The 57671-nt window shown below is 65.4% G+C and carries 45 protein-coding genes; 26 read left to right on the top strand and 19 right to left on the bottom strand.

The window, feature by feature from the left end; all coding sequences use genetic code 11:
• Window positions 1-114 precede the first annotated feature (114 nt).
• Window positions 115-1137, bottom strand: coding sequence for a CU044_5270 family protein (locus ACZYZ4_RS17020; protein WP_463862775.1), 1023 nt, complete (start codon window positions 1135-1137; stop codon window positions 115-117).
• Window positions 1103-1642 carry an RNA polymerase sigma factor gene (locus ACZYZ4_RS17015; protein WP_463862778.1) on the bottom strand — a complete coding sequence of 180 codons (540 nt, stop codon included), beginning with the start codon at window positions 1640-1642 and terminating at the stop codon, window positions 1103-1105. The genes ACZYZ4_RS17020 and ACZYZ4_RS17015 overlap by 35 nt, the downstream gene beginning before the upstream one ends.
• A gap of 569 nt (window positions 1643-2211) precedes the next feature.
• Between ACZYZ4_RS17015 and ACZYZ4_RS17010 the strand changes: the two genes are divergently transcribed.
• The 4 genes from ACZYZ4_RS17010 (at window position 2212) to ACZYZ4_RS16995 (ending at window position 4275) form a co-directional block, all read left to right on the top strand.
• Entirely contained in the window at window positions 2212-2682 is a 471-nt protein-coding gene (locus tag ACZYZ4_RS17010; protein ID WP_463862774.1) for a hypothetical protein, read from the top strand.
• A gap of 94 nt (window positions 2683-2776) precedes the next feature.
• On the top strand, window positions 2777-3508 hold the full coding sequence (locus ACZYZ4_RS17005; RefSeq protein ID WP_463862772.1) for an ASCH domain-containing protein: 732 nt from the start codon (window positions 2777-2779) through the stop codon (window positions 3506-3508).
• A gap of 180 nt (window positions 3509-3688) precedes the next feature.
• Window positions 3689-3958 (top strand): ribbon-helix-helix domain-containing protein, encoded by a 270-nt coding sequence (locus ACZYZ4_RS17000; protein ID WP_463862771.1) that lies wholly within the window; start codon window positions 3689-3691, stop codon window positions 3956-3958.
• Complete coding sequence (locus ACZYZ4_RS16995; protein ID WP_463862770.1) at window positions 3955-4275, top strand: type II toxin-antitoxin system RelE/ParE family toxin; 321 nt, start codon at window positions 3955-3957, stop codon at window positions 4273-4275. Before ACZYZ4_RS17000 ends, ACZYZ4_RS16995 begins: the two co-directional genes overlap by 4 nt.
• A gap of 140 nt (window positions 4276-4415) precedes the next feature.
• On the opposite strand, the gene ACZYZ4_RS16990 is transcribed toward ACZYZ4_RS16995, so the two are convergent.
• Window positions 4416-4958: a GNAT family N-acetyltransferase gene (locus ACZYZ4_RS16990; protein WP_463862769.1), complete on the bottom strand. Its 543-nt coding sequence runs from the start codon at window positions 4956-4958 to the stop codon at window positions 4416-4418.
• Between the two features lie 298 nt (window positions 4959-5256).
• On the opposite strand from ACZYZ4_RS16990, the gene ACZYZ4_RS16985 reads away from it, so the two are divergent.
• Entirely contained in the window at window positions 5257-5556 is a 300-nt protein-coding gene (locus ACZYZ4_RS16985) for a DUF4193 domain-containing protein (RefSeq protein WP_463862767.1), read from the top strand.
• A gap of 11 nt (window positions 5557-5567) precedes the next feature.
• Here the strand turns inward: ACZYZ4_RS16985 and ACZYZ4_RS16980 are convergent, their stop codons facing one another.
• Complete coding sequence (locus ACZYZ4_RS16980; RefSeq protein ID WP_463862765.1) at window positions 5568-6056, bottom strand: DUF3093 domain-containing protein; 489 nt, start codon at window positions 6054-6056, stop codon at window positions 5568-5570.
• A gap of 115 nt (window positions 6057-6171) precedes the next feature.
• On the opposite strand from ACZYZ4_RS16980, the gene dut reads away from it, so the two are divergent.
• The 4 genes from dut to ACZYZ4_RS16960 all read left to right on the top strand — a co-directional run bounded on the left by dut (window position 6172) and on the right by ACZYZ4_RS16960 (window position 8643).
• Window positions 6172-6711 carry a dUTP diphosphatase gene (gene dut / locus ACZYZ4_RS16975; RefSeq protein WP_463862763.1) on the top strand — a complete coding sequence of 180 codons (540 nt, stop codon included), beginning with the start codon at window positions 6172-6174 and terminating at the stop codon, window positions 6709-6711.
• A gap of 105 nt (window positions 6712-6816) precedes the next feature.
• A complete protein-coding gene (locus ACZYZ4_RS16970) occupies window positions 6817-7539 on the top strand; it encodes a DUF3710 domain-containing protein (protein WP_463862761.1) in 723 nt (240 codons plus the stop codon).
• Window positions 7532-7894 carry a single stranded DNA-binding domain-containing protein gene (locus ACZYZ4_RS16965; protein ID WP_463862759.1) on the top strand — a complete coding sequence of 121 codons (363 nt, stop codon included), beginning with the start codon at window positions 7532-7534 and terminating at the stop codon, window positions 7892-7894. Before ACZYZ4_RS16970 ends, ACZYZ4_RS16965 begins: the two co-directional genes overlap by 8 nt.
• Window positions 7891-8643, top strand: coding sequence for a DUF3159 domain-containing protein (locus tag ACZYZ4_RS16960; protein WP_463862758.1), 753 nt, complete (start codon window positions 7891-7893; stop codon window positions 8641-8643). Before ACZYZ4_RS16965 ends, ACZYZ4_RS16960 begins: the two co-directional genes overlap by 4 nt.
• Here ACZYZ4_RS16960 and ACZYZ4_RS16955 read toward each other — a convergent pair.
• Window positions 8610-9359, bottom strand: a complete 750-nt coding sequence (locus tag ACZYZ4_RS16955; protein ID WP_463862756.1) for a potassium channel family protein — start codon at window positions 9357-9359, stop codon at window positions 8610-8612. The genes ACZYZ4_RS16960 and ACZYZ4_RS16955 overlap by 34 nt on opposite strands.
• Window positions 9359-10030, bottom strand: coding sequence for a potassium channel family protein (locus ACZYZ4_RS16950; protein WP_463862754.1), 672 nt, complete (start codon window positions 10028-10030; stop codon window positions 9359-9361). Before ACZYZ4_RS16950 ends, ACZYZ4_RS16955 begins: the two co-directional genes overlap by 1 nt.
• 118 nt (window positions 10031-10148) lie before the next feature.
• Here ACZYZ4_RS16950 and ACZYZ4_RS16945 point away from each other — a divergent pair, with 118 nt between their 5' ends.
• The 8 genes from ACZYZ4_RS16945 (at window position 10149) to ACZYZ4_RS16910 (ending at window position 21842) form a co-directional block, all read left to right on the top strand.
• On the top strand, window positions 10149-12125 hold the full coding sequence (locus tag ACZYZ4_RS16945) for an APC family permease (RefSeq protein WP_463862752.1): 1977 nt from the start codon (window positions 10149-10151) through the stop codon (window positions 12123-12125).
• Entirely contained in the window at window positions 12122-13537 is a 1416-nt protein-coding gene (locus ACZYZ4_RS16940; protein WP_463862750.1) for a class I SAM-dependent RNA methyltransferase, read from the top strand. The genes ACZYZ4_RS16945 and ACZYZ4_RS16940 overlap by 4 nt, the downstream gene beginning before the upstream one ends.
• 152 nt (window positions 13538-13689) lie before the next feature.
• The gene (gene acnA / locus ACZYZ4_RS16935; protein ID WP_463862748.1) at window positions 13690-16500 is read left to right on the top strand and encodes an aconitate hydratase AcnA; all 2811 of its coding nucleotides are present in this window, start codon (window positions 13690-13692) and stop codon (window positions 16498-16500) included.
• 129 nt (window positions 16501-16629) lie between these two features.
• Window positions 16630-18603 carry a 1-deoxy-D-xylulose-5-phosphate synthase gene (gene dxs / locus ACZYZ4_RS16930; protein ID WP_463862746.1) on the top strand — a complete coding sequence of 658 codons (1974 nt, stop codon included), beginning with the start codon at window positions 16630-16632 and terminating at the stop codon, window positions 18601-18603.
• The gene (locus ACZYZ4_RS16925) at window positions 18600-19217 is read left to right on the top strand and encodes a DUF402 domain-containing protein (RefSeq protein WP_463862744.1); all 618 of its coding nucleotides are present in this window, start codon (window positions 18600-18602) and stop codon (window positions 19215-19217) included. Before dxs ends, ACZYZ4_RS16925 begins: the two co-directional genes overlap by 4 nt.
• Window positions 19214-19777 (top strand): hypothetical protein, encoded by a 564-nt coding sequence (locus tag ACZYZ4_RS16920; protein ID WP_463862742.1) that lies wholly within the window; start codon window positions 19214-19216, stop codon window positions 19775-19777. Before ACZYZ4_RS16925 ends, ACZYZ4_RS16920 begins: the two co-directional genes overlap by 4 nt.
• Window positions 19778-19788: 11 nt before the next feature.
• Complete coding sequence (locus ACZYZ4_RS16915) at window positions 19789-20766, top strand: aldo/keto reductase (RefSeq protein WP_463862741.1); 978 nt, start codon at window positions 19789-19791, stop codon at window positions 20764-20766.
• A gap of 11 nt (window positions 20767-20777) precedes the next feature.
• Entirely contained in the window at window positions 20778-21842 is a 1065-nt protein-coding gene (locus tag ACZYZ4_RS16910) for a nucleoside hydrolase (RefSeq protein WP_463862739.1), read from the top strand.
• A 65-nt stretch (window positions 21843-21907) separates the two neighbouring features.
• Here ACZYZ4_RS16910 and ACZYZ4_RS16905 read toward each other — a convergent pair whose 3' ends face one another.
• The 4 genes from ACZYZ4_RS16905 to ACZYZ4_RS16890 all read right to left on the bottom strand — a co-directional run bounded on the left by ACZYZ4_RS16905 (window position 21908) and on the right by ACZYZ4_RS16890 (window position 32560).
• On the bottom strand, window positions 21908-23890 hold the full coding sequence (locus ACZYZ4_RS16905; protein ID WP_463862737.1) for a serine/threonine-protein kinase: 1983 nt from the start codon (window positions 23888-23890) through the stop codon (window positions 21908-21910).
• An 84-nt stretch (window positions 23891-23974) separates the two neighbouring features.
• A complete protein-coding gene (locus tag ACZYZ4_RS16900) occupies window positions 23975-28294 on the bottom strand; it encodes a type VII secretion EssC family protein (RefSeq protein WP_463862735.1) in 4320 nt (1439 codons plus the stop codon).
• Window positions 28295-28358: 64 nt separating this feature from the next.
• Entirely contained in the window at window positions 28359-29702 is a 1344-nt protein-coding gene (locus tag ACZYZ4_RS16895; RefSeq protein ID WP_463862733.1) for a hypothetical protein, read from the bottom strand.
• Window positions 29699-32560, bottom strand: coding sequence for a hypothetical protein (locus ACZYZ4_RS16890; protein ID WP_463862731.1), 2862 nt, complete (start codon window positions 32558-32560; stop codon window positions 29699-29701). The genes ACZYZ4_RS16895 and ACZYZ4_RS16890 overlap by 4 nt, the downstream gene beginning before the upstream one ends.
• A 228-nt stretch (window positions 32561-32788) precedes the next feature.
• Here ACZYZ4_RS16890 and ACZYZ4_RS16885 point away from each other — a divergent pair, with 228 nt between their 5' ends.
• From ACZYZ4_RS16885 to ACZYZ4_RS16850, 8 genes are all read left to right on the top strand, one after another.
• Complete coding sequence (locus ACZYZ4_RS16885) at window positions 32789-33070, top strand: pyrophosphorylase (protein ID WP_463862729.1); 282 nt, start codon at window positions 32789-32791, stop codon at window positions 33068-33070.
• Window positions 33071-33313: 243 nt separating this feature from the next.
• The gene (locus ACZYZ4_RS16880) at window positions 33314-39103 is read left to right on the top strand and encodes a DUF6531 domain-containing protein (protein WP_463862727.1); all 5790 of its coding nucleotides are present in this window, start codon (window positions 33314-33316) and stop codon (window positions 39101-39103) included.
• Between the two features lie 654 nt (window positions 39104-39757).
• Complete coding sequence (locus ACZYZ4_RS16875; protein WP_463862726.1) at window positions 39758-40318, top strand: DUF805 domain-containing protein; 561 nt, start codon at window positions 39758-39760, stop codon at window positions 40316-40318.
• A gap of 279 nt (window positions 40319-40597) precedes the next feature.
• Window positions 40598-42034 (top strand): beta-galactosidase, encoded by a 1437-nt coding sequence (locus ACZYZ4_RS16870; RefSeq protein ID WP_463862724.1) that lies wholly within the window; start codon window positions 40598-40600, stop codon window positions 42032-42034.
• A gap of 18 nt (window positions 42035-42052) precedes the next feature.
• On the top strand, window positions 42053-42265 hold the full coding sequence (locus ACZYZ4_RS16865; RefSeq protein WP_463862722.1) for a hypothetical protein: 213 nt from the start codon (window positions 42053-42055) through the stop codon (window positions 42263-42265).
• A gap of 212 nt (window positions 42266-42477) precedes the next feature.
• On the top strand, window positions 42478-43332 hold the full coding sequence (locus tag ACZYZ4_RS16860) for an ECF transporter S component (protein WP_463862720.1): 855 nt from the start codon (window positions 42478-42480) through the stop codon (window positions 43330-43332).
• Between the two features lie 10 nt (window positions 43333-43342).
• Window positions 43343-44086, top strand: a complete 744-nt coding sequence (locus ACZYZ4_RS16855) for an energy-coupling factor transporter transmembrane component T (RefSeq protein ID WP_463862718.1) — start codon at window positions 43343-43345, stop codon at window positions 44084-44086.
• A 2-nt stretch (window positions 44087-44088) separates the two neighbouring features.
• Complete coding sequence (locus ACZYZ4_RS16850; protein ID WP_463862716.1) at window positions 44089-45618, top strand: ABC transporter ATP-binding protein; 1530 nt, start codon at window positions 44089-44091, stop codon at window positions 45616-45618.
• Here ACZYZ4_RS16850 and ACZYZ4_RS16845 read toward each other — a convergent pair.
• The 9 genes from ACZYZ4_RS16845 to ACZYZ4_RS16805 form a co-directional block, all read right to left on the bottom strand.
• Window positions 45604-47835 carry a 3-hydroxyacyl-CoA dehydrogenase NAD-binding domain-containing protein gene (locus ACZYZ4_RS16845; protein WP_463862714.1) on the bottom strand — a complete coding sequence of 744 codons (2232 nt, stop codon included), beginning with the start codon at window positions 47833-47835 and terminating at the stop codon, window positions 45604-45606. The genes ACZYZ4_RS16850 and ACZYZ4_RS16845 overlap by 15 nt on opposite strands.
• Entirely contained in the window at window positions 47832-49112 is a 1281-nt protein-coding gene (locus ACZYZ4_RS16840; RefSeq protein ID WP_463862712.1) for a thiolase family protein, read from the bottom strand. Before ACZYZ4_RS16840 ends, ACZYZ4_RS16845 begins: the two co-directional genes overlap by 4 nt.
• A 121-nt stretch (window positions 49113-49233) precedes the next feature.
• Entirely contained in the window at window positions 49234-50562 is a 1329-nt protein-coding gene (locus ACZYZ4_RS16835; RefSeq protein ID WP_463862710.1) for an HRDC domain-containing protein, read from the bottom strand.
• Between the two features lie 31 nt (window positions 50563-50593).
• Window positions 50594-51244, bottom strand: a complete 651-nt coding sequence (locus ACZYZ4_RS16830) for a DUF3000 domain-containing protein (protein WP_463862709.1) — start codon at window positions 51242-51244, stop codon at window positions 50594-50596.
• A gap of 61 nt (window positions 51245-51305) precedes the next feature.
• Window positions 51306-52421, bottom strand: a complete 1116-nt coding sequence (locus ACZYZ4_RS16825; RefSeq protein WP_463862776.1) for a threonine aldolase family protein — start codon at window positions 52419-52421, stop codon at window positions 51306-51308.
• A 76-nt stretch (window positions 52422-52497) separates the two neighbouring features.
• Window positions 52498-53259 carry an SDR family oxidoreductase gene (locus ACZYZ4_RS16820; RefSeq protein WP_463862707.1) on the bottom strand — a complete coding sequence of 254 codons (762 nt, stop codon included), beginning with the start codon at window positions 53257-53259 and terminating at the stop codon, window positions 52498-52500.
• A complete protein-coding gene (locus tag ACZYZ4_RS16815) occupies window positions 53256-54623 on the bottom strand; it encodes a DUF6421 family protein (protein WP_463862705.1) in 1368 nt (455 codons plus the stop codon). Before ACZYZ4_RS16815 ends, ACZYZ4_RS16820 begins: the two co-directional genes overlap by 4 nt.
• 155 nt (window positions 54624-54778) lie before the next feature.
• Window positions 54779-55288 carry a peptide-methionine (R)-S-oxide reductase MsrB gene (msrB, locus tag ACZYZ4_RS16810; RefSeq protein WP_463862704.1) on the bottom strand — a complete coding sequence of 170 codons (510 nt, stop codon included), beginning with the start codon at window positions 55286-55288 and terminating at the stop codon, window positions 54779-54781.
• Between the two features lie 14 nt (window positions 55289-55302).
• On the bottom strand, window positions 55303-55794 hold the full coding sequence (locus tag ACZYZ4_RS16805) for a hypothetical protein (RefSeq protein ID WP_463862703.1): 492 nt from the start codon (window positions 55792-55794) through the stop codon (window positions 55303-55305).
• A gap of 156 nt (window positions 55795-55950) precedes the next feature.
• Here ACZYZ4_RS16805 and ACZYZ4_RS16800 point away from each other — a divergent pair, with 156 nt between their 5' ends.
• Window positions 55951-57240, top strand: coding sequence for an alpha/beta hydrolase family protein (locus ACZYZ4_RS16800; RefSeq protein WP_463862701.1), 1290 nt, complete (start codon window positions 55951-55953; stop codon window positions 57238-57240).
• Window positions 57241-57671 lie beyond the last annotated feature (431 nt).

The following is a 57671-nucleotide window of genomic DNA, read 5'->3' as shown; positions in this document are numbered from 1 at the left end:
TGCAGAACTGGTAACAGCTCCAACATCAAGCGGCAGGCAACAGCGGGTCCCGGTTCCAAGAACAGGGTCACGCTGTTGCCTGCGGTCTTTGTGGGTCGCACTAGGCCTTGGGTCCTAAGGTGCGGTGTCGGACACTGAGGTTTCGATGGTCGTCAACGTAATGGCAGTTCCGGCTGGAATGGTCCCTTGTGCTTGGGTTAGAACCTGGCGTTCGCCGATGAGTAGGCCGGTTTTGGAGTCGATGATGATGTCCTGTCGCGCATGTGAGGCTTCCTCCACGCGTCCGATTGCGATGCCCTTGCGTCCGTTCAGAGTGGCCTGATCATCCGTGACCGTGACTCCTGGAATCAGTGCTGCGGCCTTGTACAGAGCGGCTCGGAGATCTGCTGGAACCATGCCCGTGCGGAGCAGGTCGGCAATGAAGACCAGTGCCTCGCCGTCTGTGGATTGGCCCTGTCCCAACGTCCTTTTGAAGATGTTGTTTAGGAGCATGTGCGGGTCGCGAGGGAGGGAGTTCAGGTAGTCGGGCGAGGGGAATCCGGATTGATCAGGTGGTGACCCGTAGAAGCCGCCGTTTGCTCCTCGCAGTACATATCCCCTGGGTTCGTTCGTCTGGATACTAAGCGCATGTTCTTTGGATGCCGCGTCAAAGAACGTTGTTGGGATCCGCCCTGATCGTTCCCACACCCACTCACCGTTGCGGTCGGCGGGAATATACATGGTCATGTGCTCCGTGTCGAGCCACTGATATTCCTTGCCCTTTTCGTCGGTTGAGAAAGAGCCCCAAAGGTTGCTGCTCTGAATTTTCAGGTACTGCCCTGGGTTCACCACGGGGTCCGCGGTTTCAATAGTGGCTTGCGCGGCATCGTTGAGTACTTGTGCTGCTTGGGCTGTTGCGGCACCGCGCCAGCCTGTAGGGCCAACTACGTCACCCGCGACGAGAGCGGCCACAACTGCAGCTGTCGCTAAGGAAGCAATTCCGATCTTCATAGCAGTCCGTCGGCGGGGTGCTGGGCGGTGATGTGGCAGGGAAGGGTCGATGCGGTGGAGCAGCTCCCTGCGCCCTTCTTCTACCGCGGCGTCGCTGGCCACAAGCGTCTTGTCACGCATTGCCTGCAGGAGCGTTAGCTCGTTCATGATCAATCTCCTTGTCATCAATGTGGTGGAGGGCGGCTGCATCACGGAGGATGCGTCGGGCCCTGTTGAGCCGTGATCTGACGGTGCCCACTGGCACTCCTGTTGCCAGTGCAATGCCTTCATAAGTGAGGTCAGCCCAGGCGTAGAGCAGGAGGCATTCCCGGTCGGCGGGGGCGAGCTTCCGCATGGCCGTAGCGAGGTTCGCCGTCGCAGCGGCGGCGTCAAGTCGTTCGGCAACGCGGTCCGTTCCGTCGCCGTAGCTATCCCGGCCGGCTGCCCGGGCGAATGCCTTGAGCCTTCTTGCTTCGGCGCGGTGATGGCGTCGAAGCAGGTTGGTTGCGATACCGAAGAGCCAGGGCCTGGCGTCCTCCCATTCGTGGTCGAAGGACTCCCGGCTTTCGAAGGCGATCAAAAAGGTCTGCGACATAACGTCATCGGCAATGGAGTCACCTGCCCTGGTCGCCGCGTATCGGTGCACTGGGCGGCAATACTTGTCGTACAGCACCGCGAAGGCTTGGGGATCATCGCGAGATCTATGGATTAGTTCACTGTCGGTCGTCACAAGATGTATTGCCCCTTCGGAGGAAAAGAGTTCACGGAAGCTTAGCCGGGGCCATTCCGAGAGTAGGCAGGACACGAAAATGACGTCCACAAACGCGGGAATTCAGCTTCCCAGGCCTCGCATCAATGCGACGCGGGCCTCGGGTCGCGTCGCGGAGAAAACTGAAAAATCAGGAGGGGCCAGCGTCATACCGAAGACCTCCCGTAGAGGGTTCCCCAGTTGACACGAGGACAACGTCCCCATGACAGTGGTCCATGGATACATCTGGGCGCGATAGAAGGATCCGGATTGGTGCGGGCTTGGTCATGGCCGGGCTCGCCGTCCTATCTGTGATCATTGTCCTGATTGCTGGACCGGATCCTAGAAATGACATAGTTCCCACCATCATCGCCGTGGTCCAGGCACTCCTAAGTATCGGGCTAGGAGCCTTCCTAGCCGTCGGCAGGTTTGGCGCCGGGGATCTAGTATTTGTTCCGAGCAGGTGGAGGAGAGCCCTACTCCTCATCGTTGTTTTGTTCACCATTGGGGCGTTTGCCTGGCTGTTACTCGCTGATCCTGGTCAGGTGGATGCAATTGCGTTGGGGCCCAATCTGGTGGCCCTGATGATCATGCTGCAGTTTGGCCCTGGCCGGCACCACTTCCGGAGTGAGGAGCAATGGACCACCGCCTTATCCCAGCAGGATGCCGTGGACGTCTTGGCAAGGGTGTTTGACCAACAGGGGCTGGTCACGAAGGTTGCGCGGTCTAATGTCTGGGTGGAAATCGGCCGAGAGTGGCACGGAGAATGGCGCCATGGTGACGCAGCCAAGCATCTGAAGCAACAACCCCGCATTCATTTCATGATCGATGCGACCGACAAGGGAACCCGAATTACCGCATTCAGCAAGGAAATGCAGCTGGGAATGTACGACGTGTTGAAGCTCGCAGACGAAATGAGCGAAACGGGGGTCGCTCTGGCCAGGGACGCGACCTTCTCAAACTGAAGGTTTGGCACCATTTGTCCCGTTCAAGGTTCCGCAACAGCGCCGGCTAAGGGCGGTGCTCAGATGCGCTGATCACTTGTGAAAGGCTGCATCCATGGAACCTTTGGAGTCAGAACGTCGGGTGATCGAGGCAGCCGAAAGCTTGGCCAGAACTCTCGGTAGCGATGGAAACCATACTGTTGCGGCCGCCGCGATGGACACGAACGGCCGCATACATAGGGCAGTGAATGTCCACCACTTCACCGGTGGCCCGTGCGCCGAGCTCGTCGCCTTAGGTGTTGCTGCCACCGCCCAAGCTGGGCCATTGGTAACGATGGCAGCCGCCGGAGATGGAGGGCGCGGATTGATTCCACCGTGTGGCCGCTGTCGTCAGGTGATGCTCGATTTGCATCCAGATTTACTAGTTGCCGTTCCATCCCCGGCTGGGCCCCAAATGCGTCCCATCGCGAAACTCCTTGCAGATACGTACTTCTTTCCTGATGGGGATGCCCAGCGAGTTTTACGCTTCAACAAGCGCTATTACGACGGAATTGTGAGTGGAAAGAAGACTTCCTCGGTCCGATGGGATGAGCAAATATCCCCCGGACCGGCGATCTTCTACTTTGAGGATGATGAAGCGCACCCGCCACTGCGTGGGCAGATTCTTGAGGTCCAGCGGTATCGCGTTGGGGACTTGACTGCCGGACGTCTCCGGCTTGCCGAAGGCGAAAGTGTCGAAGGCTACGTCGAAGGTCTTCGGCGGCACTACCCGCTCATGCCGGCCGACGCGTTTGTCGACATCGCAGACTTTCGCGTCGAGGAATCACAGAACACCACCACCCGGTGAGGGTTCGGGTTGCGGGCTTGCGAATGACCTGACGCTTCCAGAAACGGGTGAAGGTCGGAGCCACGTCCACTGCCCTGCGTCCTCAACGCGCGACTCGCACGTCAGTCCCGGAATTTTACTACTCACCCGCAGCTAAAGCGCGTAGGATTTAGTCCTACTGAGACGAAATTTGGAGCGACCATGCGCACGACACGCCAGCTGAGCATTACCCTTCCGAACGAGATGGCCGATGCCTTGCGCCAGCGCGTGAGCTCGGGCGCATATGCGAGTGAGAGCGAAGTTATCCGTGATGGTTTGCGAACGTTGTTCGCGCGCGACCAGGTGCTCGAGTCTTGGCTTCGCGAGGAGGTTGTCAGTGCCTATGACGCACTCGTGGCCGATCCCTCCGCTGTGGTGAGCGTCAACGAAGTGCGCGCGCGGCTTTCGGCGAAGCATGACAAGCAGCAGTGACTCATTACCGGGTTGTATTCCGGCGCGAAGCACTGCAACAGCTTGAGGAGCTTTACGATTTCATCGCCGATGCTGGGTCTCCCGCCAATGCGGCAGGCTTCACTGAATCGATCGTCTTGTTCTGTGAAGGTCTCACCGATTTCCCGTACCGTGGGTTGGCGAGGGAGAACCTCCGTCCTGGGCTGAGGACGATCGGTTACAGGAAGCGCGTCGTGATCGCCTACGCCATCCTGAATGAGACCGTGGCAATCGTCGGTATTTTCTACGGCGGCCGCGACCACGAGCAGATGCTCCGCGAACCGCAACAGGATCGTTGACCCCACCTCTCGTCTCCGGGCAAGCGGCTGACCCATCGGCACGACGGGATTTCCACACCGCGTTCCGCTAAGCGTTCCTCAGTTGGATCCTCAAACGGAATGGGAGGTGTCGTGGAGAGCGCTGGACGTTGTGGAGGGTCTTATTCGTGAAGGACAACTTGGTAAAGGTTGTGGTCTTGCCATTTGCCGGCAATTTTCAAGTACCGTGGAGCCATCCCGATCTGCCGGAAGCCCGCCTTCAACAGCACCCGTTGCGAACCGGCATTGTGCAGGAGAGTGCTCGCTTCTATGCGGTGCAGCCCAAGCACGTCACGTGCCGTTTCGACAATCGTCTGGACGGCAGCGGAGGCCAGTCCACGGCCCGCGTAAGCGCCATCCACCCAGTACCCTAGCCCTGCACTTTGGAACGGTCCACGCACGATGCCCGCTAAGTTGAATCTGCCGATCAGGGCATCGCCAGCAAATAGCCCTAGGGGGTACCCTTCCCCGGTATCAGCCGCAACAAGGCGACTCGCAATATCCGTTGCCTGCCACATTTCGGTGTAGTACACCTCGGGACGCACCGGCTCCCAAGCGGAAAGGTACTCACGGTTGCGGACGTACGCTGCGGCAAGCGCTGACGCATCACTCGAGCGCAAGGTGCGCATGCAGACATTCTCACTGAGCTGGCGCGGTTCAAACACCAGTCAACTGTACTCGTGGCCTACCTCCAATGATGTCCCGGTGAGGGTTCCGTCTGAGGGCGGCCGCCCCTGTTCCTACTCCATCTTGGTGTCTCGAAACCTCTGCGCCTCGAAACCTTAGAGATACGAGACGAAGGGATTAGGCACGCCCTCGCTCCCCCGACTCTTGACGCCATTTAGCGATCACAAAACACCGCCAAATAGCGCCGAAAGTCACACGCGCGGGGCACAAACAGGAGGCGCCCGGCGTTATCAAGGGTGTCACCCGCTGACCGGAAAGGAATGGAGTTAAGCCGAGATGGCCACCGACTACGATGCGCCGCGAAAATCCGAAGAGGACCTCACCGAGGAATCGCTGGAGGACATAAAAACCCGGCGATCAGACATCCCTACGGCCGCGGTTGATGTGGACGAAAGCGACCTGGCCGCAGGCTACGAGCTTCCCGGGTCGGACTTGTCCGGCGAGGAACTGCTGGTTCTGGTGGTGCCTCCACTGGCGGACGAGTTTACGTGTTGCTCATGCTTCCTGGTCCGGCACCGTTCGCAGATTGCGCGGGAGAAAGACGGCCGCTTCTACTGCAAGGAGTGTGAGGGCTGACACGGGGGTGCCTATTTCCGCGAAAGCACGGCAGTGAGTTCCTCGGGTCGCCTGGACGACGTCAGCCAATAGGGGGTCCGGTCTGACGGGTCGGTGATTTCGATCCGCACCACCGGGTCGATCCAGCCACGGATGCACAGGTAGGCCAGGCCGTTGAGCCGGGTACCCCGCTGGGCGGTGGCGTCCTTGCCGTGGAACGGTGCCACTTCGCCGACGAAGCGGCGCTCGATGGTGGCACGTCCTACCGTCAAGGCGTCACTGGTGACCATGATGGTTGGGGTGGACAGCACCAGCAGGACAGCCATGATGGTGAACAGGACGGCGGCGGCCGTGTAGCCCGCCGCCATGCTGATCGGGGCGAAAACGAGGATCCCGGCACCGGAGATCCCCGCCGCGATGACCCAGATCCAGACGTTCGGCCACAGCCTCTCCCGGAAAACTGCCGGGGTGCCGGCAGAGGGGGCGTCAGGGACGGGCGCAGTGGAGCTGGATTCGGGCATGCCACCAGCTTTCCACCTTTGGCTGGCTATTTCATCTTGGGCTCATCCTGCCTTGGCCTACGGCGTCCCGTTGAATCTAGGACGGAACTGCGGCTGGGCGTTAGAGTGAGTGATTGTGACTGACGAACTTGCCACTGTTGAAACCGTTCCTGACAATGAGCTGGCCGGCGCTGCACCGGATACCGCCGCCTACGGTGCCCCGACGCTGCAGGTGCAGCTGAAAATGCTCGACGCCGGCTTGGAGGCACCGTCCTATGCCCACCCTGGCGATGCAGGGGCTGACCTGCGGGCCCGGGAAGATGTGGTCCTGGCGCCGGGGGAGCGGAAGATGGTGGCGACGGGTGTTTCCATAGCACTGCCGGACGGCTTTGTTGCCCTGATCCACCCGCGCTCCGGCCTGGCCACGAAGCACGGACTGACCATCGTCAATGCGCCCGGCACCGTGGATGCCGGCTATCGCGGGGAAATTTCAGTGACCCTCCTCAATACCGATTCCAGGAACGCCATCGAGCTCCGGCGCGGCGATAGAATTGCACAGATGGTGATCCAGCGGGTGGAATATGCGCAGTTTGTCCCCGTCAACGAATTGAGCGAATCGGTGCGGGGAGCCGGCGGATTCGGATCCACCGGCGGCTTCACCTCGCCAAACGCCTGACACCCGCAGACGGCGGCAACCAACGGTGGTTGCCCGCGGCAGTCAAGACTTCCGACGGGACCTCCGGGCCGGCGAGTCACTTTCACAACTAAGGAGACAAACCCCATGGTTTTTGGGCTCGGCAGGAAATCCAAGAAGGACCAATCGGCCGACCCGGACGAATCCCGGGCCTCAGCGGAATCAACGGAGTCCGCTGACATGGCTTCGGCGGACGACGGGCGTCGGGCCACGGGTCCCTTTGATGTTTCCGAGGTCTCCAGCCGCGACGGCTACGTTGACCTCGGTGCGCTGCTGATCGCCCCGAGCGAAGGGCTTCAGCTCCGGCTCGAAGTTGAGGAAGCCACCCAGCGCGTGGTCGCCGTGACCATGGACCTGAACGGCTCCAGCCTTCAGCTGCAGGCGTTCGCTGCACCCAAGACCGAGGGACTGTGGGACGAGATCCGCGAACAGATCGGTCAGTCCGTGGGCAGCCAGGGCGGACAGGTTGAAGAAGTCCAGGGTGGCTTCGGAACCGAACTGATCGCCAAACTGCCCGCTGGTGCGCAGGACGGCAGCCAGGGCTACCGGGTGGCGCGCTTCATCGGCATTGACGGTCCGCGATGGTTCCTGCGCGGAGTCTTGGGCGGTGCGGCAGCGATGGAGCGCGAGGCAGCGGCACCGCTTGAGTCCCTGTTCCGCAAGATTGTGGTCATCCGGGGCGACAGCCCCATGCCGCCCCGGGACCTGCTTCAACTGCGGCTGCCCAAGGATGCCAGTGTCACCCCGCCGCCCGCTGCACCCGACTTCAAGGGCCCTGAACGTGGTCCGGAAACCACCCAGATTGGCTGATTCCCGCCAAGGTCCCTCGGACTCCTCCCCGGACGCGGGGATGCCGGTCAGCCGGCTGCCGGAACGGGGCAGGGTGGTGTGCCAGGGGCACATCGAGTCGGTCACGTACATGCCCGCAGACCAGAACGCCGCCTTCACTGCCATTGTCTCGGACCCCGACATTCGCCAGTCCGGCGCCAAACCCGCCCAGGGAAGGGGCGGCCGGCTGCGTGTTGTCTGGCTGGGGCGGCGCAGGGTGCCGGGCATCGCTACCGGGACCGAAGTCCGCCTCGAGGGCATGCTGTCCCAAAGCCATGGCCTGCCCACCATGTTCAATCCCCGCTATGAAATACTTTCCCGCCAGGAGAACCAATGACCTCGCCCCAGCAGCCCGAGCCGTCCAAGCAGCCCGAACCGTCCGTCGCGAAGGGTCTTGCTGAGGGCTATGCAGCCAAAGCCGGCCTGCACCGCACCCATGACGGCCGGATCGATGTCCTCAAGAGCGCCGGCGGGATCCAGGGCATCGCCGAGAGCATTGTGCCCGGTCTGGTCTTCCTGATCGCCTTTACCATCACCCGGGACCTGACGCCGTCGCTGGTGGCCGCGCTGGCCTCCGCTGCCGTCTTTACGGTGGTCCGCCTCGTCCAGCGGCGTCCGTTGACCCAGGCCCTCGCCGGAGTGGTGGGGGTGGGCATCTCTGCCTGGCTCGCCAACACTACGGGCAAGGCTGAGGATTTCTACCTTCCGGGCTTCTTCACCAACATCGCCTATATCCTAGCCATGGTGATCTCCATCGCGATCAAGTGGCCGGTGGCCGGCCTGCTGTTCGGGATCATCCGCAACGAAGGGCTGGATTGGCGCAAGGACCCCGCGCGGCTTAAGGCTTACCGCCTGGGTACGTGGATCATCGTGGCAGTCCTGGTACTTCGGCTGGTGGTCCAGGTACCCCTGTACCTGATGGGCGAGGACGGACTGGCGGCCCTGGCCACGACCCGCCTGATCATGGGGGCGCCGCTCTATATCCTGGGCGTCTGGACCGCGTGGCTGGTCACCCGGCCGGTACCGGCGGACGCCGATGCCCCGCCGTCGGATCAGCCGTCGAAGCCGTCGTCCTCCGGCGCCTGAGTTTCGGCAGGCTGCACGCCTTCGGGCTCACCGGCGTCCTCCGCCGGCTCCTCGGCTGATTCGGGTGACAGCAGCGCACGCAAGTGGTCCTCGGCCGCGATGGTGGTGACGAAGAACAGTTCGTCGCCGCCATCGATGACGTCGTCACGGCTGGGAGTGATGGGCGCGTGGTCCCGGAGGATTGCCACCAGCGTGGCGTCCTCGGGCCATTGGATGCCGCCGACCGTCAGGCCGATGACGTGGGAATCGTGCGGCACCGTGAACTCCACCAGCGAAGCGACGCCGGTCTGCAGCGTCAGGAGCCGGACCAGGTCGCCGATCTCCACCGCTTCCTCCACAAGCGCGGTCATCAGCTGGGGGGTGTTGACGGCAACGTCCACGCCCCAGGAGTCGTTGAACATCCAGTCGTTCTTGGGGTTGTTGACCCGGCCCACTGTCCGGCCCACACCGAATTCGGTCTTGGCCAGGAGCGAGACCACCAGGTTCACCTTGTCATCGCCCGTGGCTGAAACAACGACGTCGGCATCCTCCACTTTCGCTCCCTGCAGGGTGCTGAGCTCGCAGGCGTCGCCCACCAGCCAATGCGCGCCGCGCAGCCCGCTGCGCCCGATGACCTCAGGCTTGAGGTCGATCAGCAGGATTTCGTGCTTGTGGGCCAGCAGTTCCCGGGCGATCGATGACCCGACGCTGCCGGCGCCGACGATGACAACTTTCACTACAACTCCTTGGCGGGTGCTTTGGCCAGGATCTGGGCGACCTGGGAACTGCGGTCCACCGGCAGCATGGCGTGGACCGTGTCGCCGTCTTGGTACGAAGTCCCGGTTTCGGGAAGCATGCCTTCGCCGAACCGGGTGAGGTATGCCACCCGGATGTCGGCGGCCTTTTCGACCTCGCTGATCCGGTGGCCGATCCAGCTGGCGTCCAGGTCCACTTCGGCGAGGACCAGCCGGCCGGAAGGTTCGCGGAAATCGCCGGCGAGATGCTGTTCGGGCAGGATGCGGCGCAATACCTGGTCTGCGCTCCACCGGACGGCGGCAACGGTGGGGATGCCGAGCCGCTGGTAGATTTCTGCCCGGCCGGGGTCGTAGATCCTGGCCACAACGTGGGGGACGTGGAACGTTTCGCGCGCCACACGGGTGGCCAGGATGTTGGAGTTGTCACCGCTGGAAACGGCGGCGAAGGCGTAGGCCTCGGCCACGCCGGCCTGCTGGAGCGTGTCCCGGTCGAAGCCCACCCCGGTGACTTTGCGTCCGGTGAAGCCCTGCCGAAGCCGGCGGAACGCGCGGTCATCCTGGTCGATGATGGCGACGGAGTGACCGGCGTCTTCCAGCGTGTGCGCCAAGGTGGCCCCTACCCGGCCACATCCCATGATCACGAAATGCGCCACCGTATCTCCTCAACTTCCGTAGCCTGTTGCTGCTGCTAGAACTCTACCGGCAGCGCGCGTGCTCCAGCCGCCCGGGCGCCGTCATGACATGGACGGGGAATCAGACTAGCTTTGTGGAGTGCTGACAATATTGAATGCCGTGAAACGGGTGCTGGTGGGCCGGCCCTTCAGGAATGACAGGCTCCCCCATACCTTGCTCCCCAAACGGATAGCACTTCCGGTTTTCGCTTCCGATGCACTGTCCTCGGTGGCCTATGCCCCCGATGAAATCCTGCTCACCCTGGCCCTGGCCGGCGTCAGTGCGGTCGCCTTTTCGCCGTGGGTGGGCCTGGCCGTCATGGTGGTCCTCCTGACGGTGGTGGCGTCCTACCGGCAGAACGTGCACGCCTACCCTTCCGGCGGCGGAGACTACGAGATCGCCAATGAAAACCTGGGCAAGTTTTCCGGGCTGACTGTGGCCTCGGCGCTCCTGGTGGACTACGTCCTGACGGTGGCCGTCTCGATGTCCTCGGCGGCCACCTACCTCACCACGGCGGTGCCGTCCCTGCATGGGCAACAGGCCCTGTTCGCCACCATCGGCGTCGTAATCCTTGCCCTCGTCAACCTCCGTGGCATCAAGGAAGCCGGCAGCGTTTTCGCCGTCCCCACCTACATTTTTATGGCGGCGATCCTCGGCATGACAGCGGTGGGCATCTTCCAGGCCGCCACCGGCCAGCTGGGCGAAGCGCCGTCGGCGGCCTTCGAGATTGTGCCGGCTCCCGGTTTCGACGAAGGGCTGGTGGGCCTGGCCGGCGCCTTCCTTCTGCTCCGGGCGTTCTCCTCCGGCGCCGCCGCGCTGACCGGCATTGAGGCCATCAGCAACGGTGTGCCGAACTTCCAGAAACCGAAGAGCAAAAACGCGGCCACCACGCTGTTGCTGCTCGGCGTAATCGCCTCGTCCATGCTGGCCGGCATCATCTTCCTGGCCAACGCCACGAAGGTGCACATTGTGCTGGATCCGGCGACGGAATTCCTGATGAACGGCCTGCCGCTGCCGGAGGATTACATCCAGAGTCCGGCCATCAGCCAGATCGCCCAGACCATCTTCGGCCCGGGATCAATCCTGTTCTACATCGTGGTCGCCGCCACCGGAGTGATCCTGGTGTTCGCCTCGAACACCGCCTTCAACGGCTTTCCTGTGCTGGGTTCCATCCTGGCCCAGGACGGCTATCTGCCGCGCCAGCTGCGGACCAGGGGAGACCGCCTGGCATTCAGCAACGGTGTCCTTGCCCTGGCCGCCGGAGCGTTGGTGCTGATCCTCGCGTTCAACGCCGATGTCACCAAACTGATACAGCTCTACATCGTGGGCGTCTTTATCTCCTTTACCCTCAGCCAGCTGGGCATGATCCGGCACTGGGGGAGGCACCTCAAGCTCGCCAAGGACAAAACCGCCCGACGCCGGATGGTGAAGTCCCGCACCATCAACAGCATCGGGTTCGGCATGACGGCCCTGGTGCTGGTGATCGTCCTGATCACCAAGTTCCAGCAAGGCGCGTGGATCGCGCTGCTGGCCATGTTCATTCTGTTCCTGATCATGTGGAGCATCCGGGCGCACTACGACAATGTGGCCAAGGAGCTGGCCGTGGACGAGGATTCGTCGCCGCGGGCCCTGCCAACCCGGGTGCACGCGGTACTGTTGGTGTCCCATGTGCGCAAGCCTGTGTTGCGCGCCCTGGCCTACGCACGGGCCTCGCGGCCGTCGCGGCTGGACGCCATCACGGTGGACATTGACGCAGCGGAAACCGCGCACACGGTTGCCGACTGGGAAAAGCTGGAGATCCCCGTGCCGCTGACCGTGCTCGCCAGCCCGTACCGGGAAACCATCACACCCATCATGGAATACGTCAAGAACATGCGCCGTGATTCCCCCCGTGACCTGATCGTGGTCTACATCCCCGAATACGTGGTCGGTAAATGGTGGGAACAGCTGGTTCACAACCAGACAGCGCTGCGCATCAAAACCCGGCTGCACTTTGAACCTGGCGTGATGGTGGCCAGTGTCCCGTGGCAGTTGAAATCGTCCGAAGAAGCCAAAAACATGCAGGATATCCGATGAACCCCCACACCCAGACCAACTCCGCAGCTGCCACGGCAGCCCCCACCGAACTGGTGCTCGACGTCGGTCCGGTGGCCCACGGCGGCCACTGCGTGGCCCGGCACGAGGGCAGGGTCATCTTTGTCCGGCACGGCATCCCCGGCGAAAAAGTACGCGCCCGCCTCACCGACGCTGGGGAGTCAGCCAAGTTCTGGCGCGCCGACGTTGTCGAGGTGCTGGACGCCTCCCCGGACCGGGTGGAGCACTTCTGGCGCCCGGCGGACTCCCTCCGCGCCTGGGCCCACGGGCATCCGCCGGTGGGCGGAGCCGAATTCGGCCACATCTCGCTGGGCCGCCAACGCGCGCTCAAGTCGGCGGTACTGGCCGAACAGCTTCAGCGGCTCGCCGCCGTCGAACGCCTGCCCGACGGGCTGGACGTCGGAAACCTCGTTGAGGCAGTGGACGCGGGCGGGCCGGATTCCGGCCTGGTGACGGATTCAAAGTACGACGCCGGCACTGGCCTCGGGTGGCGGACGCGCGCCAGTTTCTCGGTGACGCCGGGCGGAAAACTGGGCATGCACGCGCACCGTTCTGACCACATCATTCCTGTCCGGGAGATGCCGCTCGCAACGGAGCGCATCAACCGGCTGCGCTTGTGGGACATCGACCTGACAGGCATCGAACGCGTCGAGGTGGCGGCGCCGTCGAACGGTTCACGCCCACTGGTGCTGCTGGCGCCCGCTCCCGGCACCAAACCCAAGCGGCTCAGCGCCATCGCAGCCCAGCTTCCGGACGACGTTTCCGTGGCCACTTTCGACCCCCTGACCGGGGAAGTTGCGCAGCTGCGGGGCCGGACCTGGGTCCAGGAGTCGGCAGCCGGCCATGATTACCGGGTCACCGGCGCAGGTTTCTGGCAGATCCACCGCGACGCGCCCGGGACACTTGTGGGGACCGTCACAGAATTCCTCCACACTGGCGGGTTTCTGGCGCCGGGTTCCGTGGTTGCCGACCTCTATGCCGGCTCCGGGCTATTCACGGCTCCGCTGGCCGACGCGGTGGGGGAGACCGGGTCCGTTCTCTCGGTTGAAGGTGCGCCGGGAACCAGCCGGGACGCCCGCAAGAACCTTCACGGTGCGCCGCAGGTGGAGATCGAGCACGGCCGGGTGGAACGTGTCCTCCGCCAAAAGCCGCGGAATTTCGACGCCATCGTGCTGGATCCGCCCCGGGCGGGCGCCGGGAAGCCCGTGGTCAGCCAGCTGATCGCTGCCGGGCCCCGCGCCATCGCCTACGTGTCCTGTGATCCGGCATCGTTTGCCCGGGACCTGGGGTACTTCCAGCAGGCAGGCTGGTCCTTGGCGGGCCTGCGGGCCTTTGATCTCTACCCGCACACCCACCACCTGGAGACGGTGGCGTTACTGACGCCGGGTCAGTGATGCTACTAGGATGGCGGTAGTAATCCCACGTCGCGCCCCGTATTCACGGCTGACCTCCTGCAATTTTTGTGGCCAGCACTAATTAGGCCTGCCTAACTAGAAAGCGGTCTACCGCGCGACAAAGATGAAACTGTTGCGAGAGGAGTCCTGCGATGAGCACTGTGGACAGCTTCGGTTCAAAAGGCAAACTTAATGTAGCCGGAACCGAATACGAAATTTTCCGGTTGAACTCCGTTGAAGGTGCAGAAAACCTTCCGTTCAGCCTCAAGGTATTGCTTGAAAACCTGTTGAGGACCGAGGACGGCGCGAACATCACGGCCGATCACGTGCGTGCCTTGGCAGGCTGGGATCCCAATGCCCAGCCCGATACAGAAATCCAGTTCACGCCTGCCCGCGTGATCATGCAGGACTTCACCGGCGTCCCCTGCGTGGTTGACCTGGCGACAATGCGTGAAGCGGTCAAGGAACTCGGCGGCGACCCCAAGCGGGTCAACCCCCTCGCTCCTGCGGAAATGGTTATTGACCACTCCGTGCAGATCGACGCTTTCGGTAACTCCGGCGCACTGGAGCGCAACATGGAGATCGAGTACCAGCGCAACGGCGAGCGATACCAGTTCCTCCGCTGGGGCCAGACCGCCTTCGACGACTTCAAGGTTGTTCCCCCGGGAACCGGCATTGTGCACCAGGTCAACATCGAATACCTGGCCCGCACGGTCATGACCCGCGAAATCGACGGCGTCCTTCGTGCCTACCCGGACACCTGCGTCGGCACCGACTCGCACACCACCATGGTCAACGGCCTGGGTGTCCTGGGCTGGGGCGTTGGCGGCATCGAAGCCGAAGCGGCCATGCTGGGACAGCCTGTCTCGATGCTCATCCCGCGTGTTGTGGGCTTCAAGCTGACCGGGTCCATTCCGGCTGGCGCCACCGCCACGGACGTGGTGCTGACCATCACCGAGCAGCTGCGCAAGCACGGTGTGGTGGGCAAGTTCGTGGAATTCTACGGCGAAGGTGTTGCGGCAGTGCCGCTGGCCAACCGCGCCACCATCGGCAACATGAGCCCGGAATTCGGCTCCACCGCCGCAATGTTCCCCATCGACGACGTCACATTGGACTACCTGCGCCTCACCGGCCGCTCGGACGAAAATGTGGCACTCGTGGAGTCCTACGCCAAGGAGCAAGGCCTCTGGCACGATGCTTCCCGCGAGATCAAGTTCTCCGAGTACCTCGAGCTGGACCTGTCCACGGTTGTTCCCTCCATCTCCGGCCCCAAGCGTCCCCAGGACCGCATTGAGCTGACGGATGCCAAGGAACAGTTCCGCAAGGACATCCACAACTACGTCGCCATCGAAGACGGCAGCGTGGACGAGTCACTGGACGAGTCCTTCCCCGCATCGGATGCCCCGTCGTTCACGCACGCCGACTCGCACACCATCGAGACCAGCCGTGTTGTGTCCGCAGCGGACGGCGCCCACGGGCGTCCGTCCAACCCGGTGCACATCAAGACTGAAGACGGCCGCGAGTTCGAACTGGACCACGGCGCGGTATCCATCGCCTCGATCACGTCCTGCACGAACACGTCCAACCCGTCGGTGATGCTGGCCGCAGCCCTGCTGGCCCGCAACGCCGTCGACAAGGGCCTGATGTCCAAGCCCTGGGTCAAGACCTCCGTGGCTCCCGGGTCCAAGGTTGTCACCGACTACTACAACAAGTCGGGCTTGACCCCGTACCTGGAGAAGCTCGGCTTCTACATCGTGGGTTACGGCTGCGCCACCTGCATCGGCAACTCCGGCCCGCTGGACGCCGAAATCTCCGAGGCCATCCAGGCCAACGACCTCTCCGTCACCGCGGTGCTCTCCGGTAACCGCAACTTCGAAGGCCGGATCAACCCGGACGTGAAGATGAACTACCTGGCCTCCCCGCCGCTGGTCATCGCGTACGCCCTGGCCGGCTCCATGGACTTCGACTTCGACACCGATTCCCTGGGCAAGGACGAAGCCGGAAACGACGTCTTCCTGAAGGACATCTGGCCCAACCCGGTTGAGGTCCAGCAGGTCATCGATTCCTCGATCGACAAGGACATGTTCGCCCGCGGTTACGAGGGCGTCTTCGACGGCGACGCACGCTGGAAGGCGCTCGACACCCCGGCCGGCGACACCTTCGCCTGGGATCCGAACTCCACCTACGTCCGGAAGCCCCCGTACTTCGACGGCATAAAGGCGCAGCCGGAACCCGTCCAGGACATCTCCGGCGCGCGCGTGCTGCTGAAGCTGGGCGATTCGGTCACCACCGACCACATCTCCCCGGCCGGTTCCTTCAAGTCGGACACCCCCGCCGGCCAGTACCTGCTGGCGAACGGTGTTGAGCGCAAGGACTTCAACTCCTACGGCTCACGCCGTGGCAACCACGAAGTGATGATCCGCGGCACGTTCGCGAACATCCGCATCAAGAACCAGATCCTGGACGGCGTCGAAGGTGGCTTCACCCGCGACTTCACCCAGGCTGACGGCCCGCAGGCATATGTCTACGACGCCGCGCAGAACTACCAGGCAGCCGGCACCCCGCTGGTGGTCCTGGCGGGCAAGGAATACGGTTCCGGATCCTCGCGTGACTGGGCAGCGAAGGGCACCGCCCTCCTGGGCGTCAAGGCCGTCGTCGCCGAGAGCTACGAGCGTATCCACCGCTCCAACCTGATCGGCATGGGCGTCCTGCCCCTGCAGTTCCCGGCCGGAGAATCCGCAGCCACCCTGGGCCTGACCGGCACGGAAACCTTCGCGGTCGAGGGCGTCATTGCCCTGAACGAAGGCACCACGCCCAAGACCCTCAAGGTCACCGCCACCGCTGAAGACGGCTCCGCCAAGTCCTTCGATGCAGTTCTCCGCATCGATACTCCGGGCGAAGCCGACTACTACCGCAACGGCGGCATCCTGCAGTACGTCCTGCGCCAGATCTCCGCCAACTAGCCGGAATCTGAACCCACGCAGTACTCTTTCGAAGCCCCGGCCGGTCACGGACCAGCCGGGGCTTCGGCTTTGCATTTTCCGCCAGGCGTTAGAGTTAACAGGCACGTCTACCACCCGAAGGAGGGGTCATTGGGAATCTTGGACACCATCCGGAATCCGCAGGACCTGAACCAGCTGTCTCAAGACCAGCTCGAAGAGCTGGCCGCTGAGGTCAGGAGTTTCCTGATCACCAACGTCTCCCAGACAGGTGGACACCTCGGCCCCAACCTCGGCGTTGTGGAACTGACCCTTGCCGTGCACCGCATCTTCGATTCGCCCCGGGACAGCATCGTGTTCGACACGGGCCACCAGTCCTATGTGCACAAGCTCCTCACCGGCCGCCAGGACTTCAGTACCCTGCGCCAGCAGGGCGGCATGTCCGGCTACCCGTCGCGCGCCGAGTCCGAGCATGACATTGTGGAAAGCTCGCATGCTTCCTCCTCCCTCTCCTGGGCTGACGGCATCTCCCGAGCCAGGCAGCTCACAGGCGAGTCGGAACGCTACACCGTCGCCGTCGTCGGAGACGGGGCGCTGACCGGCGGCATGGCCTGGGAAGCCATCAACAACATTGCGGCGGACAAGCGCCGCCGCGTGGTGATCGTCGTCAACGACAACGGCCGCTCCTATGCCCCCACGGTGGGCGGCTTCGCGGACTACCTCGCCTCACTGCGCCCCACCATCGACTCGTTCCGCGCCGCCCCTGCCTATGAGGGCACGCTGGACTGGTGGAAGAAGAAACTTCAGAACGGCGGCCCCGTGGGCCAGTTCACCTACAAGAGCCTGCATGCCATGAAAAAGGGCATCAAGGACTGGTGGGCGCCGCAGGGCATGTTCGAAGACCTCGGCATGAAGTACATCGGCCCGGTTGACGGCCACAACCTGCAGGCAATGGAGCACGCACTGTCCACGGCCAGGAACTACGCCGGCCCGGTGATTGTCCACGCCATGACCGAAAAGGGCCACGGTTACGCCCCGGCCCGGGCCCATGAAGCGGACCAGTTCCACGCCGTCGGCATTATCGATCCGGAAACGGGTGAACCGACGGGAGTTTCCGGGGCACAGTCCTGGACGTCTGTTTTTGCGGACGAGATCGCGAAGATCGCCGATGAGCGCCCCGACATTGTGGGCATCACCGGGGCCATGCTCATTCCCGTGGGCCTGCATAAGTTTGCGGCCAAGCACCCGGACCGGGTGATCGATGTCGGCATTGCCGAGCAGCATGCGCTGACGTCCGCCGCCGGCATGGCTTTCGGCGGGCTCCACCCCGTGGTGGCCGTGTATGCCACCTTCCTGAACCGTGCGTTTGACCAGCTCCTGATGGACGTGGCACTGCACAAGGCCGGCGTCACCATCGTCCTGGACCGTGCCGGTGTCACCGGTCCGGACGGGGCCAGCCATCATGGCATGTGGGACATGGCAATGGTCCAGATCGTTCCCGGACTCCACCTTGCCGCGCCGCGCGACGCCTCCCGGCTGCGGGAAGAGCTGCGCGAGGCCGTGGCCATCAACGACGCCCCCACTGTGGTGCGCTTCTCCAAGGGCACCGTGGGCGCCGAAGTGGAGGCCATCGAACGGCTGGGCGACGGTGTTGACGTGCTGGCCCGCCGGCCTGCCGGGTCCACCGAAAACGACGTCCTGATCGTCAGCGTCGGAGCCATGTCCGAACTGGCCCTGGACGTGTCCAACCGCCTGGGCGCCCAAGGCATCAGCACCACCGTGGTGGACCCGCGCTGGGTGCTGCCTGTACAGCGTTCCATCATTGCGCTGGCCTCCCACCACCGGCTGGTCATCTGCATCGAGGATGGTGTCAGGGCAGGCGGTGTCGGATCGCGGATCCGGCAGGAAATGCGCGCAGCGGGCGTTGACACCGCCCTGAACGAGGTGGGGCTCCCTGCCGAGTTCCTGGACCACGGCACGCGCAGCCAGGTGCTGGAGCGCGTCGGGCTGACGGCCCAGCAGATCACGCACGACGTCGTTGCCCAGGTTTTGGGCACAAAGGTCCCCTTCGCGCGCCCCCTGCCAGGCCAAGAGCACCCCACCACCGGCAGCCTGCCGATCCTGTGAGGGAAGAAGACGCACTGAAGTATCCGGCCGCCGTCGGGGAAACGGTTCCGGTGAGGCATACCAGCACCACCCGCGTTCCCGCGGGACTGCAGCCGGGCCAGCTGGTGGTGGCCAGGAACCGGAAATGGAACGGAAAAGCCCACTGGGTGGTCCCGGGGCGGTACCTCGGCGAAGACCGGCACGGCTGGTGGATCTTCCAGGGAACCAATGAATTCTGTTCGCGCCCGGGCGCTGCCTTTTACACAGCGTCCGACGCCGTGCTGCTGGTGCCGCGGTCCGGAGACTGGGTGGCCACGTTCTACGACGACGCCCATCCCAGCAGGGTCAGGGTCTACGTTGATCTCGCCGTCGCCCACGAGTGGACGGACATCCGGCCGGCTGTCGCCGAGTTCCATGTGATCGACATGGACCTGGACGTGATCCGCATGGCCGGCCGGGGCGTCTTTATCGATGACCAGGACGAGTTCGCCGAGCACCGCATCGCCATGAATTACCCGGACCGGCTGGTGGATGACATCCAGGCCGCCGCGGATGAGCTTTATCAGGCCGTCAAGGCACAGCACGCACCATTCGACGGAACAGACGTTGAATGGTTCACGAAGGGACGGTCATGAGCGGAATCATCAGGGTCTACAAACGGGACGACGAAGGAATATTGCACTTCCGTGAAGGCTGGTTCGACGAGGACTACAGCCAGTTTGTGATGAACTACGGCGTTGTTGGGCACCAGAGCAAAACCGAAGAGACCGATGTGGCCGATGCCGCTGCGGTGGAGGGCCTCATGGATGCCTTTGCCGTGCAGTGCGCAGAGGACGGTTTCGCCGAAATCCCCGACGAGGACCAGTACTGGGTGGTGGCGCAGTTTGCCCTGAAAACCAAGGAGGGCACCGACCGTGACCGCTACCTTGAGGAAAAGGCGAAAGACGCCCTCATCAGCCACCTGGCCTGGCGCGGCCTGGGAACCGTCGAACGCTCGGAGTTCAGCGACTACAAACTGAACATCTTCTGCCTCTGCCCCGACGTGAACAAGGCCGTCAGCGCCATCAAGGTCTGCAGCCGCGGCGAAGACCTCGATTTCACCAAGCTGAGCATCGGGGCCGCCTCCTACGGCGAACCGGACAAGAACTTCAAACTCAAGCACTCTGCGAAGCCTGCCAACACCTTCAGCCTCTAGAGGGGAAATCCATGCCTGACTACCGACGCCTAGGAAACTCCGGGCTGAGCGTCTCCGTGGTGGGGCTCGGCTGCAACAACCTGGGCCGCGCCAACACGGTGACCGAATCGCAGGCGGGGACTGACGCCGTCGTCCATGCTGCTCTCGACGCCGGCGTGACGCTTTTCGATGTCGCCGACAGCTACGGGCGGGAGCCCGGACTCAGCGAGACGATGCTGGGCAAGGCGCTGGCCGGCCGGCGGGACGAGGCCGTGGTGGCCACGAAATTCGGGATGGACATGCGCGGGGCCAACGGCCGGGACTTCGGTGCCAGGGGCTCACGCAGCTACATCATCCGGGCGGCGGAGGCGTCGTTGCGGCGGCTGGACACCGACTGGATCGACCTTTACCAGTTCCACACCCCAGATCCGCTGACGCCGATCGACGAAACCCTGTCAGCGCTTGATGACCTGGTCACCAGCGGCAAGGTCCGGTACATCGGACACTCCAACCGCGCCGGCTGGCAGATCGCCGAGGCTGAGTTCGTGGCACGCGCCGCGGGCGGCACCCGGTTCATCTCCACCCAGAACCACTACAACCTGCTTGACCGGCGCGCGGAACTGGAGGTTACGCCGGCTGCCGAGGCCTACGGGCTCGGGGTCCTGCCCTACTTCCCGCTGGCGAACGGGCTCCTCACCGGAAAATACTCACCGGACACTGCGCCGGAGGGGACGCGCCTCACCCATACCCGGACGCACCTGGTGCACGACGCCGATTGGGGCCAGCTCAAACGGTTCAGCGCCTTCGCCGACCAGCGCGGCCTGTCCGAGATCCAGGTGGCCTTCTCCTGGCTCGCCGCTCAGCCGTCCGTCAGCAGTGTGATCGCCGGGGCAACCAGGCCTGAACAGATCCAACAGAATGCGGCGGCCGTTGCGTGGGTGCCAACGCCGGAGGAGCTTGCGGAACTGGATGACATCTTCCCCAAGGTCCCCAAAGTCGCACTCTTCTAGGGGCGCCGCCGATGACCAGGCTCCTGCTGGATGTAGATACCGGGATCGACGACGCCCTGGCCGTGGCCTATCTTGCTTCCCTGCCGGAGGTGGAGTTCCTGGCCGTGACGGCATCCCCGGGAAACGTGGGCGCCCAGCAGGTAGCACGCAATACCCTCGCACTGCTGGAGCTGTGCGGCCGCACGGAAGTTGAGGTCGCCGTCGGCGCGGACGTTCCGCTCGCCATCCCGCTGGTGACCACGCCGGAAACCCACGGGCCCCAGGGCATCGGGCATGCCGTCCTGCCGCCACCCTCCGGGACAGTATCGCCGCGGCACGCCGCCGACGTTTGGGTGGAGGCCGCACGTGCCCATCCTGGTGAGCTGACGGCCCTGATCACCGCTCCCCTGACCAACTTCGCCCTGGCCATCCGGCGTGAGCCGCGGCTGCCCGAACTCTTGGGACGGGTGGTCATCATGGGAGGAAGTTTCTATCACCAGGGGAACACGACGCCCACGGCAGAGTGGAACACGCACGTTGATCCACATGCGGCCAAGGAAGTTTATGCCGCTTTCCGCGGCCTGCCGGCGGACCGGCTGCCCATTGTCTGCTCGCTGGACACCACCGAGCGGATCGAAATGCGGCCGGAGCATGTGCGGCTGCTGGCCAGGGCTGCAGGCTGTGCGGTGGATGAACTCGTGCTGCCGGACCAGCCCGAAGCGCTCAGGAGCACGTCCGACAACCCGCTGGTGCGGCACCTGTCCGATGCCTTGCGGTTCTACTTTGAATTTCACCGGCGCTATGATCAGGGCTATCTGGCCCATGTCCACGACTTCTTCGCGGCCGGCGTGGCTGCAGGCACGCTGGAATACAGCACGCGCACGGCGACAGTGGACGTGGAGGTTGGTTCCGCCATGCTGATGGGGACCACGGTGGCTGACTACCGGGAGCTGTGGGGACATCCGCCCAATGCCCGGATCGTGTCGGACAACAACCCGGAGCAGGCGTTCCGGGAATTGGTACGGTCCGTTGGCGGCCTTGCGGCGCGCTTGTCCACCCAATCCGGGCCCGATGACCGGTCAATCTTCTGGCAGTAGCGGCCCGAACAGTGCAACGTTACCCCGAAAGAAACCGACCAGCTGTTACACGTCCTTGACAGACCTTAGTCTTTAGAGTTCTCGCGGGATGTGATGCCGAAGCTGGGGGACTGCAGCTCGGTGAAGTTTCCGACACTGGCGCGCACCGTGCACTGGGGCGTGATCTGCAGGGCCGTTACTGTGAGCCCTGAGCTGTCCACCGCCAGCGCCCCGCCGCAGCCGTCGGAGAACCGCAAACCCCTCTCGCCGCCGGTCACCGCGGCGAGCATCTGCGATGGTTTGCCCGACGCGGGACTGACGTAGAGCGGGTTCAGCTCGTCAGCGCCGCCGGCCCACACTGGTACCAGGGTGATTTTCAGAGGGCTGGGCGTCACGACGCGGGCCGGAGTGCGCACCTCCACGCCCTTCAGCCGCTGGACGGGGTAGGCGGTGCCTTTGACGGCCGGGTCCTGCGTTGCGGCCGTCGTTGCCTTGGACCCGGCGCGCAGCCACGCGTCGAGTGCCTTCTGGTCCGCGGGCGCCACAGGCACCTTGGCGGTTACTTGGAGGGTCCCTCCCGGCGGGATCTGCAATCCCGAGAGCTTCCAGCCGCATTCGACGTCAAGGCCGGTAATTGAGGCCTGGTTCCGGCTCACCGTGGACCCATCCCATGTGACGGCCGGGCATGCGTCTCCGTCGGCCAGGCCGGGGATTACCTCGAGGAACTCACCGGACAACGGCGCCTTCTGCGCCGCGTACGTAACAGTCAAGCGGGTCTGACCGGAGGACGGTTCGTAAGTGGCGCTCCGAGAGATCGTTAAGCCGGTCGGGAGGGCTGAGTCCTGCAACTGCGTGGACAGCTGCTGGCCGGCAGTCGCGGGCGCCGTCTGCTGGTTTGTGGGGGCGAGGACCATGAACCCTACGACCATCGCCACGAGGAGAAGGGCCGCGGTGCCCGCTAGAAGCAGCGCTACACGGGTGCGCCAGAACGGGGTGGTGTCCGTCTCATCGAGCTGGTCCTCCACCTGGGGCCGCACTTCGCGCCGCGGAATCGAACGGGCGATGGTTGCGCTTCCCGCCTCTCCGAGTTCGGGAGCCTGCACGTCGACGTCGACCGGCGAGGCGGACGCGAAGGCCGTGAGTTCCGCATCCGTAAAGGCGCCCCGGACCACAGTGGCGGGGCGCTCGACGTCGTCGAAGTCCGCAGGGGCTTCCCCGCGCGCGATCGGGGCGCCGCCGGCAAGGCGGGGTACGAGACGCCGGAGCGTCGACGCGGCCTCACGCGCCGTCGGGCGCTGGGCGGGGTCTTTGGACAGCAGCCCGTCGAGTATGTCCCATAGCGCGTCGTCCACGGGAATCCGTGGCGGGCGTGAGGAAACATGGCGGTACGCAATGCTGAAGTCGGTCCCCGGCCCGGCAAAAGGAGTGCGCCCGGCGAGGAGCTCGTAGAGCAGGACACCCGTGGAGTACACATCGCCCGGAAAGCCTGACCGGCCCTGGCTGATGAGCTCGGGGGGCATGTACTGCGGGGTGCCGATGAGACCGGTCGTCTGGCGGCTCCGCTCGCCCACAACGTCGGAGATGCCAAAGTCGGAGACCCGCACGTCGCCCGGCCCGCACTCGGGCCAGGGGCGGGCGAGGAGTACATTGTCCGGCTTAATGTCGCGATGCGTCACGCCTCGTGAGTGGGCGAAAGCCAGTGCGTCAAACACTTCGGCGGCGACGTTTAGCGCGTCTTCGGGACGCAGCGGGCCGACCTCCTTCACCGCGTCACGCAGCGAGCCGCCCGCGACGTAGTCCATGACGATGGCCAACCGCGCGCCCTCCACCACCATGTCGCGCACCGTGACGATATGGGAATCCTGCAATCCAAGCAGCACGGATCGCTCGCGGACGAACCGCTCTACGAGCGAGGGATCGTCGGCGTGCTCCGGGCGCAGCACCTTGGCCGCAAACGTCCGGCCGTCAGCCGACGTGACGGTCCAGACCTCTCCAACGGCGCCGGAGCCCACCCGTTCGCCGAAGCGGTAGGACGCTCCCAGCGCGTGACCCGTCTGTGCCAATTGCATGTCGTACTCTCCAACGCTATCGATCTGATTCCTCAAGGCCGCCCCGCGCCGGCCACTTTTCTTCCTCGGGTGCTCGCCTCGGGCTCAGCCCCCGGGGCTTATCGACTGGATAAGCGCCATTTGTCCGCTCACACCGACATATCCACGACCGGCGGTCAACGCCACGGGCGCCTTGCGCGGGAGGACGGCACCTAGCAGCTCGCCGTCGTAATTTACATCCGGTTGCAGCAGCACGCCCAGACGCGATTTGCGGATGGTCTTGGTCCAGTGGCTGTAAAGCCCGCGGAGATCCGCGGCCCGTCCGGCCGCGATGACGCAGAGCCCCGGCTGCCCAGATGTCACGATCCCTGCGATGGATTGATCGGCGTCGTCGAAGCGCTCGGCGTCGTCGATCAGCAGGAACACCGGGCCGCGCTCGATCCGCAGGGAGGCCAGCAGGGCCGGCACCTCGTCCGTGCCGACGGCAACGCGATCCAGATCGGCGAGTGCCAAGGGCGAGCGGCGATCGCAGATACCCCAGACCTGAGCCGGTCCCCGGGAGGTGGGCGCACCACGAAGGGCCGCGGCCAGGGCAAGCAGCAGCGTGGACTTACCCGAACGGGCGGGCCCGGCGAGAAGCGCGTGCTCGCCCTCGTAGAATTCCAGGAACGCCGGTGAGAGGTCCGTCTCCCTTATTCCAACCGGGATGAGCCAGGGCTCAGCCTCCAGCTGCGGCTTCACGCCAAGCTCCAGCATCGTAACGTCGGAGGGCAGGCGCCTGATCGCCGCGGTCTTGGCGGGCGTGTGTGCCCAGCTCTGCCGCACGCGATCCACCCCAGCCTTGATCCCGATGCCGGGCGTAGCAACGTGCATCTGGAGCGAGGTGCGAGGGTCCACGCAGCGTCCAGGAAGCGCAGCAGGGATATTTTTTCCCCGGACGCCGAGTGAGGAGTAGTCGTATGCGTCCGCCAGCCGGAAGAGCCACTTCTGCAGCGTCACCTCGTTCATGGCCGAGGGCACCGCTTTGGCGCGTGTGGTGGTGACGGCGAACGACAGTCCCAGCGCCGGTCCGTCGGCATACGCCCGATACAGCAGCGCCAGCAGTTGCTGCCCCTCAAAGTCCTGGAACTCGTCACGCAGCGAGGCCAGGCCGTCAAGCAGCACCACGGTGCGGCGATGCGTGCCCGGCTCCGCGCGGCGGCTCTCGAGTTCGGTGTGCAGGTGCCGCAGGAATCGGGCCTGCTGCTCCTTGGCGCCGGCGCCGGTCCCCACATATGCCACGGTGTGTGGCAGGCGTTTCAGCGCCTCAAGCTCACGGGAGCCCAAGTCGAGGATCATCAGATCCAGGTCGGCTGGATCGGCGTCCTTGGCAAGAGTTAGTGCGATGGATGCCAGTGCGGTGCTCGTGCCGGAGCCAGCCACCCCCATCAGCATCAAGTTTCCCACGGACATGTCCCATCCCGCCGCGGACTGGCGCTGCAGCTCAGGCTCGTCCATCAGTGTCACCAGGACAGAGGAACCCCGGACGCCGCCCACATCTGGAAGGAGCCGGGCTGCCGGGTCGGTGGGGTACTCGGACAACGCGGCAGTAGAACTTTCGTCCAGTTCAGGGAGAAAACCATCCAGCTCCACACGCTCGCCCAAGGCCTCTGGCCATACCTGCCGTGGCGGGGCGTACCCGGCCTCGGCATTGGCTGCGACAACCGCGTCGATGAGGAGGTCCAGGTCGTTCTCGTCCGCGGCCACAGACCGCGGTAGCACCGCCGCAGGTACGGGGACGCCGAACTGGCGTATCTCGCGCACATCGACGGCGGGGCCGCCGCCGAGTTGTGCCCGCCCGGTCACAAGGGCGGTCTGCACGGGCGTGATGTCGTCCTGGCCCAGTTTCACAAATGCGCGGCCCATTTGGGCCCTGCCGATCGCCGAGGCGGCCGGTACACCTATGACGTTGTTGGAGTCATCGCGGCTCTGCACGCGCAGCGCCACCCGGAGGTTCGTGTTCGCGAGGATGTCGTCGCTGACGACGCCCGCCGGGCGCTGCGTCGCCAGGATCATGTGTACACCCAGGGTGCGGCCTACCGCGCCCACGCTGACGAGCGCCTTGAGCACGTCCGGGAAGTCCTTGGCCAGCATGGCAAATTCGTCAATCACGAGCAGCAGCCTGGGCATGGGCTCGGCCGGGTTCGTGGCCAAATAGGCGTTCAGGTTGTCGATGCCCTCGCCGGCCTCTGCGAAGACCCTCTGCCGGCGCTCCATCTCAGCCTCTAAGGCCAGGAGAGCCCGGTCGGCCAGTTGCTCGTCCAGGTTGGAGATCGTGCCGATGGTATGCGGAAGGCGTTCGCAGGCCTTGAAAGCGGCGCCGCCCTTGAAGTCGACGAGGATGAAGTTCAGACGGGTCGGATCGTTGCGTGCCGCGAGGCCGGCCACGAGCGAGCGCAGGAACTCGGACTTGCCGGAGCCAGTGGTGCCGCCGACCAGGCCGTGCGGTCCGTCCTTGACAAGGTCCAAAGTCAGGGCGCCGTTCTCCCCGGTGCCTATCGGCGTGGAGACCCCCGTCGGAGCCTGCCACAGGCGACGGATTGTGGCCGTGTCCGGGCGTTCGTAGCCCAGGAGCGCGGGCAGCCGCACCAGAGAGGGCAGCGAGGCCCCTGGCACGCTCAGCTCGGGATCGTCGAAGTGCGCCAGGCGCATGGCGCAGCGAAGGGCCTCCGCCTGGTCGAGGCCCGCCAGGATGACGTCCTCCACGCTGGTCAGCTCCTCCGGTTGGTCCACCGTGGCCGCAGAGTCCGCCCCCACCCTGATGATGGTGGTGCAGGAAGCCGGCAGCTGCTCTTCCGATGTAGCGATGACAATGCCCGCGACGCGGGGCGGGCGCTGCTGCGGGTTTATGTGGCCCCCGGGCGCGGATCGGCCCATGCCGAGCAGCGCGCGTGCCGGAGCGTCCCTGCCCTCCGTGAGCACGTCGGAATCGAGGACAACCATGAGGGCCGGTGTGGGCAATTCCTGGACTGAGTCCTTGAGTATGCGCAGCATGGCGAGACTCGTCTCGCGGTGCGCGGACATCCAACGCTCGCCTGTGCTGCTGCCGGTCTGCCGCGTGTGCGGCAGCCACGAGGCCCATTCCCACTCGTCGGCGCGCCCGGCGTCGCAGAAGACGCCTACGGTAAGGTCCGCTGGACCCACGTGCACCGCGGCCTGCGCCAGAAGGGATCGCGCGAGCGCCAAAGCCCCCTCTCTAGGACCAACGATGCCCACCACCCCGGCATCGGTCAGGTCCACGAGCACGGGCGCGGCCAAAAGCCGCGCTGCCGCGAGGGAGTCTTTAACTTTCTCGTCCGGTCGCGAGCCTGCCGCGCGATCCACCTCGGGCTTCCAGGGGACGTCACCTGTGCCGGCGTGCAGGGCAAGGAAATCGTCCGAATCTGCGCGGCGCTGCCACAGGGACGTGGCGGGGAGGGCCGGGCGCCGCACAACAGTCGCGGGATCGGGGATTATCCGATGACGCCGGGCGGTTTCCACCTCAGCGGCCGCGCGGATCTGGTGCTCGAACTCCTTGAGGGCTCCCGCGAAGCGCTCGTCCTCTTCCTTCATGCCCCGGGCGTGACGGCGCTTCTGTTCGAACCACATTCCCACGGCCATCACTGGACTGAGCATGGCGAACATGGCGAAGCGCATATCCCGCAGGATCACCACCATCGCCGCGGCCATCACAAGGGGCGCCAGCACCGTGATGTAACTGAACTTGCTGGCTGGCGGCACTTCCTTGCGGCTCGGCGGGACCAGAGGGTCGCCCGCAGGGGCCCTCCCGGGGCGGGGAGGCCGGTTGAAGGGAGCTGTCGCCGCCGGCGTGAGGTTGTGCAGGCTGCCGGGCGCCGGCGCGGGCGTTTCGTCCAGAGACGGGCGCAGGAGAAGCACAGTGCCGCCCGCCGTGATCGTGGCGGTTTGGGTGATCAGGACCCCGTCCTCGCCCACCAGCTCGCCATTGACGATGGTGCCGTTCGTGGACCCGCCATCCAGCACCCGCAGCCCGTCCTCCTCCCGGCGCAGGCGGCAATGGTCCCATGACGCGCTCTCGGTGGGAAGGCTCAGATCGGCGTGAGGAGACCGGCCGATAAGCATCTCGCGCCCTTGCGGAACATCAATCACACCGCCGGTGCGCTGGCCGCCGGCAAGCGTAACGCTCCAGCCGCGCACGCGGTGCGGGATCTGCCACGGCGCCCGCGAGATGCGGCTGCCTTCCAAGAAGATCAGCTCCGAGATGGGGGTGGAACCTCGCACCTCGGCCTCGTCCACAAAAACCGCCTCATCCGCCGCAAGGCGAGGGCCGCCGGCGGCCTCCACGAAGTCTGCCAGCGTGGTGGCCGGCGCAGCGTGAGCCACCTCACACTCAAAACGACGCTCGTCCAGGTCGATCAGCACACGCACCGGGGCGCTCCTTCCGTAGTGGAATAGTTCCCCGACCGCTCAGGCACGAGCAGGGGCAGGGTGGTCAGGGGCTTGCCGGCGCCGGCACCCAGACGAGCCGCGGAGCGTCCTCGTCCGCCGGGCGCAGGCCAAGGTCCTGAGGGGAAGCGTAGACCGGTATTGCCTCCGCTGTCAGCGCCAGGGAGCGCGAGAAGTCCAGCGCCGGCCCGGCGAGTCCCTCACCAGGGCCGAACGACATAGTAAATAACGCCGCCCCGACTTTCGACGGATCGCCGCTTCCGGCCAACGCGGCCGCGCGCACGAGGGCGACGACGGCGTCGTGGCTGCGAGCGTCCGCCGCCCAGGCATCGGCGGAGAACGGGGCATCACCCGTCAAATTCTTGATTTCCGGATCGCCGGACGCCAGCCGTATGGCGGAGAGGAAAGCGGACATTCCCCGCCCTTGGGCGTCCTGCTGGAGTGCGCTGGCATCGCCTCCGGCCGGGGCAACGCTGACCAGCTGCCCGGAGGCGGTGCCGTCGAGTTCGGAGAGCGTGGAGGCGAACGCCGGGGTGGTGGCGCCGTCGGGAAGGATCAGGGGGACTGACACGTCGCGGGACTGGAGGGCCTGGATCAACCGGGCCAGCCGCTGCGGCGTGGCGGCCGAGACGACCACCGCGTCCGCAGGCTCGGCGACCCTTGTGGCCTCGGCGTCTGCGGGGGCGTCCTCGGCTGGCGGGCGCAGCTGGTCGCCGGTACGGATGGCGGCCTCCTGGGCCAGGGCCATCACTCCGTCGAAGCCATCGAGGGTCAGCGTCTGCGAGATCCCGACGGACGCGGGGATCTGGCCGCCGTCCCCGACGAGCAGCACCCTGTTCTTGCCGTTCAGCGCGGTTCGAAGGGCGGTCTCGATGGACACGCCCGACGGCCCAGTGGTCCAGGTGGCCTGCGCGGGTTCCGACGGGTCGGCGTAGGGCAGGATCACCGGGAGACCGAGCTCCTCAGCCGTCTTCGCCGCGGCCCGGGCCTGCGGACCCGTGCTCGCCACGACGACGCCGGACACCCCCTGCTCGGCGAGCGCGACGACGGCGGCGCGTGCGCCGTCCTCCGTGCCACGGTCGTTTTGGGCCGGGAGGGCGACTGCGGCGCCGCCCTGGGCGAAGCGCTGTGCGGCGACGACCGCGCCCTGCGCCGCCCGGTTGTACCCGGAGCCGGGCTCGCCGGACTGGCCCAACGTCAGGACGACGCCGATCGAAAAGTCCTTTGGCAGGCCCTCGGCCTTCAGTGCAACAGGAACTGTAGCGGCTACGGGGTCGGGCCGGGGAACCTCCGCGGGGCGGTTCAGCGTCATTGTCAGGACAATTGCAGCCGCGACGACGACAGCGACCCCCGCGGCGATCAGGGTCACGAACCTGCTGCGGGAGCTCATGCGCCGCCGCCGATCTTCAGCGTGTAAAGGGTCTGCGACGTCGCGCCGGCCGGCACCTCGAGGTGGAACGGTGGCAGTTCATCGACCGCGGTGAGGGAGGCCTTGAACTGCGCCTGGCGCAGCAGCAGCCCGGCCACATCCCGGGAGCGGATGTTGGCGTACCCTTCAGCGTTCTGGGAGGCCAATGCCAGCTGATAGTCAGCGGTGTCGGCTTTTGCGGCGCTTGTGGCCATGGAGCCGAGCAAGCCGGATCCGTTCACCGAGCGGTCTCCAAGGTCGAGCATCACCTTGTTGAGGCTTGAGGACAGGAGAGCGCTGGCCCCCTCGACGTCACGGGTCGAGCCGGAAGTGCTGGAGGCGATGTTCTCGAGCGAGGACTGCGTGCTCTTGGCCAGGGCTGCGGCCAAGGTCCCGCTCTGCCCAAGCAGTTCGTCCCGTTGATTCGTTACCGTACCCTCGGCGTCCTTCACCACCTCGTCCGAGGTGGACTTCAACCCGGAGATGGACCGGTTGAAGGCCGTAGTCACGGCGTCGGAGCCTGCGTCGCCGATCTCGGCGACCTCGCGCACTTGCTCGTCCACGGTTTTGTAGACCTCGGCAGCGGTCTCGGCCGAGACGTCGCCGAGGGACTGCTTGATCTTGTCGCCGAGCCCGTCCTGCTGCTCCTTCAACCTCGCAAGGGTCGTACCCACCCGGCCGGAGGATTCGATGGCGTCACCGAGCGCAGCGTTCAGGGCCTCGAGCTCTTGCTTAGTGCCGGTGACGTTGCCCGTCGCGGCGCCGTCGAGCGCGCTCGTGGCCATTTTGATCGCGTCCAGCTTGGCGTCGACGTCATCGATCGACGTCTCCAGGGTAGAGAACGCCTGGCCGATGGCTTGGTCCGCGGCGGTGGTGTCCGTGGCTGCGAGGACCTCGTCCCAGGTAGCCGACTGGGCCTTCATTCGGACGTCCAGCGGTTCCTTGAACCCGGCCGGCGGGTTCAGCTCACGCGCCGGGTTCCCCTCATCATCCGTGGGCGCGCATGGAACAGCCGTCAAGTAGGACCGCAGCCGCTCAACGTCTTTGGCGGATAGCCGGCCTTCGCCGGGCAGAACACCGTCGTCGGCCAGCTTGCACAGCTCGTCGGCAATCCGCTGGTTCTGCTGCATCATTGAGCCGTTCAGCCACGAGCCGTCACCCAACTCGCTCTTAGCCGACTGCGCATTCCGGTTGATGTCGATCAGCTTCTGCCGTAGGGCGTCGATGCTGTTGCGGGCCGCAGCGGCCGCGTTACGGGTTGCGGAGGCAGAGGCACTCGAGGACTTGATTGCCTCGTCCAATGCCGCGAGTGCCTTGCTGTAGTCCTCGGAGGTCCCGGCGCCGTCGAGTATCAAACCGAGCTCGGCGCGCACCTTCTCCAGCGTGACAGCAGAGGCCGCCTGATCCTTGATCGCGCCTTCGACCACGTGCGGCTGCAGGTCCGACACGAGCTCGTCGCCCTTCTTCACCAGGCCCAGCAGTGCGCCGGTGACGGTCACAGCGGAGCCGTAAAGCGAGCAGGTCATGGAACCCTGCTCTGCGCACTCCTCCGCGGTGGGGTCCTCGGGTCCCATGGTGGCTTGTATGGCGCCCGCAACGATGTCCCGGCAGCCTGCGCTCACCTTCGCGTAGGCGTCGAGCTGCGAAGCCATGGTCAGGACGCTGGAGTAGACAGTGGCCGCTTTCGCCGCCTTGGGCACCTCGGCGGTGCAGCCGTCGCCGTTGATTGGAATGGCCGGGGGCGCGGCCGAGGTGTCGCCCAGCATTGCGTCCACGGCGGAAACGGTCAGTTCCAGCTGGGACATGGTAGTGGACTGCGTCGTCTTTGTTGAGGCTTCCAAATCGGTGCCGAGAACCTTCAGCTGCTCCTTCAGGCCCGACATGGTCGCGGCCAGGGCCTGGGAGTTATCGCGCAGCTCGCCAGCAGTCTTGACACCCAGGGTCTGAGAGGTCGTCTGCAGGTTCCGCCGAACGTCGGTGATGGTGGATCCGGCCTTCGTCAGCACGGTGTTGACGTCCGACACCAGTGAGATGGTGCGGCGTTGCAGCTCCATCTCGGAGCCTGCGCCGGAGGAGAACGCGCTCGCGAGCACGCCGTCCGCGCTGAGGTCGGTGTTGAGGCCCGGCTGGACCGCCACGTCGATATCGGGAACCTGGAAGTCCTCCACGTCCGCGACGAGACGCAGCGTGGTGCTGGCACCGGAACGCGGCGGGGCCAGCACAGTGGCCCATTGAACGACAGTGGCGCCGTCCTCGGTGCTGCTCAGGACGCCGTTGGTGCCCGTTGCACCATCCGCGGAGCCTGCGGTGACGTCGTCGGCACGCACACCGGCGAGCTTCGTTGACGCGGCGATAGTCAGCGGGGCGCCTACGAGGGCGGTCTCGGAGCGGGTTTGGCCCGCGGCATCGTACTCGATGACCCGCGGCTTGACCGTGAGGTTCTCCAGTGTCACGTTGATCTCGACCGGCCCGGTGTGGCCTTGCAGCTCGGTGAGGTCGGAGCCGGACTTCTCCCCGGCACGGTAATGCAGGCTCACCCGCACCGGCAGTTCGCCCACCACCTGGGCGGTGTTGTACTTCGTGTCCTCTGCGGAGGAGTCGCCGGCCGCGGACACCGAGATGGTGGTTCCTTCGATCGTCTGGACTCCGGCGGCCGGAGACAGGCCCACGCGCACGCTCTGCAGGAGTTTGACCGGGTTGGACACCGGCTCCGGCTCGGGAGTCTGGGTGCATGATGTCGTCGCGATCAGTCCCATGGTGACAAGGACGGCGCCCAGCGACCGGCCCGGCGCGATGCGGCGCCCCGGGTTGTGCTGGTGGGTGTGAGTCCGTCTGGGCATGTTTGTCCCTCATTCTGTTCGCTGTGCCTTCAGCATCATACGGGGTTCCGCTCACGAATGGACTAATTATGGTCTGCAGGTGTTGTGCGTGGGACTTGGTGGCCACGCTCCGTCGCATTTGTTTTGTCATTTTGTTGGATTTATTGGGTGGTGTTGGTAGTGTCGGCTCCGTCTGGTCGCCGGCGGTTCTGTGTTCGGCGAGAAGCGGTTCTTATGGGAGGAATTTTTATGTCGCGTGTGTTGTCTACTGAGCAAGCGAAGGCTGCTATTGGGCAGGTGCAGTCGATTATTAACGGTGGTTTCACGGATCAGATCTCGGCGTTGGATGCGCAGGGGAGGGTTTTGTCGGATCCGAATGTGTGGGATGGTCCTTTGGCTGCGGCGTTCCGTGGTTCGACGTGGCCGGAAACGAAGGCTGCTTTGGATAAGGCCAAGGAAGAGCTTGAGCAGCTGCGGGGCCAGTTGGAGAAGATCTCGCTGGATATTTTCTCTGCTGGCGGCGGCGCCTGAGCCTGTTTGTTCTTGTGTAGGGGCCGGGTAGCCGCGCAGCTCGGGTGAGTCGCGCGGCTTCCTGGCCGTTGCACTTTTCTGGTTTTCTCGGCCGGTCCGGTTTTTGGGTTTTCTTGGCCTGGTTTTGGGTCTCTTTTCGGGCCGTTCCTGCTCCTGGTGGGTTCTTTCGCGGGCGGGTTCCGGTGATGTGGTGTTGGTGGTTGTTCTTTTGTTCGGGTTCTTGTTCAGTGGGGGGCGTTGGTTGTGACCGAGTTCGTTGAGATGCCGTTGTTGCCGGCTTCGGATGCTTCTGATGGTGGGCGGTTCAGTTACGCGGTGGCCGGGTCGGTGAGGTCCGCGTTTGAGTCGGCGGCGTCACGGCTTGAGGAGCATTCAGGCTCGCGCGGGTCGTATGTGTCCGCGGCGAAGGTGGACTTCCGCGGGCGTTTCTCGGAGGTTTTCGAGGCCAATGCTGCCACGGCGGCCAATGACGCGACCGAGCTGGCCTCGGCGATGCGGACGGTGGCCGGCTACGTGACCACGATGATCGACGACGGGCATGTAGAGGACTCCCGCCGGGAGCGGAACAACGAGTGGGTTCGGGAGCACTATGACCGGAACGGGTTCGAGCAGGCCTGGGATTCGGTCTTCGGTGAGGAAGCGCGGCCGAATGCGGAGCCGGGGAAGGCTCCGACGTTTGCCCCGGCCGCGCCCGCAACGGGGGCCCGGGACACCCCTTCGCCCGGGGGCGGCGGGTACGGGGGCGGGACGTCCTCGGCACGTCCGGCGAATCTGCGGTTGTTCGCGGCGAACTCCCGTGGCCTCGATGATGGGCTGGCTTCGGAGCCTGGAACGCTGGAGGGGCAGTTGTCCTCGTTCGCGTCCAGCTGCGATTGGGGAAAAATTGAGGCCTCGGGCGTTCTCAGGGCGTACCGGCAGTATTTGCAGGCGAATGAGAACGACGCGGCCTGGGCGGTGACTGTTGCGGACGCGTTTGCGGCCGCCGGGGGCGAGGGGACGGTTTCGACTCTTTCGGACGCGGCGGTCAATGAGGCGTTGGCAGCGGCAGGGGTAGGTGCGAACCGGTCCGGGTTGGTGATTGATCCGCCGATGGCCGCGGGCGCGATGCCCACGTCCGGTTACGCCAATGACCCGGTGAACACCGCGACGGGTAACTTCATTGAGCCGGAGGCGGATCTGGGGTTCTCCGGGGCTGCCTCAGATGTGGTGTTGTCGCGGATGTATAACTCGCTGCCGTCGGGTTTGGTGGTGCCGGGGGTGTTTGGTCCGGGGTGGGCCTCGGTGCTGGATCAGTCCCTGACGGTCTCGGATGAGGGCTGCCGGTGGGTGGTCGCGGACGGCCGGGCCGTGGATTTCCCCCGCGAGGGGGAGGGCTGGGGCCGGGCGGTCGGCGAGAATTACTGGCTGGCCCGCGAACCGGCCACCGCAGCCAGTTTCACAGAGCTGAGCTCCGTGCCTGCGGGCACGTCCGAGGTTCTGGTGGTTAGGGACAACCAGGGAGCGTGGTGGGCTTACACCCTCGCCGGGGTGTGGCTCGGTGCCGGATCGGTGCCCGGCCGGACAGTGTCCGTCCTCCGGGAAGAACCGGCCCATCGCGAAGGCCCGGCCGACGGCGGCAGTGCCGGGCTGGTGTCCCGGCTGGTCCATGTGCGGGGCCGTTTCCTCGACGTCGAGTACGTGAACGGGCTCGTTGCCGTGGTGAGGGCCTCGGACGGGCGCCGGGTGGAGTACGGCTACGATTCCGCGGGCCAGCTGACAAGTGTGGCGACCGAACTGGGGGCGCGCACGTACCGGTGGAATGACCAGGGCCTGATCGACGCTGTGGTTTCGGCCGCCGGTGTCCTGGAGGCGGCGAACACCTACGACGAACACGGCAGGGTCATCCTGCAAATCACCCAGCACGGACGCAGGACCAGGTTCGCTTATCTGCCGGGCCGCGTCACCGTGGTCTCCGATGAGGACGGTACCCGGTCCAACTCGTGGGTCGCGGATGCGAAGGGCCGCCTGGTCGGCGTGCTCGATTCCCATGACCAGCGGCAGTCGATGGCCTATGACGGCCACGGGAACCTGGTCGCCTTCACCGAACGCGACGGGGCAGTCACGGTCAATGCTTACGACGGGCGGGGCCGGAAGACCCGGACCGTCACCGAAGAAGGTGCGGACCTGACCTACGGCTGGGACGCCCAGGACCGCATCACTACCCTCGTCACCGAATCCGGGTCCGTCGTGGCCTACGAGTATGCCGATGATCTGTCGCGGGACCCCTCGGTGATCCTGGACCCGCTGGGCGGGCGCACCGTCCTCGAATGGCAGAACGGGCTCCTGGCCCGGGTCACGGACCCGGCAGGGGTGACGGTCGGGTTTGAGTACGACCGGTTCGGGGACCTCGTCAGCACCCGCAACACAGCCGGGGACGTGGCAAGGATCATCCGTGACCAGGCGGGCCGCCCGGTCACCGCGGTCAGCCCCTCCGGCGCGCAGACCCGCTTCGGCTATAACAGCGCCGGGTTGCTGGTCCGGCGGGTGGACCCGGACGGTGCCGTCTGGTCCTTTGAACACGACCCCTCGGGGCGGACGACGGCGTCCATCGCCCCGGACGGTGGCCGGACCGAACTCGAATACGCTCCCAACGGTGAAGTGGTCCGCACGATCGACCCGTTGGGCCGTGTCGTTGAGCGGGTTTTCGACGAGCTCGGCAACGTCACCGGTGCGGTGCTGCCGGACGGTGCGGCGTGGGGTTTCGCCCACGACACCCTCTCCCGGCTGGTCGGGGTCACGGACCCTGCCAGCCATGACTGGGTGCGGGAATACGACAAAGTCGGTGCCCTGACCGGTGTGATTGATCCGACAGGGGTCCGCACGGACGCGGCCACGGACCGCAAGGCCGGCACGGCGACCCTGAGTGAGGCGTTTGCTTCCTCGACCATCCGCTTCGATGGGTACGGGCGCCCCACCCGGGTGGAGGCTGCGGACGGGTCCGCGGAGCTCATCTCTTATGACGCGGCCGGTAACCCGGTCGAACTCGTCGATGGTGAGGGTGGCCTGACCGTGTTGGGCCGGGACGTGGCCGGGAAGATCACCTCGGTCACCTCCCCCTCCGGGGCGGTGACCCGGTATGAGTATGACGGGTGCGGGCGGCCCTGGCGGACCACGGACCCGCTGGGTGCGGTCACGGAACTGGCCTATGACGCCGATCAGCGCGTCATTGCCCGGACCCTGCCCACGGGCGAGGTCGAGAGGTTCGAGTACGACCCGTGCGGCCGGCTCATGTCCCGCCACACGCCCGGCCAGGGAGTCTCCCGGTACGGGTACGACAAGGCTGGGCGGCTGATTTTTTCCCAGGACTCCTGGTATGGGACCCGACGGTTCAAATACAACGTCGCGGGGGAACTGACCGAGACCGTCAACGGTGTGGGCGGCCGGACCCGGTTCGAGTACGACACCCGCGGGCGCCTGGTCCGGATCACAGATCCCCTGGGCGGGGTCACCGCAAGGACGTACACGGCCACCGACCAGGTCGACACCGTCACGGACCCGCTCGGGCGGGTGACCACAGCGACGTATGACCCTGCGGGGCGGCAGCTCTCCCAGACGGACCCGGACGGGAATACCACCACCTGGACCTACGACGCCGCCGGCCGGGAAGCCACCACCTCGGTTGACGGGAAACTGATTGCGGCGATCGACCGGGACCTGCTCCGCCGGCGCGTGACCATTACTGACTGCACGGGTGCTGACGGGTTGGTGGTCGAGCACGAGCTCGGCTTTGACCGGCGCGGGCTGCTGACCTCCCGCACCCGCGGGTCCCAGGGGATGTCCTGGGAGTACGACGAGGACGGGAACCGCACCGGGATTACCGACGCGCACGGGACCACCACCACCTACACCCGGGACGCCGCGGGCCGGGTCACCGCCGTGAACAACCCCCTGCTCGGGGAGGCGGTGTTCACCCACGACGCGTCCGGGCGTCTCACCACCGCCACCGCCGGGGACCTGGTCCAGGAATGGGCCTACCGCAACGGGCACCTCTCCGAACACAGCCGTGTTGACCGCAGCAACCCCGCTGACCGTTCGGGGCAGGCGGATGTGACCCTGATCGGCCGGGACGGGGAGGGCCGGATCACGGGCCTGACACGTTCCGGTGCTGTGACCCGGTACGGGTACGACGGCGCCGGGCAAATGATCACCGCCACCACCACCAGCAACGGCGAAGAAGAGTCATCCGCGTCGGTTTCGGAGTGGGAGTACGACGCCGGCGGGCGCCTTGTGCGCGAATTCACGCCAGGTGGGTTCCGGACTTATGAGTATGACGTTGCGGGGCAGCTCCTCGCCGTGACCGACCCGGACGGGGCCCGGACGGAGTACGTCCATGACGGGTTGGGCCGGCGGACCCGGCTGATCGGCCCGGATGGGTCCTGGACCGAGTACGCCTGGGGGCCTACCGGTTATCTGAACGGCACGGTTGACCGCACCCCCGACGGTATCGAAACGTCCCGGCACGAGCTGTGGGTCGATGCCCTCGGTGAACTCGCTGGTATTGATGGGTCGGAGTTGTGGTGGGACACCGCGAATCCGATCCCCACCCTCACCGGTATCGGTGGTGGACAGGTTCTGTCCCTGCCCGGTGGTGTGACCGGTATCGGGGGTGCGTGGACCGCGCCGGGCTGGCGCGCGGCCCGCCCCACCGACCAAACCGATCCCTGGGCCGTCCTCGGCACCCCGACCATCCCCGAGCCCGCACCCGGCCTCCCCGCCGGCTCCGGGGCCCCCGGGTCGGGTTCCGTGCCCGGACTGGCCGGTGTGCTCCCGGCCGGAATCAGCCTGACCGGCAACGGTGGTGTGGATGTTGCGGGCCTGGAATGGCTCGGCGCACGTGCCTATGACCCTGCGAGCCGTGGTTTCCTTTCTACGGATCCTTTGGCTCCGGTTCTTGGCGCTGGTTGGGACGGGAACCCGTACGCGTATGCGGGCAACAACCCCCTGAATACGACGGATCCGACAGGGCTCAGGCCCCTAACTGACGGCGACCTTCAGGCTTACGACAGTTCCACCCGTGGAGCGATGGCGGCCACGGGAGAGTGGCTGGGGAACAACTGGGAATACCTCGCCGGCGGCGCCATGGTGATTGCTGGCGGCGCCTTGATGGCCACCGGCGTGGGTGGACCCCTGGGTATGGCGTTGGTGGGGGCTGGTGTCGACACGATTATTCAAAAGGCCACCACCGGTTCCGTGAACTGGGGCCAGGTGGCCTTGACGGGCGCTGTGGGCCTAGTTGCCGGTCCGCTGGCGGGCAAGGTCAGCAGCGCCGTTGCGTCGGGATTGGGTCGCGCAGGAACAGCGGTGAGCGCGCGGGTGCTGCCGGCAGTGGGCCGTGCGGTTTCGGGTGCGGGTAGGGCGGGGGCGGCTGTTTCGGCTGCCGGTGCACGGGTCGGTACTGCGGTGGTTTCGGGTGCCGCGAGGGCTGGTGCGGCAGTTTCGAGTGTGGGTTCACGTGTCGGATCTGCTGTGACCTCGGGGGTTTCTAGTGTCAGCTCCAGTGCTGGTAGCTACGTTGCGGCGTTGCCAGGACAGCAGATGCTTAGGGCTGCCGTCACTAATGGAGTATCCGGGGGCGTAGGGAACACAGGGATGTACTTTGTGACGAATCCCCAGGAGGAATGGTCTCCCCAGGGCATTGGCGGGGCATTGGCAAACGGTGCGCTCAGCGGTGCCGTCGGTTCGCAGGCCGGGTACCTGGCCGGTTCAGGGACAGGTATGTTCACGAGGCTAGGCCAGTATGCTGTGAGCGGAGGAGCAAGTGTGGCTGGAGGCTCCGTGGACAAGCTGATCAACGGTAAGGAATACGACCCGACTGAGATGGGATACGACGGCATTGGCGGAGCGGTCCTTTCTCATTTTCCAGGGGCTTCCGCGTTGGACCCGAACGCTGGGTGGATGACGCATTCTTTCGCTGCATATGGTGGAGCTCATGCCGGAGCTATTGTTGAAAGCGTGAAATCTGTAGCTAAAGAGACCGGAGTGGCGCCGTGGTGACTGATGGGGGTGAAAGTTCTGACCCAGGAAACGAAGCCGCGGATGGCAGGTTCTCAAAACAAGACCTCTTGCTGGGGAAGAAGGCCACTAACTTCGTAGGTGCTCTTTCTGTAGCCGCATTCGTAGCCTGCGTCGGGATCGCTGTCTTCGTCTTTATGAACGTTCCGTGGGACACTCGGATGCCGTATGACGGGAAATATAACCGGAGTGGGAGTGGGATTCCTATGCCGGTCGCAGTACTGCCCGCTTTGGTACTTCTCTTTGGTATCTGGCGGGTAGGTAGAAAACCTGATGCGCATCACATGCGGAAAGGATCGCGTGTCGGGACGTATGTCCTCGGAACAGGTATCGCGGTAGCGTGTGTATATTTTCAATGGATTTTCGCTCAGGCGATCCTTACTGTTGGTGGATACTTCTCCGGGTAGTGTGCTTCGGGCTGTGCCGGCTGCCGATTTGGCCTTGATGACGGTTCTTGGCGTGAGTCTTGGCGTCGTTGAAGCCCTCTTGGTGGTGCCCGCGGCGTTTGGTTGTTGCCGACCGGCTGTCACAGTTTAGGAGTTCATCGCGGTTGCTGAGAAATTGAAGATTTCGATCCGGGGCATCGTTGTTTTTTGTTAATTTGAAGAAGTGGTTCGTAGGAAGGGGTGAAGTTATATGGATACGAAGATTGTTGATGGTGTGGGTGGTGGCCTTTCGGAGGTTTCAGATTCAGGCGGGCTGGGTGCGCCTCTTTACGGCGCCTCGTTTGGTAGGTCGGTGAAGCGGTTCTTTGCAAAGTATGGGAAGTTCGGGGGTCGCGCCTCGCGGAGTGAGTTTTGGTGGAGTCAGCTTTTTGTTTTCCTGGTGATGGTGGTGCCTTACGTCGCCATGACGGTGGGAATCGTGGCCAGTACTGTCTGGGCTCAGAAGAACCCTGTTGTGCAGTCCATGGGTTTCGATCCGGCCACGGGGCAGGAAGTGTTCCATGAGGGCGCTCCTGGGGTTGTGAATGCGCCTACTGGCGGTCTGATGGTGGTTGGTTTCATTCTTGTCGTTGTTCTGGGGTTGGCGCTGTTGGTGCCTCAGCTGTCGTTGCTCTGGCGGCGTCTGCATGATGCAAATCTGGCAGGTCCGTTTGCGTTCCTTGGGCTTGTTCCCTTTGTTGGCGGTCTGGTTGTTTTCATTCTGGCGTTGATGCCGTCCAAGGCGGAAGGACAGCGCTTCGATCCTCGATGACACGCGGCAGCACATGCTGAAGGTTGCATCGACGATCGCTCGGTGCAACCTTCTGGCAGTTAACCGGCTCTTCAAGGTTCCCGGGGAAATAGGTTCGTGTTGTAGCCAGCAGAGGACTCGTGGTCCTGCTGGGATGAGTGTTACTACGCATTCAACCTGAACAGGAACCACGAGCCTTGTTGGAGCCTACTGTGGCGGCCGAAGATGCTGCCAGCTTGATCTTCAACCTGCCTGATTACCGTGTCACCGGCACCGTGTTGCTCCCGGACGGGGCACGCCATGTCACGGGGCCAGAGATACGGCGAATGGGATGAGATCGACGCCCCCCGTGTCTCCGGCAGCATCAGCAATCAGGCCCAGCGCCTGGACTTCCGACGTTTCACTTCCCACGCCCTGCTGCAATGCTTCATCGCGGAACGGGACGTGATCCGCCAGTACACCCCGCATCTGCCGGTCACCACCAACTTCATGGCAACCAACTGCCTCGCCGCGGACTACTGGGCCTGGAGCCGCGAGGTGGATATCGTGGCGAACGACCACTACCTCGTCGCGCAGCGCACCGACAACCACATCCTGCTCTCCATGGACGCCGACCTGACCCGCTCACTTGCGGGCAACCAGCCCTGGATGCTCATGGAACACTCCACCGGCGCAGTGAACTGGCAGGGCCGCAACATTGCTAAACGCGCCGGTGAGCTGGCCCGCAACAGCATCGCCCACTTGGCCCGTGGCGCCGACGCCGTGATGTTCTTCCAGTTCCGCGCCTCGCGGTACGGCGCCGAAAAGTTCCACTCGGCCATGCTCCCGCACACCGGCACCGGCACCCGGATCTGGCGCGAAGTGTTGGACCTCGGTGACGACCTGAAGAAACTTTCCGTCGTCAAAGGATCCAGCGTGACTTCCCGCGTGGCCATCCTCTGGGACGTCGAATCGTTCTGGGCCCAGGACCTTGAATGGCGGCCCAGCAGCGACTTGGACCACCGCGAGCGCATCGAAGCCTTTTATACCGTCCTCTGGAACGCCGGGATCAGCGTCGACTTCGCCCACCCCGAAGCCGACCTCACCGGTTACGATCTCGTCCTGGCGCCAGCCCTCTACCTCATTGGCGACAAAGCCGCCGCGAACCTGCACAGTTATGTCAAGGAAGGCGGGAACCTGGTGGTTTCCTATTTCTCCGGCGTCGTGGACGCGAACGACACCGTCCCTGAAGGTGCTTCACCAGGGGCCCTCCGCGATGTCCTCGGCCTGGAGATCCATGAGTTCCTCCCGCTCCGCCAGGACGAAACCATCACGCTCAGCAACGGATCTGCGGGCACCGTCTGGGCCGAAGATATCCACGCCGGCACGGCCACAGTGCTCAGCCGTTACGTCAATGGCCCCGCCGCTTCCGGGCCAGCCATCACTCGCAACGCGTTCGGCAATGGCACTGCCTTGTATGTCTCCACCAAGCTCGACGGCGATGACCTCGCCGGAGTGCTGCTCGACGCCGTCCGGACGGCGGGAATCGAGTTGGGCTCCCAACCGCCAGCAGGGCTGGAAGTCGTGACCCGCGGCACCGCGACCGATAGCTACATGTTCCTGATCAACCACACGGACGCCGACGCCGAGTACCCCGCCACCGGCCGGGACCTCCTCGCCGGCGGGCACATCAGCGGCACCGCGGTCATCCCTGCCGGTACGGTGTGCGTCATCCACACCGCCGGCGAAGCCAGCTAGACCCCCAGAAAGTCACCCATGACGAACAGCACCACCATTGACTTCGTTGAAGTGCGCGTCGAAAGTGCCTGCCAGATTGAGGAACGCCTCAACGCGGCGGTTCAGGACCTGCAGCCGTTTGCCGCCCGCACACGGAACGGCATCCTCGTCACCCGGCTCAACCCCGGCCACTTCGCCATTTCCCTGAGCGAGGAGGTCCCATTCGGCCTCACTCGCGAGCGCGGCCGGTAACAAGCAGCCGGCGAGGAACCACCACAGCACAGAAGGGAACCACCACAGCACAGAAGGGAACCACCAGACCCGGATCTGGATGGCAGGTCCGGTAGACTGATGCCGGATCCGGGCCGGCGCAGACGCCCCCGGCTGCCGCCGAGGTGACATAGGCGGCGTTCCACCGCCCGGGCAATCCGGGCGTCAGAGCCTGCACCCGTCGAAGGAACGCCATGTCATCGCCCTCCCTCACACTGCCGCCACACACGCCGGCCACCGCCCGGAACCGCCGCCTGCTCGAAATCCTTGGTGCCCTGGCCATTGCCGGCACGTACATCTACCTGGTGCTGAACCAGCCCGCGGACATCACCGGTGGCCCCGGCAGCGCCTCGGCCCTGATCGCACTCTCCGGTTTCCTTGTGGGCGCCGTGCTTTTGATCATCGGCGTCCTGCCCACGCTGCCCGTCTCCACGCTGGTGCTGATTCCTGTGGCGCTGGTGCTGAACATTGTCCTCGGCCAGTTCGTGGGCAGCACCTTGGTCCCGTTCTACCTTGACGCCATCGGCACCGTCCTGATCGCCGTCCTGGCCGGACCCGCGGCGGGGGCGGCCACCGGTGCCCTCAGCAGCATCGTCTGGTCCTTCTTCAACCCGACCGTCCTGCCCTTCGCTGCCGGCGCGGCCCTGATCGGCTGCCTGGCCGGCGTCGCCGCGCGGTACGGTCTGTTCCGTCGCTTCTATCTGGCACCGGTGGCGGGCTTCCTGACCGGCATCATCGGTGGCGTGGTCTCCGCTCCCGTTGCCGCGTTCGTCTTCGGCGGCACCTCAGGCCTGGCCACCGGCGCCATCGTCAGCGCCTTCCGCTCCATGGGCGACAGCCTGCTGGCCGCCATTACCAAGCAGGCCCTGATCTCGGACCCCATGGACAAGGCGATTGTCTTCACGCTCGTGGCCGTCCTGGTGTATGCCCTGCCGCGCCGTACCCGCCTGCAGTTCCCGTTTGTCCGCCGGCACCGCGTGCTGGCAGGAATGTCCACCGGCCAGTCCGCAGACCACTCCAGCGATAAGTCCGCCGGCCAGGACTCCTGACCGACCCCCGATGCGCCTGCACCCCCTGACATCGCTGTCGGCCGCCGGCAGCACAGCAGTCATTACGACGGCGGCTGGCAGCTGGCCACTGTCCTTCGCCGTGATCGCCGCGGCGTTTGTTCTGTCGGTCGCCGGGGGAGTGTCGCGCCGGATGCTGCCCGCGGCGGCGGTCATCCTGGTTCCGCTGGTGCTCTCGCTGCTGGTACTGCACGGACTGTTCTTTCCCGAAGGCAGCACCGTCCTGGCGCAGTGGGGACCGGCGCGCGTCACCGCGGAAGGACTGCAGTTTGCCGCCGCGCGCGCTGCACAGCTTTCCGCCGCAGTGCTCGTGCTGCTGCTCTGTTCCTTCACCATCAGCATCCCGGACCTCGTGGCTGTCCTGTCCACGCACCGGGTCCACGCGCGGTTCGCGTTTGTGGTGGCCTCCACGCTGACGCTGCTGCCGGTCATCAGCTCGCGGCTGGCGCGGATCAGGGAGGCCCAGGAATCCCGCGGCCTGGTGATCCGCGGCGGCTTTCTCCGACGGGTGGCAGCGTTCCGGTGGCAGGCCATTCCGCTGGTGCTGCTCCTGGTGGAGGAGGCTGGCACGCGCGCGGCAGCCTTGCAGGCCCGCGGTTTCGGCAGCGCCGGGCCACGCACAAGCTACCGGGAAGTGCCGGACCCGCCCGTTCAGCGCCGGGTGCGGCTCGTTCTGCTGCTGGCGGCGGTTGTGGCTGTCGCCGCCCGGCTGTGGCAGCCGACGGCGGGTGTTTGAGGATGGCTGTTGGCGCACCTCCGGCGCTGGCTGCGGTTATCGAAAAGTTTGTCTTCCCCGGCGAGCAGTCGCCGGTCCTGGCAGGCCTTGAGCTGTCCTTCGCCGCGGGATCGCTGACAGCCGTGCTCGGCGGTTCCGGCAGCGGAAAATCAACAGTGGGACGGCTGCTTGGGGGATGGTTGCTGCCCGGCGACGGCGGGACGCTCACGGGCTCGCTTGAACTCGCCGGCACACGCCTGTGTTTTAAGGGGACAGTTGCCGATCCTCGGATCGATCCCGGCAGCTGGGGCCGCCAGGTGGGCTTCGTGCCCCAAGACCCCACGTCCGCCTTATCCTCGGTCCGTGCCACCGTTGCCGAAGAGCTGGCCTTCGGATTGGAAAACGCGGGGGTGGACCGCGAGACTATGGCGGGAGCCGTCCGGCACACAGCAGCGCTGACCGGCCTGACCCGGCTGCTGGCCCGGGATCCGGCCACGCTTTCCGGTGGTCAGCTGCGCCGACTGGCCATCGGCTGCGCGGTCATTCAGCGCCCCGCAGTTCTCGTCATGGACGAGCCCTTCGCCTCACTTGACGCGGAAGGAGCCGGGGACCTCGCTGCTCTGGTGCGAAACCTCGTAAAGGACGGCACCGCCGTCGTGATCCTGAGCCAGCGGGCCGATTCCTTCCTGCACAACGCCGATACATGGCTGGTGCTTGCCGGGGGTTCCATGGCCGCGGCGGGCACGCCGGCGGAAATCGCGGCTGCCGGGGCGCTGGAAATGGCGGGTGTGGTCTGCCCCCGCCCGCTTACGGGTCTCCGGACGCCGGCAGAAGCAGGCGATCCATCCGCCGTCGACAGTCCGCCCGCCTTGGAGCTGCGTGACGTCTCGTTCACGTACCGGCGGACGCAGCGCAGAGGCTGGTTCAGGGCACAACCGGGCCCGCCGGCTGACCCGGTACTGCACGGACTGAGCCTGACCGTCAGTGCCGGCGAGATTCTGGCGGTGACAGGTCCCAACGGCGCCGGAAAGTCCACGCTGCTGAGGCACCTCAACGGCCTGCTCCAACCAACTGAAGGCAGCGTGCTGGTCAAGGGGCGGAACATCGGCGGACAGCCGGCGGGACGGGTGTCCGGTGACGTCGGGCTCCTCTTCCAGCAGCCCAGGGACCAGCTGTTTGAGCGGACCGTGGAACGGGAAGTCCGCTTCGGACTCAAGCGCGGGCAGCCAGCGGCTGACCAGGCGGTGCAGCACGCCCTCGCCGCCGTTGGCCTTGAGCACCTTGCCGGACGGCACCCGGCCGAACTGCCCGCGTCCCAGCAGCGGCTTCTGGCCCTGGCCACAGTGCTGGCACGGCGTCCCTCAGTGCTTGGACTGGATGAGCCGACGGTTGCCCTCGACGGCCATGGCCTGGCCGCGCTGGACCGGGTGGTACGCAGCACGACGGCGGAGGGCACCGCCGTCGTGCTGGTCACCCACGACCTGGACTACGCACGATCCATCGCGCACCGGCTGGTGCGCCTCGACGCCGGCCGCCTGCTACCCGCGGACTGATGCCGGGGTGGCTGAATCCGGGCTGACTGAATCCGGACTGACTGATGCCGAGGACTGACCAGTCACACCGGACGCGACGCCGGGCGCGAGGAACCGCTTGCCGTTGATCCGCTCCGAGGCACCAACACGGTCCAGGTACGGCGTGATGCCGCCCAGGAACATCGGCCAGCCCGCGCCCAGGATCATGCAGAGGTCGATGTCTTCAGGACCGGCCACCACGCCCTGATCCAGCATTAGCCCGATCTCCTCGGCCAGGGCATCCTGGACACGGCGCAGCACGTCGTCCCCGGTGGACGGCGACGTGCCGAAGGACATGAGCGACAGGGTGGACTCGGGGATCTCCTGGGAGCCGTCGGCTGCCGGGGCCCAGAGCGACTTCACGCCGTTCTCGATCAGTTTCTGCAGGTTCGTGGACACGGCAAAGCGGTCTCCGAAGGCGGCGTGCAGGGACTCCTGGACATGCTGGGCCACCGGCAGGCCCACCATGGCACCCAGCGTGAACGGCGTCATCGGCAGGCCCATGGGACGCAGCGAGGTGTCGGCAACGTCGGCAGGGGTTCCTTCGTCGAAGGCGGCTGTCACTTCGCCCATGAGCCGCAGCAGGATCCTGTTGACCACAAAGGCCGGCGCATCCTTGACCAGGACCGCGCTCTTCTTCAGGCCCTTGGCGAGCTCAAAAGCGGTGGCCAGCACGGCGTCGTCGGTCTTGGGCGCGCGAACGATTTCGAGCAGCGGCATCACGGCCACCGGGTTGAAGAAGTGGAAGCCCACCAGCCGTTCGGGGTGGGCGAGGTCTTCGGCCATGGCCGTGACGGACAGCGAGGACGTGTTGGTGGCGAGGATGCAGTCCGGCGAGACGATTGCCTCCACCTCGGCGAAGACCTGCTTCTTGACGTTCAGCTCTTCGAAGACGGCCTCAATGACAAAGTCGGCGTCCGCGAAGGCTTCCTTGGAGACCGATCCCGTGACGAGCCCCTTGGTGCGGTTGGCCGCGTCCTGGCTGATCCGTTTTTTGCCGAGGAGCTTGTCCACCTCGGCATGGACGTAGCCCACGCCCTTGTCCACACGGGCCTGGTCGATGTCCGTCATCACCACGGGGACCTTGAGCTGGCGGGCGAACAGGAGGGCGAGCTGGCTGGCCATGAGGCCCGCACCCACGACGCCGATCTTGGTGACCGGTCGGGCGAGCTTACGGTCCGGGGCGCCGGCGGGCCGCTTGGAACGCTTCTGGACCAGGTCCAGGAAGGCGTACACGGTGGCGCGGAACTCGTCTGTCTGCATCAGGCCGGCGAGGGTTTCGCATTCGAGGGCGGCGGATTCGGCCTGGGACATGGTCCGGTTGGCTTCGAGGATGTCCAGGACCTTGGCCGGCGCGGGGGAGGCGTTGGAGGTCTTGGCCTCGACAAATGTCCGGCCGGCGGCGACCGCTGCGGACCAACGCCCGGCAACGGCGGGATCAGCGGGGTCCACGGCGTTGGCCCGTGCCGGGACCACCTCGCCGGTGATGACAGTGGCCGCCCAGGCGAGGGACTGTTCCAGGAAGTCTGCCGGTTCGAACAGGGCGTCGGCGATGCCGAGCTGGAAGGCCTGCGGCCCGTTGAGCGTCCGGTTGTTGCTGAGCGGGTTCTCGATCATCACCTTGACCGCGTTCTCGGGTCCGATCAGGCGCGGCATGATGTAGACGCCGCCCCAGCCGGGGACCAGGCCGATGAAGGCCTCGGGAAGCGCCAGCGCACCGGCGCCGGTGGACACCGTGCGGTATGTGGACTGCAGGGCGATCTCCAGGCCGCCGCCCAGGGCAACGCCGTTGATGAAGGCGAAGCTGGGGACGCCGAGGTTGGCCAGCGTGGCATAAACGTCATGCCCGAGCTGTGCCATCCACAGGCCATGCTCGCGGTTCTCCAGCGACTTCACCGCGGACAGGTCAGCGCCGGCCACGAGGAAGTACGGCTTGCCGGTCACGCCCACGCCCACGATCTCGCCGCGGGCCGCACGCTCCTTCAGGCCCTCCAGGACGGTGCCCAGTTCGACCAGGGTATTGGGTCCCAGTGTGGTGGGTTTGGAGTGGTCCAGGCCGTTGTCCAGGGTGATCAGCGCAAACACTCCGGGGCTCTGCTGGCCGGGGCTGGCCGGCAGCTTGATGTCCTGGACGTACGAGTGGGTCACGGTTTCGTCGGGGAAGAGCTCGGCAAGCTTGGTGAAATCGGCGGCGCTCATGCGGCGGCTCCTTCGGTGGTTGCTTCGTTGACTGCCGGTGCTGCGACGGCACCGCTGTAATCGGCGTGGTGCGGGTTTTCCCAGATGACGGTGGCGCCCATGCCCAAGCCTATGCACATGGTGGTGATCCCGTACCGGACGGAGGGGTCTTCTTCAAACTGCCGGGCGAGCTGGTTCATGAGCCTGACGCCGGAGGACGCGAGGGGGTGGCCCACCGCGATGGCGCCGCCGTACCGGTTCACGCGGGGGTCGTCGTCGGAAATACCAAAGTGGTCCAGGAAGCTGAGAACCTGCACGGCAAAGGCTTCATTGATCTCGAAAAGTCCGATGTCCTCAAGGCTGAGCCCGGCGTTTTTCAGGGCCTTTTCGGTGGCGGGCACGGGTCCGATGCCCATGACCTCCGGTTCGACGCCGGCGTAGGCGTAGCTGACCAGCCGCATCTTGACCGGCAGGCCCAGTTCCGCGGCAGCTTCCGAGGAGGCCAGGACAGCGGCCGTGGCGCCGTCGTTCAGGCCGGCGGCGTTGCCTGCCGTCACGCGGCCGTGGGCGCGGAAGGGAGTCCGCAGGGCCGCCAGGTCGTCCAGTGTGGTGCCCGGGCGGGGCGGCTCATCAACGCTGTTCACCGTCCAGCCCTGCCCCGGCTTCAGGGTAGCGACCGGAACGAGGTCCGGCTGGATCTGGCCCTGGGCGTAGGCGGCTGCGAGTTTGTCCTGCGAGGCAACCGCGTAGGCGTCTGTGCGTTCCTTGGTGATGGCGGGAAAACGGTCATGCAGGTTTTCGGCTGTGTTGCCCATATTCAGGGCGGCGGGGTCTACCAAGCGCTCGGACATAAAGCGCGGGTTCGGATCGGCGCCGGAGCCCATCGGGTGGTTGCCCATGTGCTCCACACCGCCGGCGATGACAACGTCGTAGGCGCCGAAACCGATGCCGCTCGCGGTCGTGGTGACAGCGGTCATGGCGCCGGCGCACATGCGGTCGATGGCGAATCCGGGGACGGTGCGGGGGAGCCCTGCCAGGAGGGCCGCTGTGCGGCCGAGAGTCAGGCCCTGATCGCCGGTCTGGGTGGTGGCGGCAACAGCGACTTCGTCGATCCGGGCCGCGGGCAGGGTGGGGTTGCGGCGCAGAAGTTCGCGGATGCACTTAACCATCAGGTCATCGGCACGGGTTCCGGCGTAGATGCCTTTCTCGCCGGCCCGGCCGAAGGGTGTGCGGACGCCGTCAACAAAAACGACGTCGCGGACAGTTCGCGGGGATCCGCTGCTTCCGTGGTGGCTCACGTTTACTCCTCATCGAGACGTTGGCGCCGTCCGGAGGCCAAAGGGCAGCACTCGGCGGGACGGCAGTGCACACTATGTTACTCGTCAGTAACATAGTGTGCAAGGCTCGGTGAAGGTGCGTTTACTCGGTGGCTGCGGTTGCCTTGTTTTCCTTGGCCGGCAGCGGTTGCGGGTTGAGGAAAGCGTCAGTGATGAGCGGCGCGATCAGGCCGATCTGCCATTCGCGGGCACCGAGGGTGCGCAGCTCAGTGGCCACTGCTTCTTCGGTAATGTCCGACGGCGGGCGCCACGCCACGCGGCGCAGGTAGTCCGGCGTCAGCAGGTTCTCCACGGGAAGGTTCAGTTCGTCCGCCTTCTCCTGCAGGAGTGGGCGGGCGGTGGACAGGCGTGCCGCGGCCTCGGGGTCACGATCGGACCACACCCGCGGCGGGGGCGGAGCGTTGGTAGGCAGGTGCAGCGGCGGAAGGTCCTCAAGATCGCGGGCAGCGGCGATGCACCGGAGCCACCGGGGTGCCTCACGCTGAGCCGCACGGCCATGGAAGCCCTTGGTGCCGAGTAGTTGGGGAACGGTGGACGGCATGGCCTTGGCGGCGGACACCAGGGCGGAATCAGGAATCAGCCGTCCCGGTGCCACATCGCGTTTCTGTGCCAGGGAATCGCGCTCCAGCCACATTTCGCGGACCGCGGCCAGCTGGCGCCGGTCACGGATCTGGTGCAGGCCCGACGTCTTGCGCCAGGGGTCAACCCGGGGAGGGGCCACACCGGCGCCAAGGATGGCGGCAAACTCCTGCTCCGCGTAGTCCAGCTTGCCGTCGGCTTGCAGCAGCTCGATGAGTTCTTCGCGCAGTTCGGTCAGGACTTCCACGTCCAGGGCGGCGTAGCGCAGCCACGGCTCGGGCAGGGGCCGGGTGGACCAGTCGGCGGCCGAATGTTCCTTCGCCAGGCCAAAACCGAGCAGTTGTTCGATGACGGCAGCCAGGCCAACGCGTGGCAGCCCGGCCAGCCGCGCAGCGAGCTCCGTATCAAAGAGCTTGTCCGGCCACATGCCCAGCTCCAGCAGGCAGGGCAGGTCCTGGCTGGCTGCATGCAGGATCCATTCCACCCCCTGAAGCGCATCGTTGATGATGGACAGGTTCTCGAACGGTTCAGGATCGATCAGCCAGGTACCGGAGCCTTCGCGCCGGATCTGCACCAGGAATGCGCGCTGGCCGTACCGGAATCCTGAGGCCCTTTCTGCATCAACCCCTGCGGGCCCAGTTCCGGCGGCGATGGCTGCCGCACACCGCTCCAGCCCGGACTGCGTTTCGATAACCAGCGGCACGCCGTCGCGCGGTGCGTCGAGGTCAATGATTACGGGGACTTGGCTGTCGAAGCCTTCCACCGTGATGTGGGGAGTGGTATCAGCAGCCGGAGCGCCGGCCGTGGTGTTTTCCGGAATATGAGGGGTCATGATGCCTTCAGTTTACCGACAAGGGGCAGTCCTAGTTCCGGCGCCGGCGCGGAAGAACCGCGACGCCGTCGGGCAGAGGGGGGAGACCGGCGAACGTGCAGACCATGTCTGACCATGCCTCCAGATGGGCAGTGACGTCCGAAGACGCCGGAGTCCAGGAGGCGCGCAGCTCGATATCGATCGACCCGGGCCGGTCAGAAAGTGTTCCAAAGCTCTCCGACAGGACGCGCGTGGCGGTACCGCCGGCCGCCCGGTAGGGGGCCTTGTGATTCTCCAGTGCCTCGACCAGCCAGGTCCAGGCAACGTTGCCCAGCATTTCGTCGTTGCCCATTTCGGGCTCAAGCTGGGCCCGGATGTAGGTGACAATCCGGAATTCGCCGTCCCAGACTGCTGAGCCTTCGGGGTCGTGCAGCAGGATAAAGCGGCCCGTGGCCAGCTCGGTGTCGTCGTCGTCCTCGGTGCCGGACGCAGCGGCCAGGGCCATGGCGGCGGGCCCGTGGACGGGAGTGGTGCCGCCACCCGGTCCGGGCGCCATGACCTCGGCCCCGAGCGCCACGGCGAACGGTGCCAGGCGCGCCGGGGCGGGAATTTCCGCCAGGCGCAGCTCACTGCGGCATTGGGCATTCCTGAGGGTTCCCAAGGCGTGGAGAAATTCCGGGGGAACCTGGGCTAGTGCGTTCACCTTCGCAGATTACGCAACAGCCAGGGGCGGGCGGTGCAGGCTCGCCGTCGGCCGGTCCATGCTATCCGGCTTCCCTGCCCGCGTGGTGGGCCGCAAGTTCCCGGCGGATCGCGGCCACAAACGCGTCGACATCGTCCTCGCTGGTGTCGAAGGAGCACATCCAGCGGACCTCGCGGGCGGCTTCATCCCAGTCGTAGAACCGGAACGACCCCCGCAGGCGGTCAGCTATGCCGGCCGGCAGGACGGCAAACACGCCGTTGGACTCCGTCTTCTGCGTGGGCTCCACGCCCTCGATCGTGTCCACCGCGGCGCGGAGGCGGGCAGCCATGGCGTTGGCGTGCGACGCCGAACGGAGCCACAGGTCGCCTTCCAGCAGGGCGATGAACTGGGCCGACAGGAAGCGCATTTTCGACGCAAGCTGCATGTTCATCTTGCGCAGGAACACGAGGCCGTGGGCCGCTTCGGGGTTCAGGGCGACCACCACCTCGCCGTACAGCAGCCCGTTCTTGGTGCCGCCGAAGGAGAGGATGTCCACCCCGGCGTCGCGCGTGAAAGCCCGCAGCGGCACCTTCAGGTGGGCGGCGGCGTTGGCCAGCCGCGCGCCGTCCATGTGGAGTTTCATGCCCTTGGCGTGGGCATGATCCGCGATGGCCCGGACCTCATCCGGGGTGTAGCACGTGCCAAGCTCGGTGGTCTGGGTGATGGACACTGCCAGCGGCTGTGCGCGGTGTTCATCGCCCCAGCCCCACGCCTCGCGGTCAATCAGCTCCGGCGTCAGCTTGCCGTCGGGGGTGGGCACATGCAGGAGTTTGATCCCGCCGATCCGTTCCGGGGCGCCGTTTTCGTCCATGTTGATGTGCGCCGTCGAAGCGCACACCACAGCACCCCAGCGCGGGAGCAGCGACTGCAGCGACAGCACGTTGGCCCCCGTGCCGTTGAACACCGGGAAACATTCGATGCCGGCGCCGAAGTGCTCCTCCATCAGCTCCTGCAGCCGTGCCGTGTAGTCGTCCTCGCCGTAGGCCACCTGGTGGCCCTCGTTGGCTGCCGCGAGGGCGGCCAGGACCTCGGGGTGCACACCGGAGTAGTTGTCCGAGGCGAAACCGCGGACGGACGCGTCATGCAGCCGGGCGGCGGGATTTTCAAGCCGCAGGGCGGCATCTACCGTTGTTGTCATTGCTTTGCTCACGTTCTCAGTCTAGGGAGGTCGGGTCCGGCCGGTCAGGGGTCCAGCAAGTCCTGGGATTTTGCAGTCAGGGGGTCAGGAGCAGGCGCCGGCCGTTCAGTTCGGCTGCCGGGCGACTGAACAGTCCGACGACGGCGGCGGCCAGGTCCTCGATGTCGGTGGCGCCGGGGAAGGTCCGTTCCGGGTGCGCCTTCCGGAGTTCCGCGTCCACCAGCGCTTTCACCACCAGGACGACGGCGGCGCCGCGCAAGGCGGTGCCCTCATCCGCAGCCCCACGGGCCAGGCCCTCCGCCATCGCTAGAGTCCAGGTCTCGGCGGCGGCCTTTGCCGCCACGTAGCTGGCCGTCGCTGCCGTGGGCTTGTCCACCGCGGTGGAGGACACCATGGCAAACCTTCCGGTTCCGGCGGCGGCCAGGTCGGCGTAAAAGACTCGGGAGATATTCCTGAGCGTCGTGACGGTGCCGCGCTCCAGGAAGTCCCAGTCGGCGTCGCTTTGGTCCGTGATGCCTGTCGCGCCGCGCCAGCCGCCCACGAGGTGGATGACGCCGTCCATCGCTCCGGCGGTGCCCGCCAGGGTCTTCCGGAGGGCCTGGACGTCAGCGGGATCCGCAAGATCGCACACCAAGGGAGTGACGCCGTCGCCCGCCTGCCGTGCAGCACCCTCGATGCGCGTGCTGTCCGAGCCGACCGTGAAGACCCGGAACCCCGCCTGGTGCAACGCCCGGGCCACAGCGATCCCGGAGGGACCACTGCCGCCGGTGACCAGGACGTTCAGCGCGGGGGCATGGTCGGGAACAGGAGCCACGCGCGGGGCGCCGGGTTCGCTCACAGTGCGGACGCTCCGGTGATGCCGGCGGTGGATTCGATGACCGGGCGCATTTTCTTCTCCAGGGCTTCGTAGAACATGGACAGCGGAAATTCGTCGTCCAGCACCTGGTCCGTGAGGCCGCGGGGCGGACCGGCAACGGGAAGCGCGTCGGGGCCCTTGGCCCAGACTGATGCGGGGCTGGGCGTGACCGTGGCGGAGATCAGCTGGTACGCGGCAAGCCAATGTGCCATCTTCGGCCGGTCAATGGAGCGCCAGTAAAGCTCGTCGATCGAGGCGCCGAGGGCGATCACCGCGTCCGCCACCTGGTCCCAGTCGATGCTGAGCCGGCTGTCGGTCCAGTGCAGGACGTGGTGCTGGTGCAGCCAGGCGAAGAGCAACTGTCCGCCGAGGCCGTCGTAGTTGCGCACCCGGTTGCCGGTGATCGCAAAGCGGAAGATCCGGTCGAAGATGATGGCGTACTGCACCAGTTTCGCGTGCAGGCGTGCTTCCGGCCCGGCGTCGTCGTCCTGTTCAATCCGGACGGATTCCCGGAATGCTGTGAGGTCGCAGCGCAGTTCCTCAAGCGAATACAGGAAGTAGGGCATCCGCTGCTTGATCATAAAGGGGTCAAACGGTAGGTCGCCGCGCATATGGGTCCGGTCATGGATCAGGTCCCACATCACAAACGTCGCCTCGGTCAGTTCCTGGTCGGCCAGGAGTTCCGCGGCGCCCGCGGGCAGGTCCAGTGAGGTGATGTCCGCAGCCGCGCGCAGGACCCTGCGGAACCGGGCAGCTTCACGGTCCGCAAAGATGGCGCCCCAGGTGAAGGTGGGTGTTTCCCGAACGGCCACGGTTTCGGGGAACAGCACCGCCGAGTTTGTGTTATAGCCGCGGGTGAAGTCCAGGAACCGGATGGGCACAAAGAGCTTGTTGGAATAGTCCCCGGCCTCAAGGTCGGCCACAAAATCGGGCCAGATGACCTCGATCAGCACAGCTTCCACGAGCCGGCTGCTGCTTCCGTTCTGGGTGTACATGGGGAAGACGACTACATGCTGCCGGCCATCCTGGCGCTGCAGCTGGGGTTGGAACGCCAGCAGGGATGCGAGGAAATCCGGGACGCCGAAACCCGCCTTGGCCCACGCCTGGAAATCAGCGACGACGGCGTCAAGGTAGGCCGCGTCGTGCGGGAACAGCGGTGCCAGTTCGGTGAGCGACTCCGTGATCGAGCCAACCTCGAGCGTGGCGTTTGCGTGGTGGCCGGCGTCAGGTATAGAGCCGTCCTGGATCTGCAGCTCCTGCAGGGATTCGACGGCACTCCTGAGGCGGAGCCAGGCGGGATTTTCGGTGGTGATCCTTGTGGGGGCGCCGGTCACGGTGACGGTCATGGTGCGACTGCCTTTCTCATTTGCTTGGGGCATCTACGGCGAGCGTAGCAAGCAACTAGAGTCCCTAACTCAAATCGAGCCTGAGCATAAGATACTCTCAGCCTCGAGGCGCCTCGGGGCTCCGTCAGATGTAGGCGAAACCATGTCTGGCGGACTCAGGACTCCGTGGATTCTTCCTCGGCGGTACCGCGCGGCACCAGCTTCAGGGACACTGAATTTATGCAAAAGCGCTGGTCCGTGGGCGTGCCGTAGCCTTCACCTTCGAACACATGGCCCAGGTGTGAGTCACAGTGCGCGCACCGCACCTCCACCCGCTTCATGCCGAGCGTCCGGTCGTGGATGTAACGGACGGTGCCTTCGGCGAGCGGTGCCCAGAAGGAGGGCCAGCCACAATGCGAGTCGAATTTTTCGTTGCTCCTGAAGAGCTCGGTTCCACAGGCACGGCATTGGTAGACACCCTCCGTATGGGTGTCCACATACTCGCCGGTGAAGGGGCGCTCCGTACCCGCCTGGCGCAGCACGTGATACTCCTCCGGCGTGAGTTCCTGCCGCCACTCGGCATCCGATTTTCGGTATGCGGGTTCCCCTGCGGCGGCGTCGGCGGCCGGATCCGGGACGGAATCCGTGGCCTTGTTGTTGAAAATACTCTTTCCGAAGATGCTCATAGTCAACTCAACGATCAGGAGTCGCCGATAAATCCCGAACCGGCGTACAGGTGGAGCACCGGGAGCCCCAGCTGGTCCTGGGCTTTGTTGGCCCAGTCCGTGTGGAACGTATCCGCAACTGCGTGAGGACGGGTGATCACTACCGCCTGGGCTGCGCCAAGCTCCTTGACCTTGGCCACAAGGCCTTTGACGGCGCCACCGTCCACTACCTCGCCCGTGACTCCTGCGCCCAGCCCCTCCAGGGCAGCCAGCGAGACGGCCAGCGTCTCTGAAGCCTCGGCCCGTTCAGCGGAGGGGTCCGGAGCATGGGCGGTCAGTTCGCGGAACGCCTTAACAACGTCCAGCAGGGAGAGATTCTCAAGAAAATCCACCAGCAGATGCCGTTCAGTGTTCCCCGGAACCAGCAGGACAAGGGGCGTGTCCTGCCCGTCCACCAGGCGTTCTATGTTAACGCGGTCGTCCGCGCCCAGGGGTTCTTCGGTCAGAATGACGATTGGATCGCTCATGGCATCAGCCTAGTCGTGCGCACCGGCGCCTGCATCCATTTGGACCGCACGGTGGTTGCGGTGTCATGCGCGCGGCGTCCTCGGGGCCGGCAGAATTCCGGCGCCACGTGCCGGACGGAATATGGTCAACCCCTCTGCGCCAGTAAGAATGGTTCCATGGCACCTTCCACGCGCACCCCCACGTTGACGGCGGCAGTTCCGATCCAGGCCGACGGCCGTATGTCGCTGCGCGCCAAATGGGCGCTCTGCGGCGTCATTGGCGGCGGGGCTCTTGCCGCTCTGCTGGCGACAGGGTCCTCCGCACTGGCGTTGTACTTTGCCAGGCGTGTCATCACCCCGGTCCGGCAGCGGACGGCGGACCAGGAAGTCCTGGCCGTGCTCCGGGAAGGCGGCGGCCGGCAGGTCATCCTGACAGCCACTCCGGAGACCACAGTGGACGGTGTCTACGGGTTGTTTTTCGACGGAGGGAAGGGGCACGCCCGGATCGGGCGGATCGTGTCCTATTCGCCGGCGGACGGCACGGTCCTGCGCGACGTGGAAGCCGTCTATGCCGGCGATCTCGATACGGCCCGCCGCGGATGGTGGAGCGGTGCGCTCTACCCGGATCCGGCCACCGCCGGCTTTGCGGCCGAGGACGTGCTGATCGACGTCGACGGCGGCTCAGCACCGGCGTGGCTGGTCCGGTCCGGCGGCACGGCCCGGACCTGGGCAGTCATGGTTCACGGACGCGGGGCTACCCGCCAGGAGGCCCTTCGGGCGGTAGGCCCCGCCCTGGAACTGGGGCTCACCAGCCTGCTTGTCTCGTACCGGAACGACGGGTTGGCGCCTTCGGCCGAGGATGGCCGGTACGGTTTGGGATCTACGGAATGGCATGACGTGGAGGCCGCCATCGAGTTCGCTCTGGCCAACGGGGCCGAGGAAATTGTTCTCTTCGGCTGGTCCATGGGCGGCGCCATCTGCCTGCAGACGGCCGATCTCTCGCCTCACCGTCACCTGATCCGGGCCGTGGTCCTGGACGCGCCCGTCATCAACTGGGTCAATGTGCTGGCCCACCATGCGCAGATCAACCGCATTCCGTCCCTCGTGGGCCGCTACGGGCAGCTGATGCTGGGCCACCCCGTAGGCCGCAGGCTCACCGGCCTGGCCGCACCCGTGGACCTCAAGGCCATGGACTGGGTGGCGCGCGCCGTGGAAGTCCGGACGCCCACCCTGATCATCCACAGCGTCGATGACGAGTACGTTCCCTATGAACCCTCCGCCCTTCTGGCTGAGCGAAATCCGGACATGGTCACGTTCGAAACGTTCAATCACGCCAGGCACACCAAGGAATGGAATGTCGATCCCGAGCGCTGGGAGAACCTGATCAAGGCGTGGCTCCGGCCCCAGTTGGCTCCGCGGCTTAATCCCGGGCAGAACCGCCCGGAGGAAACCCATCCGGCGAGATGACATTTTGCGGCAGTGTTTTCGGCCGCGATTGCCGCGAAGTGTGTCATTTTCCGAAGACGAGTGCACAGATGTCCGAAGTCGACTACACAGACCATTTCTTCAACAGTGGACCGCACGGAATTTCCGAAGTCGTCAGCACACTCCGTCGTTCTGTGTCCTGAAAACCTTGATTTCCTGCGGGTTCGGGGAGGACCGTTGGTTACGGCCTGGCTCTCGGCGCCTTCCATGCCGCCGAATTAAGTCCGCCAATCTCCTTTGCGTCTGTTGAACAGAATGGGACGCAGCTTGTGCTGGCCGGTTCCGTGGTCCCGTTTGGGGAACCTTGGGTTCTTGCGGTGATTGCAACACTTAGCGGATGGGTGTTGTTATGGCGAGGTATTCGATCTACGTAAGACCGGATTTGCTGCAGGTGTTTTGGGCCGGGATGCAGG

This window comes from Pseudarthrobacter adonitolis (assembly GCF_055412845.1).
Note: the sequence above shows the minus strand (reverse complement) of the source record. Positions and strands in the feature narration are given on the sequence as shown.

Bases quoted from the DNA above. Each gene is read 5' to 3' on its own strand.
- ACZYZ4_RS17020 (WP_463862775.1), bottom strand. From the start codon at position 1,137: ATGAACGAGCTAACGCTCCTGCAGGCAATGCGTGACAAGACGCTTGTG.
- ACZYZ4_RS17005 (WP_463862772.1), top strand. From the start codon at position 2,777: ATGGAACCTTTGGAGTCAGAACGTCGGGTGATCGAGGCAGCCGAAAGC.
- ACZYZ4_RS17000 (WP_463862771.1), top strand. From the start codon at position 3,689: ATGCGCACGACACGCCAGCTGAGCATTACCCTTCCGAACGAGATGGCC.
- ACZYZ4_RS16985 (WP_463862767.1), top strand. From the start codon at position 5,257: ATGGCCACCGACTACGATGCGCCGCGAAAATCCGAAGAGGACCTCACC.
- ACZYZ4_RS16980 (WP_463862765.1), bottom strand. From the start codon at position 6,056: ATGCCCGAATCCAGCTCCACTGCGCCCGTCCCTGACGCCCCCTCTGCC.
- ACZYZ4_RS16970 (WP_463862761.1), top strand. From the start codon at position 6,817: ATGGTTTTTGGGCTCGGCAGGAAATCCAAGAAGGACCAATCGGCCGAC.
- ACZYZ4_RS16960 (WP_463862758.1), top strand. From the start codon at position 7,891: ATGACCTCGCCCCAGCAGCCCGAGCCGTCCAAGCAGCCCGAACCGTCC.
- ACZYZ4_RS16940 (WP_463862750.1), top strand. From the start codon at position 12,122: ATGAACCCCCACACCCAGACCAACTCCGCAGCTGCCACGGCAGCCCCC.
- acnA (WP_463862748.1), top strand. From the start codon at position 13,690: ATGAGCACTGTGGACAGCTTCGGTTCAAAAGGCAAACTTAATGTAGCC.
- ACZYZ4_RS16920 (WP_463862742.1), top strand. From the start codon at position 19,214: ATGAGCGGAATCATCAGGGTCTACAAACGGGACGACGAAGGAATATTG.
- ACZYZ4_RS16915 (WP_463862741.1), top strand. From the start codon at position 19,789: ATGCCTGACTACCGACGCCTAGGAAACTCCGGGCTGAGCGTCTCCGTG.
- ACZYZ4_RS16910 (WP_463862739.1), top strand. From the start codon at position 20,778: ATGACCAGGCTCCTGCTGGATGTAGATACCGGGATCGACGACGCCCTG.
- ACZYZ4_RS16905 (WP_463862737.1), bottom strand. From the start codon at position 23,890: ATGCAATTGGCACAGACGGGTCACGCGCTGGGAGCGTCCTACCGCTTC.
- ACZYZ4_RS16895 (WP_463862733.1), bottom strand. From the start codon at position 29,702: ATGAGCTCCCGCAGCAGGTTCGTGACCCTGATCGCCGCGGGGGTCGCT.
- ACZYZ4_RS16890 (WP_463862731.1), bottom strand. From the start codon at position 32,560: ATGCCCAGACGGACTCACACCCACCAGCACAACCCGGGGCGCCGCATC.
- ACZYZ4_RS16885 (WP_463862729.1), top strand. From the start codon at position 32,789: ATGTCGCGTGTGTTGTCTACTGAGCAAGCGAAGGCTGCTATTGGGCAG.
- ACZYZ4_RS16875 (WP_463862726.1), top strand. From the start codon at position 39,758: ATGGATACGAAGATTGTTGATGGTGTGGGTGGTGGCCTTTCGGAGGTT.
- ACZYZ4_RS16870 (WP_463862724.1), top strand. From the start codon at position 40,598: ATGTCACGGGGCCAGAGATACGGCGAATGGGATGAGATCGACGCCCCC.
- ACZYZ4_RS16865 (WP_463862722.1), top strand. From the start codon at position 42,053: ATGACGAACAGCACCACCATTGACTTCGTTGAAGTGCGCGTCGAAAGT.
- ACZYZ4_RS16860 (WP_463862720.1), top strand. From the start codon at position 42,478: ATGTCATCGCCCTCCCTCACACTGCCGCCACACACGCCGGCCACCGCC.
- ACZYZ4_RS16855 (WP_463862718.1), top strand. From the start codon at position 43,343: ATGCGCCTGCACCCCCTGACATCGCTGTCGGCCGCCGGCAGCACAGCA.
- ACZYZ4_RS16850 (WP_463862716.1), top strand. From the start codon at position 44,089: ATGGCTGTTGGCGCACCTCCGGCGCTGGCTGCGGTTATCGAAAAGTTT.
- ACZYZ4_RS16845 (WP_463862714.1), bottom strand. From the start codon at position 47,835: ATGAGCGCCGCCGATTTCACCAAGCTTGCCGAGCTCTTCCCCGACGAA.
- ACZYZ4_RS16835 (WP_463862710.1), bottom strand. From the start codon at position 50,562: ATGACCCCTCATATTCCGGAAAACACCACGGCCGGCGCTCCGGCTGCT.
- ACZYZ4_RS16825 (WP_463862776.1), bottom strand. From the start codon at position 52,421: ATGACAACAACGGTAGATGCCGCCCTGCGGCTTGAAAATCCCGCCGCC.
- ACZYZ4_RS16815 (WP_463862705.1), bottom strand. From the start codon at position 54,623: ATGACCGTCACCGTGACCGGCGCCCCCACAAGGATCACCACCGAAAAT.
- msrB (WP_463862704.1), bottom strand. From the start codon at position 55,288: ATGAGCATCTTCGGAAAGAGTATTTTCAACAACAAGGCCACGGATTCC.
- ACZYZ4_RS16805 (WP_463862703.1), bottom strand. From the start codon at position 55,794: ATGAGCGATCCAATCGTCATTCTGACCGAAGAACCCCTGGGCGCGGAC.
- ACZYZ4_RS16800 (WP_463862701.1), top strand. From the start codon at position 55,951: ATGGCACCTTCCACGCGCACCCCCACGTTGACGGCGGCAGTTCCGATC.